General features: G+C 60.8%; 59 protein-coding genes (1 of these 59 cut by a window edge). 18 read left to right on the top strand and 41 right to left on the bottom strand.

Annotation, left to right across the window (positions count from 1 at the left end; translation table 11 throughout):
- Positions 1–598 precede the first annotated feature (598 nt).
- A complete protein-coding gene (locus tag GJA_RS12705) occupies positions 599–2638 on the top strand; it encodes a S8 family serine peptidase (protein WP_038492774.1) in 2040 nt (679 codons plus the stop codon).
- Between the two features lie 126 nt (positions 2639–2764).
- The gene (locus GJA_RS12710; protein WP_038492777.1) at positions 2765–3235 is read left to right on the top strand and encodes an RrF2 family transcriptional regulator; all 471 of its coding nucleotides are present in this window, start codon (positions 2765–2767) and stop codon (positions 3233–3235) included.
- A 9-nt stretch (positions 3236–3244) separates the two neighbouring features.
- Here GJA_RS12710 and hmpA read toward each other — a convergent pair whose 3' ends face one another.
- The 13 genes from hmpA to mdcA form a co-directional block, all read right to left on the bottom strand.
- Positions 3245–4426 (bottom strand): NO-inducible flavohemoprotein, encoded by a 1182-nt coding sequence (hmpA, locus tag GJA_RS12715; protein WP_038492780.1) that lies wholly within the window; start codon positions 4424–4426, stop codon positions 3245–3247.
- Between the two features lie 58 nt (positions 4427–4484).
- Positions 4485–4916: a hemerythrin domain-containing protein gene (locus GJA_RS12720; protein ID WP_038492783.1), complete on the bottom strand. Its 432-nt coding sequence runs from the start codon at positions 4914–4916 to the stop codon at positions 4485–4487.
- 152 nt (positions 4917–5068) lie between these two features.
- Positions 5069–5833 carry a thioesterase II family protein gene (locus GJA_RS12725; RefSeq protein ID WP_038492786.1) on the bottom strand — a complete coding sequence of 255 codons (765 nt, stop codon included), beginning with the start codon at positions 5831–5833 and terminating at the stop codon, positions 5069–5071.
- Between the two features lies 1 nt (position 5834).
- Positions 5835–6065, bottom strand: a complete 231-nt coding sequence (locus tag GJA_RS12730) for a hypothetical protein (RefSeq protein WP_038492789.1) — start codon at positions 6063–6065, stop codon at positions 5835–5837.
- Positions 6066–6161: 96 nt separating this feature from the next.
- On the bottom strand, positions 6162–7097 hold the full coding sequence (gene mdcH, locus GJA_RS12735; protein ID WP_038492793.1) for a malonate decarboxylase subunit epsilon: 936 nt from the start codon (positions 7095–7097) through the stop codon (positions 6162–6164).
- Complete coding sequence (locus GJA_RS12740) at positions 7094–7708, bottom strand: malonate decarboxylase holo-ACP synthase (protein WP_038492796.1); 615 nt, start codon at positions 7706–7708, stop codon at positions 7094–7096. The genes mdcH and GJA_RS12740 overlap by 4 nt, the downstream gene beginning before the upstream one ends.
- 3 nt (positions 7709–7711) lie before the next feature.
- Entirely contained in the window at positions 7712–8476 is a 765-nt protein-coding gene (gene madM, locus GJA_RS12745; protein WP_038492799.1) for a malonate transporter subunit MadM, read from the bottom strand.
- A gap of 10 nt (positions 8477–8486) precedes the next feature.
- Positions 8487–8873, bottom strand: a complete 387-nt coding sequence (gene madL, locus GJA_RS12750) for a malonate transporter subunit MadL (RefSeq protein ID WP_038492801.1) — start codon at positions 8871–8873, stop codon at positions 8487–8489.
- A 96-nt stretch (positions 8874–8969) separates the two neighbouring features.
- Entirely contained in the window at positions 8970–9797 is an 828-nt protein-coding gene (mdcE, locus tag GJA_RS12755) for a biotin-independent malonate decarboxylase subunit gamma (RefSeq protein WP_038492804.1), read from the bottom strand.
- Positions 9794–10660 carry a biotin-independent malonate decarboxylase subunit beta gene (locus GJA_RS12760; protein ID WP_038492807.1) on the bottom strand — a complete coding sequence of 289 codons (867 nt, stop codon included), beginning with the start codon at positions 10658–10660 and terminating at the stop codon, positions 9794–9796. The genes mdcE and GJA_RS12760 overlap by 4 nt, the downstream gene beginning before the upstream one ends.
- Positions 10657–10959, bottom strand: coding sequence for a malonate decarboxylase subunit delta (locus GJA_RS12765; protein WP_038492810.1), 303 nt, complete (start codon positions 10957–10959; stop codon positions 10657–10659). The genes GJA_RS12760 and GJA_RS12765 overlap by 4 nt, the downstream gene beginning before the upstream one ends.
- Positions 10960–10982: 23 nt before the next feature.
- The gene (locus GJA_RS12770) at positions 10983–11861 is read right to left on the bottom strand and encodes a triphosphoribosyl-dephospho-CoA synthase (protein WP_051780783.1); all 879 of its coding nucleotides are present in this window, start codon (positions 11859–11861) and stop codon (positions 10983–10985) included.
- Positions 11861–13516, bottom strand: coding sequence for a malonate decarboxylase subunit alpha (gene mdcA / locus GJA_RS12775; RefSeq protein ID WP_038492813.1), 1656 nt, complete (start codon positions 13514–13516; stop codon positions 11861–11863). The genes GJA_RS12770 and mdcA overlap by 1 nt, the downstream gene beginning before the upstream one ends.
- 163 nt (positions 13517–13679) lie before the next feature.
- On the opposite strand from mdcA, the gene GJA_RS12780 reads away from it, so the two are divergent.
- On the top strand, positions 13680–14645 hold the full coding sequence (locus GJA_RS12780; RefSeq protein ID WP_051780786.1) for a LysR family transcriptional regulator: 966 nt from the start codon (positions 13680–13682) through the stop codon (positions 14643–14645).
- Here GJA_RS12780 and GJA_RS12785 read toward each other — a convergent pair.
- The 3 genes from GJA_RS12785 to GJA_RS12795 form a co-directional block, all read right to left on the bottom strand.
- Complete coding sequence (locus GJA_RS12785) at positions 14624–16018, bottom strand: GntP family permease (protein WP_038492816.1); 1395 nt, start codon at positions 16016–16018, stop codon at positions 14624–14626. The two genes, GJA_RS12780 and GJA_RS12785, sit on opposite strands and share 22 nt — an antisense overlap.
- Positions 16019–16253: 235 nt before the next feature.
- Positions 16254–18710, bottom strand: coding sequence for a TonB-dependent receptor (locus GJA_RS12790; protein WP_167541111.1), 2457 nt, complete (start codon positions 18708–18710; stop codon positions 16254–16256).
- 671 nt (positions 18711–19381) lie between these two features.
- A complete protein-coding gene (locus tag GJA_RS12795; protein ID WP_051780788.1) occupies positions 19382–19990 on the bottom strand; it encodes a hypothetical protein in 609 nt (202 codons plus the stop codon).
- 208 nt (positions 19991–20198) lie between these two features.
- On the opposite strand from GJA_RS12795, the gene GJA_RS12800 reads away from it, so the two are divergent.
- The 3 genes from GJA_RS12800 (at position 20199) to GJA_RS12810 (ending at position 23060) form a co-directional block, all read left to right on the top strand.
- Complete coding sequence (locus GJA_RS12800; RefSeq protein ID WP_144241517.1) at positions 20199–20690, top strand: hypothetical protein; 492 nt, start codon at positions 20199–20201, stop codon at positions 20688–20690.
- A complete protein-coding gene (locus GJA_RS12805) occupies positions 20635–21483 on the top strand; it encodes a hypothetical protein (RefSeq protein ID WP_038492824.1) in 849 nt (282 codons plus the stop codon). Before GJA_RS12800 ends, GJA_RS12805 begins: the two co-directional genes overlap by 56 nt.
- Positions 21484–21704: 221 nt before the next feature.
- Positions 21705–23060, top strand: coding sequence for an amino acid permease (locus GJA_RS12810; RefSeq protein WP_038499745.1), 1356 nt, complete (start codon positions 21705–21707; stop codon positions 23058–23060).
- A 71-nt stretch (positions 23061–23131) separates the two neighbouring features.
- On the opposite strand, the gene GJA_RS12815 is transcribed toward GJA_RS12810, so the two are convergent.
- Both GJA_RS12815 and GJA_RS12820 read right to left on the bottom strand, forming a co-directional pair.
- Positions 23132–23665, bottom strand: a complete 534-nt coding sequence (locus GJA_RS12815) for a superoxide dismutase family protein (protein ID WP_038492826.1) — start codon at positions 23663–23665, stop codon at positions 23132–23134.
- Positions 23666–24163: 498 nt separating this feature from the next.
- Positions 24164–25168 carry an MBL fold metallo-hydrolase gene (locus tag GJA_RS12820; RefSeq protein WP_081905632.1) on the bottom strand — a complete coding sequence of 335 codons (1005 nt, stop codon included), beginning with the start codon at positions 25166–25168 and terminating at the stop codon, positions 24164–24166.
- A 244-nt stretch (positions 25169–25412) separates the two neighbouring features.
- On the opposite strand from GJA_RS12820, the gene GJA_RS12825 reads away from it, so the two are divergent.
- Positions 25413–26174 (top strand): 4'-phosphopantetheinyl transferase family protein, encoded by a 762-nt coding sequence (locus GJA_RS12825; protein ID WP_081905386.1) that lies wholly within the window; start codon positions 25413–25415, stop codon positions 26172–26174.
- 154 nt (positions 26175–26328) lie between these two features.
- On the opposite strand, the gene GJA_RS12830 is transcribed toward GJA_RS12825, so the two are convergent.
- The 3 genes from GJA_RS12830 to GJA_RS12840 form a co-directional block, all read right to left on the bottom strand.
- Positions 26329–26529 (bottom strand): FecR/PupR family sigma factor regulator, encoded by a 201-nt coding sequence (locus tag GJA_RS12830; protein WP_038492829.1) that lies wholly within the window; start codon positions 26527–26529, stop codon positions 26329–26331.
- A 97-nt stretch (positions 26530–26626) separates the two neighbouring features.
- Positions 26627–27130 carry an RNA polymerase factor sigma-70 gene (locus GJA_RS12835; RefSeq protein ID WP_038492833.1) on the bottom strand — a complete coding sequence of 168 codons (504 nt, stop codon included), beginning with the start codon at positions 27128–27130 and terminating at the stop codon, positions 26627–26629.
- A 116-nt stretch (positions 27131–27246) separates the two neighbouring features.
- Positions 27247–28179 carry a LysR family transcriptional regulator gene (locus tag GJA_RS12840; protein ID WP_051780791.1) on the bottom strand — a complete coding sequence of 311 codons (933 nt, stop codon included), beginning with the start codon at positions 28177–28179 and terminating at the stop codon, positions 27247–27249.
- A 99-nt stretch (positions 28180–28278) separates the two neighbouring features.
- Between GJA_RS12840 and GJA_RS12845 the strand changes: the two genes are divergently transcribed.
- The gene (locus GJA_RS12845; protein WP_038492836.1) at positions 28279–28659 is read left to right on the top strand and encodes a RidA family protein; all 381 of its coding nucleotides are present in this window, start codon (positions 28279–28281) and stop codon (positions 28657–28659) included.
- 10 nt (positions 28660–28669) lie between these two features.
- A complete protein-coding gene (locus GJA_RS12850) occupies positions 28670–29566 on the top strand; it encodes a PhzF family isomerase (RefSeq protein WP_038492839.1) in 897 nt (298 codons plus the stop codon).
- Positions 29567–30132: 566 nt separating this feature from the next.
- Here the strand turns inward: GJA_RS12850 and GJA_RS12855 are convergent.
- The 5 genes from GJA_RS12855 to GJA_RS12875 all read right to left on the bottom strand — a co-directional run bounded on the left by GJA_RS12855 (position 30133) and on the right by GJA_RS12875 (position 35676).
- Positions 30133–30759 (bottom strand): hypothetical protein, encoded by a 627-nt coding sequence (locus GJA_RS12855; protein WP_144241520.1) that lies wholly within the window; start codon positions 30757–30759, stop codon positions 30133–30135.
- Positions 30760–30896: 137 nt separating this feature from the next.
- Positions 30897–32336 carry an aldehyde dehydrogenase family protein gene (locus GJA_RS12860; protein ID WP_242404531.1) on the bottom strand — a complete coding sequence of 480 codons (1440 nt, stop codon included), beginning with the start codon at positions 32334–32336 and terminating at the stop codon, positions 30897–30899.
- Positions 32337–32365: 29 nt separating this feature from the next.
- Positions 32366–33715, bottom strand: coding sequence for an MFS transporter (locus tag GJA_RS12865; RefSeq protein ID WP_081905387.1), 1350 nt, complete (start codon positions 33713–33715; stop codon positions 32366–32368).
- A gap of 192 nt (positions 33716–33907) precedes the next feature.
- Positions 33908–34513: a TetR/AcrR family transcriptional regulator gene (locus GJA_RS12870; RefSeq protein WP_038492849.1), complete on the bottom strand. Its 606-nt coding sequence runs from the start codon at positions 34511–34513 to the stop codon at positions 33908–33910.
- Positions 34514–34641: 128 nt separating this feature from the next.
- Complete coding sequence (locus GJA_RS12875) at positions 34642–35676, bottom strand: LacI family DNA-binding transcriptional regulator (protein WP_038492852.1); 1035 nt, start codon at positions 35674–35676, stop codon at positions 34642–34644.
- 113 nt (positions 35677–35789) lie between these two features.
- On the opposite strand from GJA_RS12875, the gene GJA_RS12880 reads away from it, so the two are divergent.
- Positions 35790–36986, top strand: a complete 1197-nt coding sequence (locus tag GJA_RS12880) for a phytanoyl-CoA dioxygenase family protein (RefSeq protein ID WP_038492855.1) — start codon at positions 35790–35792, stop codon at positions 36984–36986.
- Positions 36987–37019: 33 nt separating this feature from the next.
- On the opposite strand, the gene GJA_RS12885 is transcribed toward GJA_RS12880, so the two are convergent.
- The 3 genes from GJA_RS12885 to GJA_RS27325 form a co-directional block, all read right to left on the bottom strand.
- Positions 37020–37826, bottom strand: coding sequence for a hypothetical protein (locus GJA_RS12885; RefSeq protein ID WP_038492858.1), 807 nt, complete (start codon positions 37824–37826; stop codon positions 37020–37022).
- Between the two features lie 69 nt (positions 37827–37895).
- Positions 37896–38723: a ferritin-like domain-containing protein gene (locus GJA_RS12890; protein ID WP_051780795.1), complete on the bottom strand. Its 828-nt coding sequence runs from the start codon at positions 38721–38723 to the stop codon at positions 37896–37898.
- 69 nt (positions 38724–38792) lie between these two features.
- The gene (locus tag GJA_RS27325) at positions 38793–39164 is read right to left on the bottom strand and encodes a hypothetical protein (protein WP_144241521.1); all 372 of its coding nucleotides are present in this window, start codon (positions 39162–39164) and stop codon (positions 38793–38795) included.
- A gap of 74 nt (positions 39165–39238) precedes the next feature.
- Between GJA_RS27325 and GJA_RS27820 the strand changes: the two genes are divergently transcribed.
- The 3 genes from GJA_RS27820 (at position 39239) to GJA_RS26700 (ending at position 40315) form a co-directional block, all read left to right on the top strand.
- On the top strand, positions 39239–39385 hold the full coding sequence (locus tag GJA_RS27820) for a hypothetical protein (protein ID WP_156484120.1): 147 nt from the start codon (positions 39239–39241) through the stop codon (positions 39383–39385).
- A 398-nt stretch (positions 39386–39783) separates the two neighbouring features.
- Entirely contained in the window at positions 39784–40083 is a 300-nt protein-coding gene (locus GJA_RS12895) for a type II toxin-antitoxin system Phd/YefM family antitoxin (protein WP_051780797.1), read from the top strand.
- Positions 40058–40315, top strand: coding sequence for a Txe/YoeB family addiction module toxin (locus GJA_RS26700; protein ID WP_081905388.1), 258 nt, complete (start codon positions 40058–40060; stop codon positions 40313–40315). The genes GJA_RS12895 and GJA_RS26700 overlap by 26 nt, the downstream gene beginning before the upstream one ends.
- A 211-nt stretch (positions 40316–40526) precedes the next feature.
- Here GJA_RS26700 and guaA read toward each other — a convergent pair whose 3' ends face one another.
- Both guaA and guaB read right to left on the bottom strand, forming a co-directional pair.
- Positions 40527–42137, bottom strand: coding sequence for a glutamine-hydrolyzing GMP synthase (gene guaA / locus GJA_RS12900; RefSeq protein WP_038492861.1), 1611 nt, complete (start codon positions 42135–42137; stop codon positions 40527–40529).
- 69 nt (positions 42138–42206) lie between these two features.
- Entirely contained in the window at positions 42207–43667 is a 1461-nt protein-coding gene (guaB, locus tag GJA_RS12905) for an IMP dehydrogenase (protein WP_038492863.1), read from the bottom strand.
- Between the two features lie 149 nt (positions 43668–43816).
- Between guaB and GJA_RS12910 the strand changes: the two genes are divergently transcribed.
- On the top strand, positions 43817–44314 hold the full coding sequence (locus GJA_RS12910) for a DUF4124 domain-containing protein (RefSeq protein WP_038492866.1): 498 nt from the start codon (positions 43817–43819) through the stop codon (positions 44312–44314).
- A 37-nt stretch (positions 44315–44351) separates the two neighbouring features.
- On the opposite strand, the gene GJA_RS12915 is transcribed toward GJA_RS12910, so the two are convergent.
- Together GJA_RS12915 and GJA_RS12920 are read right to left on the bottom strand one after the other, a co-directional pair.
- Complete coding sequence (locus tag GJA_RS12915; protein ID WP_038492869.1) at positions 44352–44636, bottom strand: RnfH family protein; 285 nt, start codon at positions 44634–44636, stop codon at positions 44352–44354.
- The gene (locus GJA_RS12920) at positions 44623–45060 is read right to left on the bottom strand and encodes a type II toxin-antitoxin system RatA family toxin (protein WP_038492871.1); all 438 of its coding nucleotides are present in this window, start codon (positions 45058–45060) and stop codon (positions 44623–44625) included. The genes GJA_RS12915 and GJA_RS12920 overlap by 14 nt, the downstream gene beginning before the upstream one ends.
- Before the next feature lie 96 nt (positions 45061–45156).
- Here GJA_RS12920 and smpB point away from each other — a divergent pair, with 96 nt between their 5' ends.
- From smpB to GJA_RS12935, 3 genes are all read left to right on the top strand, one after another.
- Positions 45157–45606 (top strand): SsrA-binding protein SmpB, encoded by a 450-nt coding sequence (smpB, locus tag GJA_RS12925; protein ID WP_038492874.1) that lies wholly within the window; start codon positions 45157–45159, stop codon positions 45604–45606.
- Between the two features lie 176 nt (positions 45607–45782).
- Positions 45783–46469, top strand: a complete 687-nt coding sequence (locus GJA_RS12930) for a hypothetical protein (RefSeq protein WP_038492878.1) — start codon at positions 45783–45785, stop codon at positions 46467–46469.
- Between the two features lie 17 nt (positions 46470–46486).
- Positions 46487–47032, top strand: a complete 546-nt coding sequence (locus GJA_RS12935) for a FlgO family outer membrane protein (RefSeq protein WP_144241522.1) — start codon at positions 46487–46489, stop codon at positions 47030–47032.
- Positions 47033–47141: 109 nt separating this feature from the next.
- Here GJA_RS12935 and GJA_RS12940 read toward each other — a convergent pair whose 3' ends face one another.
- The 4 genes from GJA_RS12940 to ppsA all read right to left on the bottom strand — a co-directional run bounded on the left by GJA_RS12940 (position 47142) and on the right by ppsA (position 52358).
- The gene (locus GJA_RS12940; RefSeq protein ID WP_038492884.1) at positions 47142–47450 is read right to left on the bottom strand and encodes an H-NS histone family protein; all 309 of its coding nucleotides are present in this window, start codon (positions 47448–47450) and stop codon (positions 47142–47144) included.
- Between the two features lie 645 nt (positions 47451–48095).
- The gene (locus GJA_RS12945) at positions 48096–49016 is read right to left on the bottom strand and encodes an SPFH domain-containing protein (RefSeq protein ID WP_038492887.1); all 921 of its coding nucleotides are present in this window, start codon (positions 49014–49016) and stop codon (positions 48096–48098) included.
- Positions 49017–49106: 90 nt separating this feature from the next.
- Positions 49107–49523 (bottom strand): NfeD family protein, encoded by a 417-nt coding sequence (locus GJA_RS12950; protein WP_038492890.1) that lies wholly within the window; start codon positions 49521–49523, stop codon positions 49107–49109.
- Positions 49524–49931: 408 nt separating this feature from the next.
- Complete coding sequence (gene ppsA, locus GJA_RS12955; protein WP_038492893.1) at positions 49932–52358, bottom strand: phosphoenolpyruvate synthase; 2427 nt, start codon at positions 52356–52358, stop codon at positions 49932–49934.
- A gap of 165 nt (positions 52359–52523) precedes the next feature.
- On the opposite strand from ppsA, the gene ppsR reads away from it, so the two are divergent.
- Entirely contained in the window at positions 52524–53372 is an 849-nt protein-coding gene (ppsR, locus tag GJA_RS12960) for a posphoenolpyruvate synthetase regulatory kinase/phosphorylase PpsR (protein ID WP_038492896.1), read from the top strand.
- A 26-nt stretch (positions 53373–53398) separates the two neighbouring features.
- Here ppsR and GJA_RS12965 read toward each other — a convergent pair whose 3' ends face one another.
- The 4 genes from GJA_RS12965 to lpxB form a co-directional block, all read right to left on the bottom strand.
- Positions 53399–54586: an EAL domain-containing response regulator gene (locus GJA_RS12965; RefSeq protein ID WP_038492899.1), complete on the bottom strand. Its 1188-nt coding sequence runs from the start codon at positions 54584–54586 to the stop codon at positions 53399–53401.
- Positions 54587–54764: 178 nt separating this feature from the next.
- Positions 54765–55550 (bottom strand): TrmH family RNA methyltransferase, encoded by a 786-nt coding sequence (locus GJA_RS12970; RefSeq protein ID WP_038492902.1) that lies wholly within the window; start codon positions 55548–55550, stop codon positions 54765–54767.
- Positions 55551–56165, bottom strand: a complete 615-nt coding sequence (gene rnhB / locus GJA_RS12975; protein ID WP_038492904.1) for a ribonuclease HII — start codon at positions 56163–56165, stop codon at positions 55551–55553. It abuts the gene before it with no gap.
- 57 nt (positions 56166–56222) lie between these two features.
- Positions 56223–56496 carry the 3' end of a lipid-A-disaccharide synthase gene (gene lpxB, locus GJA_RS12980; protein ID WP_038492907.1) on the bottom strand. The gene runs 902 nt beyond the window's last position, so 274 of the gene's 1176 nt are visible here — the last part of the coding sequence; its start codon lies beyond the right edge, outside the window; the stop codon is at positions 56223–56225.

Raw genomic sequence — 56496 nt, forward strand, 5'->3', positions numbered from 1 at the left:
GATTGAAGATGATGCGGTACAGGTGCTTGTTCATGGGAGCGTGAAGAGTGAGGTATGAGGGTGAGGCATTAATTCGGGGGGCTACTGGCGACTTATTGGAAGCCGCCATCGGCCGGCCGGGACAATCTCCCCAATGAGGGAGAGAGCGTCATGTCGGATAGTTTTTTGAGAGAGGGTATTCAGCGTGAAACCGGCGGCGCTGACCTGCAGGCGAGCGGCAACCGGCACGGTACGGCAGAACAGCCGCAACGCACAGCAAAACAATGACACATACATTACCTTGAATAATTACTAAATCATGGCAATTATAGAATCATAATTTCCATATAGCAATAAAAATATTTATTTGAAAATAGTTTCTTGATTTAGCTTTAATTGCGGCGATAAACAATGAATCGGCGCGCCCGAATAAAAAACGACTGCATTAATAAACACGCCGCAGCGAAAGAATTTCTTAAAAACCGGCGCTGCAATTGTCACATATTGTCACTTTTTTCCGGAACCGACGATGGCGCTGCCGTTCTAATAACTGGCCAAGACTGGCAACACCCGGCGCTGTTGGCGGCGCTCACTCATCAACTTCGGAGAAGGGATCATTATGTCTAACATCACCATTAATGGCGTCACGCTGAATCCCGCTGCAGAGACACCGGCACTAAAACAACTGGCGCTGTTCCAGCCGGACGCGGCAAGTTCGGACTATATTCTGGTGCAAACCAGGGAACCATTGACCGCGCCGCAAAAAAAACAATTGAGCGACACCGGCGCGGAAATGCTGGAGTATGTGCCGACCAATACTTATATTTGCCGCTACAACGACACCGACCTGCACCAGGTGCGCGCGCTGCCTTTTGTCGCCTGGGCCAATGTCTACCTGGAAGGATTCAAGATTTCCCCGCAATTGCACGCCGCCGTCAAGGCGAAACAGGCGCCGCTGCTGGGCATGCAAGGCATGGCCAGTTCGCCCGGCTCCAGCCTCGAACAGGTCGACATCGTCCTGCACCGGGACGCCGACAGGACCGCCGCGTTGAACCAGGTCGCGCTGGCGGCCGGCGTCAGTCCCGGCCAGCTGAATGCGGACAATGGCAAGATCCGGCTGCGCGTCGATACCGACCGGCTGGACGCACTGTCGAAAATCGACCTGGTGCGCAACATCGAGCCGGTGTTCGAGAAAAAATTATGGAATAACGTCGCGCGCGGCATACTCGGCGCGGACACGGTGATGACGGCGCTCGGCCTGCAAGGCCAGGGACAAATCGTCGCGGTCTGCGACACCGGCTTCGACAACGGCGACGCCGGCCATCCGCATCCGGCCTTCGAGGGCCGCGTCAAGGCCCTGCATGCGCTGGGCCGGCCGAACGACGCCAGCGATCCGCAAGGGCACGGCACCCACGTTTGCGGCTCGGTGCTGGGCGACGGCCATTCGGCGGACGGACCGATACGCGGCACCGCGCCCAAGGCCACGCTGGTGATGCAATCGGTGCTGGATGCGCGCGGCGGCCTGGGCGGCCTGGGCAACAACCTGTACCGGCTGTTCCAGCAAGCTTACGACGAAGGCGCCCGGGTCCACTCCAATTCCTGGGGCGATTCGAATAACGGCTACACGCCGGATGCCTACGACGTGGATAACTTCATCTGGACCAACCGCGACATGAGCATCCTGTTCGCCGCCGGCAACGATGGCAGCGACCGCAACCGCGACGGCTTGATCGATGCGCACTCGGTCGGCTCGCCAGGCACGGCCAAGAATTGCATCACCGTCGGCGCCAGCGAAAACCAGCGGCCGGACTTTTATTATGTCGATGGCCGGTTCAAGTTCAACCGCTATGGACAAGGCTGGCCGCAGGACTACCCGTCCGACCCGCTGCGCAACGACAAGCTGGCCGACAATCCGGAGGGCCTGGCCGCCTTCAGCTCGCGCGGCCCGACCGCGGACGGCCGCATCAAACCCGACCTGGTGGCGCCGGGAACCGGCATCCTGTCGACCCGTTCGCGCGCCGACGGCGTCGCCAACGGCTGGGGGCCATCGCCCGACCCGCTGTACTTTTACGAAGGCGGCACCAGCATGGCGACGCCGCTGGTATCGGGCTGCGCGGCGGTGGTGCGCGAATTCCTGCAGTCGCAGCAAGCCGCCAGGCCCAGCGCGGCCATCGTCAAGGCGATACTGATCAACGCGGCCCGGCCGCTGCTCGGCCAGTACACGCCGAGCGAAGCCGGCACCATCCCGAACAACAACCAGGGCTTTGGACGGGTCAACCTGGCGGCGGCGGTCGATGCCGGCGCCGACAGCGAGATACTGGCCTGGTGGGATGAAGGCACGCAGCTCGACACCGGCGACGAAGAAGTCTTCACGGTACAACTCGATCGCCCCGCCGCCGAACTGAAAGTCACGCTGGTCTGGACCGATCCTCCCGGCGAAACGCTGCAGAACGACCTGGACTTGACGGTCGAAACCGACTCCGGCCGGCTCGGCATCGGCAATGCCGCGCCCGGCTCGACGATACCGGACCGCAGCAATAATGTGGAACAGGTCAGCCTGCTGTCGGTGCCGGCCGGCGCGGTCACCATCAAGGTCAAGGCTTACCGCATCGCCATCGACCGGCAATCGTTCGCGCTGGTGGCGCGCGCCGTACTGTAAAACCGGCCTGTCGCCGCGTCAACCTGCTGTTGGCGGCCCGGATTTGGCGCTCCGGGCTGCTGCCGGCCAGCGATTTGCTGTATGCTGGCGGCTGAAAGGAAGATGTTATCGACATCTTTGATACGCATGCGACTGACCGCCTACACCGACTACACCCTGCGCACCCTGATGTACCTGGGCATGAACCTGGATCGCCTTGTGACGATCCAGGACATCGCCGACCTGCATGCGATCTCCAAGAATCACTTGATGAAAGTGGTGCATCAACTGGGCTTGTCCGGCATCGTCGAAACCGTGCGCGGCAGGAATGGCGGATTGCGCCTCAAGCGCGACCCGGCGGACATCAATATCGGCGCCATCGTGCGCGACACCGAAACCGATTTTTTCATGGCCGAGTGTTTTAATACGGCCCACAACACCTGCCCGCTGACGCCGGGCTGCAAGCTCAAGTCGGCGCTGGCCGAAGCGACCCGGGCCTACCTGGCCGTGCTCGACCAGGTCAGCCTGGCGTCGCTGCTGAAACCTGCGGCGGACAGGCCCGGCACGGCGCTGGCGCCGGGCGTGATAGCGCTACATCAGCTTAAGAAACCAGCTTAAGAAAGCCATTTAATCCAGCGCGCCGGCCGGGCCGAAAAACTCATAGTGGGTTTGCGCTTCCGGCACGCCGAGATCGGTCAGATGGCGCTTGACCGCCTGCATGAACGGCGTCGGACCAAGAAAATACGCATCCACGTCGCGCGATGGCGGCAGCCATTGGCCTAATTGTTCGCGGCCGAGCAAACCCACCGCATGCGGCGCCGCATGTTCATCCAGCGCTTCCGCGTAGCAGTAATAGCGCGACAATTGCGGGTGGCTGGCCGCCAATTGCTCGATATGCTCGCGGAAGGCGTGCACGCCGCCATGCCGCGCCGAGTGGATGAAATGTACCGGGCGCCTGGTGCGCAGCGCCGCCGTCAGCATCGCCAGCGTCGGCGTGATGCCGACGCCGCCGCTGATCAGCACCAGCGGCTTGTCGCCGTCGCGCAAGACGAATTCGCCCGATGGCGGCGACAGGCGCACGCTGGCGCCCTGCCGCACCTGGTCGTGGAAGAAATTCGACACCTTGCCGCCGTGTTCGCGCTTGATGCTGATGCGGTAATCGACACCGTTGCTGGCCGCCGACAGCGAATACTGGCGGCGCAGTTCGACGCCATCGATCGTGACCAGCACGCCGATGTATTGGCCCGGCGCGAAGTCCAGCACCGGGCCGCCATCGCTGGGCGCCAGCACGAACGACGTGATTTCGGCGCTTTCGACGATCTTGTCGCGCACCACGAAGTCGCGCGCGCCGGTCCAGCCGCCAGGGGCCGCCGCTTTTTCGTCATACAGCGCCGCCTCGGCGCCGGCCAGGATATCGGCCAGCTGGCCATACGCGGCGCCCCACGCTTCCAGCACCGCGTCGGTGGCGGTTTCCGCGCCCAGCACTTCACGGATCGCCTGCAGCAGGCTGGCCCCGACCATCGGATAATGCTCGCGGCGGATTTGCAGCGCGACGTGCTTGTTGACGATGGTCGATACCAGCGGCCCCAGGTTTTCCAGGCGCTCGATATTGCGTGCATACATCAGCACCGCGTTGGCCAGCGCGCGCTGCTGGTCGCCATGGTGCTGGTGCGCCTGGTTAAAATAAGGCGCCACTTCAGGGTAATCGCGGAACAGGTTCTTGTAAAAATGACGGGTCAGCGTTTCGCCGCCCTGCTCCAGGACCGGAACGGTGGCGCTGACGATATTGCGGTGTTCGATGCTCAACATGATTCATCCTTGTTCATCAGGTAAAAGGAAAACAAAAAGGGGGAAGTAAGGACCCGCATCAGGCGGCCTGCCGACCGGCGTCAAATGCCTCGATCGCCGGATAAAATTCGCGGTCTTCGCGCTGCATGCGCTGATACAGCGTTTTCAGCACATGGTTGGCGTCGCTGCGGAATTGTTCGGGCTGCGCTGCGACCTGGGGCGCGGTGTTCCACTTGCCGGCAAACGCCAGGTAGGCATCGACGATGCCATCCATTTCGCCTTGATATTGCCGGCTCATGCGAGCCAGCGCGGGATTACCCGCCGTTTGCAAGGCGGGATACAGATAACGCCGCTCGACCGCCAGATGCAATTTGATAAGACCGCTCATCGCGACGATCTGCGCGGCAATACGCGGCGCGTTCTCGCCGATGCCGTCTTGCGCCAGGCTGCGCAAGGCCGCGATCGCGGCGAGGATATCCAGGTGCTGCTGCTTGAATTTATCGATGTTCATCGTGACGTCCACCCTGCCATTTCTCGATTGAATGGCGCAAGTGTAGATCAAAAACATTAAACATGCAAACAAAATACATCTTTATAAAAATAGTCAAGCATCTGCGTGACGGAAAGATGTATCGCGGCCCGGCGGCCTCTCACCTATGGCATTTACAGCAGCTGCAACAATCCGGCCAAGGTCGCCGAAATGCGGCGCAGCACCGCATCGCGCTCCGGGTGGATGAAGAAGTGATCGCCCTGATACCATTCGACCGCCAGCGGCAGGCTGGTTTCCTTGCCCCAGCCCGCCACCTCTTCCTCGCCGATGCGCTCGTCGCGCCGGCCGGCCAGCGCCGTGACGGGAATGTTCAACGGCAGGCTGGCCCGGTACTGGTATTGCTCGACCAGCCGGAAATCGGCGCGTATCGCCGGCAGCACCATTTGCATCAATTCGCGGTGCGCCAGGATTTCGGGCGGCGTGCCGTTATACTCTTTCAAGGCGTCGATCAAGCCGTCGTCCGACAAGGCATGCAGTTGCCGCGACACGCCCCGGTGCTGCGGCGCGGCGCAGCCGGACACGAACAGGTGGCGCGGCATGGGCAGGTCATGGCGCTGGTGATAACGCGCCAGTTCGAAGGCGATCAGCGCGCCCAGGCTATGCCCGAAAAAGGCGAACGGCAATTCGCCCGCGGCGCCGGTCATCAGGGCCAGCGTTTCGATCAGCGGCGGCAGCGCTTCGTATGGCGCTTCCGCCAGGCGCGGGCCGCGTCCCGGCAACTGGATCGCACACACTTCGATGGCCGGGTCGAGCAACGCTTGCCACGGCATGAAACTGACGGCGCTGCCGCCGGCATAACAAAAACAGTAGAGCCGCAAGCGGCGCGGAGCGCCGGGCTTGCGCAACAGCCAGGCGGATGGATTGATGCTTGGATTCATATCAGACAGTGTGCAAAATGGGGCGCGGAACTTCCGCGCCATGTTGTGAAACCGACTGCAAGTGACCATCTTCCAGCTTGATCACCCGGTCGGCGCAGTGGAAATACGCGTCGTCGTGGGTGATCAGGATAACCGTCTTGCCGCGTGCTTTCAAGTCTGGCAACAAACGCGTGTAAAACACGCGCTTGAACAGCCGGTCCTGCCCGGCCGCCCATTCGCCGAACAGGTACACGGGACTTTTCTGTTCTTCGCTGATCTTGGCGATGCACAGGTCATCGGCAAAATCGCCTGATCGAGCCGCGATCGGAAGGGAAACCGGCGGCAGGAATTACAGGGCGCCGCGCTGGCGTTCACTCAGCGCCAGCAAGTTGTCGAGGCGGCTGGCGTCGCAACTGAGCGCCTGGCCATCGTCGAACAGCGGCGCGCTCAAGCCGGTCAACACCGAACCGCCCGGCATTTCCAGGGCCAGCCGCGCGCCGCGTTCCCACGCGTGGCGCGCGGTGTCGTGCCAATGCACCTGGCGCGCCACATTGGCCGCCAGATCATCGGCGATGCGGGACGGATCGAACAGCGCGCGCGCCGCACTGCCGCTGATGTAGGTCAGTTGCGGACGATGCAGCGTCACCTGCGCGAAGGCCGCCTGCATTTGCAGCGCTACGGCGGCGTACAACTCGCAATGCGACGGCACGTTGACGGCCAGGCGCTCGGCGCGGCTGGCGCCGGCCTGCAGCGCCAGCGCCGCAACCGCCTGCAGCGCCGCATCGGCGCCGGCAATCACCAGTTGCCGCGGTCCGTTCAGATTGGCCAGGTAGACTGGCGATTGGCGGCCATGCACGCTGGCGATCAACGGTGCGAGCCGGCCTTGATCGAGTCCGCTGATCGCCGTCATGCCATAGCCTTGCGGATAGGCGTCCTGCATCAGCTGGGCGCGTCGCCGCACCAGCGACAAGGCGGCGCCGTAATCGAGCAGGCCGGCCGCCACCGCGGCCGGATAGGCGCCGATCGACAGGCCGGCCACCATGTCCGGCCGCGCGCCATGCGCGGCGAACACCCGGGCCATCGCCACGCCGCAGATCAGCAGGCAAAGCTGCACGGCGACGGTGGATTGCAGCGCCTGGGCGCTGTCCATGCGCAGCGGATCGCCACCCAGCACGGCGCCGGCCTGCTCCAGCGTGCGGCGCACTTCAGCATGATCGGGCAACGCATGCAGCATGCCCGGCTTTTGCGCGCCCTGTCCCGGAAAGGTAAACAAGATGCCGCTCATGGTGCGCTCCATGGATCGTCCAGCAGTACCGGCCCGGCGCCGGTCTTGAGCATGATCCTGGACGGCCACCGCAGCCACTCGGCCAGCGCAAACGCGCCATGGCCGGTATCGACCTGGATATCGATGCGGCAGACGGGGCTGACCTGCAAGGCGGCCAGCGCCGCCGCCTGCCCAGCGCCGAGCCGTCGCGGCGCGCGCAGCAGCAGGTCCAGATCGCTGTCCGGACGCAGCACCGGCAGGCCGCTGGCCAGCAAAAAGCCGACGCCGCCGGTCGGTCCCCAGGCCAGTCCGCTGCTGTCGAACGCCGGCGCCAGCGCGGCCAGCGCGGCCAGCGCCGGGAAGCCGGATGGATAGCGGCCGGCGGCCAGCGCTTCAGGCGCGACAGACCGCAATACCGCGTCACGCTCGACATAGGCGGCGCAGCGCTGGCTGCGCGTGGTCCCGCGCACACCGACCGGCAAACGGCTGTCGCCGGCCGCCATGGTTTCGCGGCGCAGCACCAGCGGCGCCCGGCGCAGCCAGTCGTCGGTGAGCCAGTCCGGCCGCGCGGCGCCACGCTTGAACGACAGGCCGTCGGCGCCGGCGATCCACAATAAATCGTGCGGATTCATGGATCAGCCGACGATGGCCCTGGTGGCGAAATACAGCACCGACGGCCCCAGCAGGCAGCCCAGTCCGGTATGAAAAGTCGCCACCAGCGTCCCGTACGGCACCAGCTTGCGGTCGGTCGCGGCCAGGCCGGCCGAAACGCCGCTGACGGTGCCGGCCAGGCCGCCGAACACCATCGCCGAACGCGGGGTTTTCAAGCCGAGGAACTTGGCGGCGATCGGCGTGCCGACCATCACCATGATGGCCTTGACCAGCCCGGTGGCGATACTGAGCGCCATGATTTCCGACTTGGCGCCAATGGCCGCGCCGGTCACCGGGCCGACGATATACGTCACCGCGCCGGCGCCGATGGTGGTCATGCTGACCGCGTCGGTGTAGCCGAACGCATACGCCACGCTGGCGCCGACGATGAATGGCAGCACGGTGCCGAGCAGCAGCGCAAGCACGCCGATCAGGCCGGCCTTGCGCGCTTCGCTGGCTTGCACCTCGAACGCGGTGGCGACGATGGCGAAGTCGCGCAGCATGGCGCCGCCCATCAGGCCGATGCCGCTGAACAGCGACAAGTCGGCCAGGCCTTTCTCGCCGCCGGTGCGCAGCCCGCCCCAATAGGCCAGGGCCAGGCCGATCAATATCGCGATGGCCGAACCGTGGACCCGGCCGAACGTCAGCCGGCGCGACAACTGCATCGACAGATACATGATCAATCCGACCACCGCGAACGCCGTCACCAGGCCATTATTCAATACGGTCTTTTCCAGCATCTGTAGCATGATGGTCTCCTCAGGCTGGCGCGACGGCGTCGATGACGGCGGCTGGACGCTCGCCGCGGTTGATCAGCGCGATGCAGCAGGCGCACACCAGCAGCGCGCCGAACGCGGCCAGCAAGGCCACCGGGCCGCCGCGCAGCGCCGCGACCACGTTTTGCTGGGCCGCCATCGCCACCACCACCGGAATGTACATCGCGCCCCAGAAGGTCACGCCCAGTTCTGTCGTTTGCGGCATCAGGCCGCGCTTGTGCATATGCAGCCGCGCAAAAATCAGCAAGATCATGGCGATGCCGACCCCGCCGACGTTGGTTTTCACGCCGATCAGCGCGCCCAGCATGTCGCCCAGAAAAATCCCCAACAAATGGCACACGGCCAGTAATGCGGTTCCATAGATAATCATGATGTCTCCTCCAACAATATAATCAGGCGGCCGCTGGTTTGTTATGTATGCTGGCCGCCACCTTTTTACGGGCACCTTGCGTTTTCACTACCTCACTTACCACTGCTGGCGCAGCATCTGCCTGACCTTTCTCGACGCCGCGCGGTGTTCGCCGTCGAGCCGGCCGGCCAGGTCCTGGCGCGGATCGGCCAGGATATCGGCCAGCGCGTCTTCCAGCGTTTGCCGCACCAGGGCCACATCGCTGTCCAGCGGCCGGTCCGCGTCGCTCGGCGCCAGCACCCGCCACAACAGGCCGAGCGACGCATAGCTGCGGATATCGTAAGCCATCGGCGGCACGCTGGCGGCCAGCGTTTCCAGCGCCGCGACCGAACGCAGCGTGATGCGCGCGGCCGATGCCTTGCCCATCGCATGCACCATCACGCCCGGATCGTCGAAGGCGATCAGGCGGTTGGCCTGGTAGCCGTGCGCCAGGAAGGCGCCGGACATCGCCAGCCCGACGATCAGGCCGATCACCGGGTGCCCGGCCAGACGCGCCTCGGCGTAGGCTCCGGCCGCGCCGGCCAGCGCCTGGTGGATGCCGTACGCCTCTTCGCGCCGGCCATACGCCTGGCTGGTGACGTCGATCAGCGCGACAATCGGGCGCTTGACGGCCGCAGCGCGGTCCAGCGCGATCACTTGCTGTACCGCGCGCGCCAGCAGCCAGCCCTCGACCAGGCCGATTTCGCCGTTGCGGGCGCGCGGAAAACGGTTGTTCCAGTCCGGCACGACGGCGATATAGCGCGCCGGCCGGCCGGCCAGGCTGGCATCGGCCACCCGCAGCGCGGCGCCGTAGCCGCCGGCTAACGGTGCGCTGCCGGCCAGCAGCGCCAGCCAGCGCGCGCCGCGGCTTTCTGCTTGCTGATTTTGCTGATTTTGCTGACTCATGATGCCAGTCCTTTCCGGTAAATATCGCGCACCTCCTGCGGCACCGCTTGCGCCGTCGTGTCGACCTGTTCCAGGCTGGCCAAAAAGTCGTCGTGGCGCGCGCTGCGGTGCACGACCGGCACGCCTTGGGCGAACAAATCGGTCAGCACCGCGCGGATGCCGGGCGTATCGTCGTCGACATAAGCGTCGGCCAGATGGGTCTGGAAACGCTGTTCGCCGCCGGTCAGGCTCCAGATCAACGGCCGGTTGCGCGCATCGAATTCGGCGATGCCCGCTTCCTGCTCGATCACTTGCGGCCCGTTCAAGCCGAGCCGCGCTTCGCGGGTCAGCACCAGATACGAACACAAACCAGCCGCGATCGACATGCCGCCGTAGCAGCCGACCGTGCCGGCAATGACGCCGATCACCGGCCGGTAGCGCCGCAGATCGACGATCGCCGCCTGGATTTCGGCGATCGCCGCCAAGCCCAGGTTGGCCTCTTGCAGCCGCACGCCGCCGGTCTCGAACAGGATCACCGCCTGGGTCGGCACGCCGTTGCGGTTGTCTTGCGCCGCCAGTTCCAGCGCGCCGGCGATCTTGGCGCCGCCGACCTCGCCCATGCTGCCGCCCTGGAATGCGCCTTCGATGGCCAGCACCACGGTCGGCAAGCCAGCCAGCGTGCCTTTGGCAACGATAACGCCGTCGTCGGCTTGCGTGACCAGGTGTTGCATCGCCAGCCATGGCGACGTGACCCGGTCGAACGGCCCGACCAGTTCGCGCATGGTGCCCGAATCGAGCAAGGCCATGGCACGGCTGCGCGCGCCCCGTTCGATGAAACTGTCGCGCGCCAATAATTGTTCAATGCCGATGTGGGCTGTGCTCATGGCCGCCCCGCCGCTTCTTCGAAGGCTTGCTCGATGCGCATGCGCACCACGCCCGGCGTGGCGCCGCTGTCGTTGATCTCGATATCGGCGGCCGGCAGCGCGGCATCGGCAAACACGCGGCTCAACAAGGCTGACCACACGCCGCCGTAGCCGTCGACCGAGGTGCTGACACGCACCGTGGTGCTGCCGGCCGGTTTCGGCTCCAGCAGCACTTCCAGGTCGCCCGAACTGACCACCCCGGCCAGCGCGCGGCTGGCCGCCGGCTGGCCGGCGCTAAATTCATACTGTAGTTTTTCCATCATCGGCCTCCATTATTTGCACACTATCTTTTTTGATCCGCTTGTTCAATCCGGTCCAGCAGCAACGCGGCCGCCAGCAAGTCGGCCGCGCCGCCGGGCGACAAACGGTCCGCCAGCATCCGCCGTTCCAGCGCCGACAAGGCCAGCTTGCCGGCCGGCGCGGCGGCGCCGCCGGCATCGAGCACGGCGCGCGCGCCGGCTTGCGTGGCGGCCAGCGCCGCTGCGCCGCCGCGCGCCAGCAGGCAGGTGTCGTCCAGTTGTCCGATCACCGCCAGCAAGGCGTTCAGGCGCGCCGCATCTTCGCCATCGCCGCGCCGGCGCGACGCGGCCAGCATCGGCAGCGCCACTTGCATCACTTGCGGAAAACCGGCCTGCGCCTGGGCCCGGGCGCCGCCGACGCCGTGTTCCAGGCAAGCCAGTTCGCCCTTGTTGCCGGTAACCGCCGGCGCATGGCGGTCGCGCAGCCGCGCCAGCAGGCCGGCCCGGCAGGCGATGTCGGCGGCCGACCTGGCGCCGGGCTGCGCGGCGGCGCTGACCAGCAAGCCCAGCGCCCAGATCGCGCCGCGATGGGTGTTGATGCCGCCGGTGGCGGCCATCATGGCCCGCTCGCCGTCGCGGCCGATGGCGCCGATGCGTTCGCGCAGCAGCGCCGCATCGCCGATTTCCTGGCCGGCCAGCGCCATCGCGCGGAACGCCGCATGCAGCGCCCACGCCGAATGACACATCAGCAGCCAGTTCAAGTCGTGGTGCGCGCCGCTGCCGCGCAGGTCGACCAGGCCCGGCTTCGGGGTCAGCATCGCTTCATCGATCAAGGCGGCGACCGCCATGTCGGCCAGACGTCCGGCCAGCGGCGCCGATGGGGCGCTGCTCGCGAGTCCCTGCAATCGATTCAAGGCAGTCATCACCAGTTCCTGAATTTGGCCGGCGGGTTATATAAACCATCGGACCATTCGACCAGGTCGCCGATGCTCTTGGCGGCCAGCAGCGAACGGCTGGCGTCGCCGCGCTGCACGCCGATATCTTCCGGCAGCGCGATCAAGCCGCCGGAGCGCAATGCCGCCGTGGTTTTCGGATCGTGTCTCAGGCCGACCGGCGTCACGCCGGCCACCGCCGCCAGCATCGCCTTGCGCTGGTCCAGCGAACGCGCCTTGTACAGGTAGGCGATGCCCTCTTCGGTCAGCACATGGGTCACGTCGTCGCCATAAATCATCACCGGCGCCAGCGGCATGCCGGACGCCTTGCCGACCGCCACCGCGTCGAGCGATTCGACGATGGTCGGCTGGCCGCCGTCCTGGAAGGTTTCGACCATTTGCACCACCAGCTTCTTGCCGCGCGCCAGCGGGTCGTCGGTTTCGATCAGGTCCAGCCAGGCCGGGCTGGCGTGGCGCCGGCCATGCGGATCGTGGCCCATGTTCGGCGCGCCGCCAAAGCCGGTCAGCCGGCCCCGTGTCACCGTCGAGGAATTGCCGAGTCCATCCATTTGCAGGGTCGAACCGATGAACAGGTCGACCGCGTACTGGCCGGCCAGCTGGCACAAGGCGCGGTTGGAGCGCATCGAGCCATCGCGGCCGGTAAAGAAGATATCCGGCCGCGCCGCCGCGTACGCTTCCATGCCCAGCTCGGCGCCGAAGCAATGCACGCTGTCGACCCAGCCGCTTTCGATCGCCGGGATCAGCGTCGGATGCGGATTCAAGGTCCAGTTCTTGCAGATCTTGCCTTTCAAGCCCAGCTTTTCGCCATAGGTCGGCAAGATCAGCTCGATCGCGGCGGTGTTAAAACCGATGCCGTGGTTGAGCGACTGCACCTGATGCCGTTCATACACGCCGCGGATCGCCATCATCGCCATCAGCACATGCACCGGCTTGATCAGGCGCGGATCGCGGGTGAACAGCGGTTCGATATAAAACGGCTGGTCGGACTGCACCACGAAGTCGATCCATGCGCCGGGAATGTCGACCCGCGGCAAATCGCCCGGATCGTCGACGATCCGGTTCACTTGCGCGATCACGATGCCGTCGCGGAAAGCCGCCGCCTCGACCAGCGTCGGCGTATCTTCGGTGCTGGGGCCGGTGTACAGATTGCCCTGGCGGTCGGCCATGTAGCCGGCCACCAGCACCACGTTCGGCGTCAAGTCGACATACAGCCGCGCATACAGTTCGACATAGGTGTGGATCGCGCCCATTTCCAGCAAGCCGTCTTGCAGGAATTGCGAGATGCGCAGGCTTTGCGCGCCGGCGAAGGCGAAATCGAGCTTGCGGGCGATGCCGCGCTCGAACAGGTCCAGGTGTTCCGGCAGGCTGACGCTGGGCATGATCAGGTGCAGATGATTGACCTTGGCCGGATCGAGCCGCACCAGCGAACGGGCCAGGAAGTCGGCCTGCTTTTGATTATTCCCTTCCAAGACCACCCGGTCGCCGCTGGCGATCAGGGTGTGCAGCGCCTCGACGATGCTTTCGGTGCGCAGCAGCGGGCCGTCGCACAAATGGGCCACCGAAGCCAGCCGGCGCTGTTTTTCGACCCGCCGGGTATCCCACTGGCGCTTGATGATGCTGTTCATGAACTCTCCACTGGCTGTTACCGTGATGCTCCAGCATAGGAACAGCGCAGCGCCATTACAATCAAGCTGGCCGCCGGTTGATTAACCTGGCAGTAATGAAATCCGTCAAAACAAGGTATGCTGCGGTTTCCGGTAAGCAGTTACAGCAACCATCGCGGCGGCCCTGATGATCGACGAAGAAATCACCCTCAAGAAGCTGGAAGTGTTTTTGGCCTTCATGCGCCTGCATAAGCTGGCGCGCGTGTCGGAGGAACTGGGGCAAAGCGCGGTCAGCGTGCACCGTTCGCTGCACTCGCTGGAGCAAGGCTTGCGCTGTCCGCTGTTCAAGCGCGAGGGCCGCAGCCTGGTGCCGCTGCCCAGCGCCTATGCGTTCGCCAAGCATGCGCAGCGCGCGGTCGGCGAATGCGAGGAAGGCATCCGCAAGGTGCGCGAGCTGGCCGGTTTTAATACCAACCGCTTGAAAATCGGCTCGCTGTATTCGCTGACCTTGCGCTGCGTGCCGCAATTGCTGATCGGCCTGAAGCTGCGCAAGCCGGCATTGAATGTCGACCTGACGCTGGGCTCGAACCAGGAATTGCTGCAAAGCCTGGACGACGGCCGGCTGGACGCCATCGTCATCGGCATGCAGGCGCCGCTGAACGACCCGAATCTGATCGCCGTGCCGCTGTTCGAGGATGAGGTGCGGCTGGCAGCCCCGCCGGGGTCGCCTTATGCGGGCCAGGCGCAGATCGACCTGAAGCGGATGCGGGATGAAAAATTCATTACCCTGGGCGATGGCTTTGTCACCTCCGACAGTTTTGCCCACGCGTTTCGGCAAGCCGGCTTCGTGCCCGAAACCGTGATGCGGGTCGGCGATATCTTTTCGCTGATCAACCTGGTCAGCGGCGGCATCGGCTACAGCCTGCTGCCCGGCCGAGTGGCCGAATTCAGCAGCCGCATCGAGCTGATCCCGCTGGCCGGCCAGTATGCCTCACACCAAAGCATCACGCTACTGCTGCCGAAGAACCGCGAGCGCGACCCGAATTTACTGGCCCTGGCGGCGCAATGCCGGATGTATGGCAAGCAGCGCCAGGATGACCTGGGAAAGCCTCCGGCCGCCCTGCCCGCTCACACCAGTCCGGTCAGATAATAGACGCCGATGACGATAAACACCACCACTGTCTTCATCACCGTGATGCCGAAAATATCGCGGTAGGATTGACGGTGCGTCAGACCGGTCACCGCCAGCAGCGTGATGACGGCGCCGTTGTGCGGCAAGGTGTCCATGCCGCCGCTGGCCATCGCCACCACCCGGTGCATGACTTCCAGCGGGATATGCGCTTGCCGGGCCGCTTCGATAAAGCTGTCCGACATGGCGGCCAGCGCGATGCTCATGCCGCCCGATGCGGAGCCGGTGATACCGGCCAGCGTGGTCACCGACACGGCGGCGTTGACCAGTGGATCGGGTACGCTGCGCAGCGTGCTGCTGACGGCAAGGAAGCCCGGCAGCGCGGCGATGACGCCGCCGAAACCGTATTCGGACGCGGTGTTCATCGCCGCCAGCAGGGCGCCGCCGACCGCCGCCTTGGTGCCTTCGGCAAAGGCGCTGCGAATCCGGCCGAACGCGGTGACACACACCAGCAGTATGCCCAGCAGCAGCGCCCCTTCGACGGCCCAGATGCCGACCACGGAGGCGATCGTGGTCGTCACTGGCGCATGCAGGCCCGGCAGCGCGTCGACGGTCAAGGCGTAACTGTCGCCATACCATCCGGGTATCAGCTTGGTCAGCGCGAAGTTGGCCACCCCCACCAGCACCAGCGGCGCCACCGACAGCAGCGGATGCGGCAAGGCGCCGGCATCGATGCTGGGTTTTTCCGTGCCGGCGCCATAACCCTCGCCGGTCGCCATGACCGCACGCCGCCGCCATTCCAGATAAACCAGGCCCAGCACCACGGTCAGGATCGCGCCGATGGTGCCCAGCCACGGCGCGGCCCAGCCGGTGGTGTTGAAGAAGGTGGTGGGAATGATGTTCTGGATCTGCGGCGTGCCGGGCAGCGTGTCCATCGTGAACGAGAACGCGCCCAAGGCGATGGCGCCCGGCATCAGCCGCTTCGGAATATCGCTCTGGCGGTACAGCTCGGCCGCGAATGGATAGACGGCAAACACCACCACAAACAGCGACACGCCGCCATACGTGAGCGCCGCACACACGGCGACGATGACGGCGTTGGCGCGCGAGCGGCCGATGTAGCGGATCGCCGCCACCACGATGGATTGCGAAAAACCGGACAACTCGATCAGCTTGCCGAACACCGCGCCGAGCAGGAAGACCGGGAAGTACAGCTTGATGAAACCGACCATCTTGTCCATGAAGATGCCGCTGAAGACCGGCGCCACCGCCGCAGGCTCGGTCAGTAATACCGCACCCAGCGCGGCCAGCGGCGCAAACAGGATCACGCTGTAGCCGCGGTAGGCGGCAAGCATCAGAAAGGCCAATGCAGCAAGAACTATCAATAAAGACATGTTTCCCGAGCCCTCATATGAGAAATGCAATGATGAAAATTACATAAAATACATCATAACATGCTGCGGCATCCGAATGGATGAGCCCGGGACGTGCGTGGCGCCGGGTTCCCTGCAAGAGTCAATTCAGCCCCCCCAGACAAAAAAAGCCGCATGGAATGTATCCCATGCGGCTTGCAGAGAAGGCTGCCGTGCCGGCCAGCCATGTCCGGGATGAAAGCCTCCCGGCTATGAATTAAAAGAACTTGTAGTTGGCGCCCAGGTAGAAATAACGGCCGCGGGCATTGTACAGTTGCGCAAAGCCCAGGGTGCCGTACTGGTTGGTCGAACCCATCAGGCTGTATGGCGGCATGCGATCGAACAAGTTTTTAATACCGCCGGTCAACGTCAGGTTTTTGATGACCTGGTATTGCGCCGTGAAATCGACTTCGGTGTGCGAAGGGATCTGGCGGGTGCCTGCAGGGATTTTTTCAACCCGCTTGTCGGAGTCGATCATGTCGCCGGTGGTACGGGTAATCAGCGAACCGGTGAATGCGCCGTAATCCACGCCCAAGGTCAGCGTATTGCGGTATTTCGGATTCATGTAGGTACCCTTGGTGCTCAACATAGGATCGCCTTCGCTATCCATGGTTTCCTGGGTCGTGTACACGGTCGCCGCATTACGCAAGGTGAATTTGCCAAACGCGGTTTGCGGCGAAGTGTAGCGGATATCGGTATCGACACCTGCAACATGGGTCTTGGCCAGATTTTGGTTGTTCAGCAAAACACGGGCTTCACCGCCAACGATTTCGATATGACCCAGTTCAACCGCACGGCTGACGGTCAGCGTACCGATTTCATTCTCTTTCTTGATCTTGAAATAGTCGACGCTGATCGACAAGGCGCTCACCGGCGAGAAAACCACGCCGAAGTTATAGGTCTTGCCGGTTTCAGGTTTCAGGTTCTTGTTCGAGCCGGTGACTTCGTAATACGGGAAATTGCTGCACGAACCAGACAATGTCGGGAACGCATTGCACACATCCTTGTCGTCGGTCGAATTGGCGCCCGCATCGACGCCGCCGAACATTTGCTTGAGCGATGGCGCCAGGAAGCTGCCGGCGTAGGAACCGCGGAACATCAGGCTATCGATAGGCTGGTAACGCAAGGCCACTTTCGGGCTGGTCTTGCTGCCGACGCTGGAAATATCGTCGTAACGCAAGGCCAGTTGGGCTTCGACGCTTTTCAGGAAAGGAATCGACAATTCGCCGAAGATACCTTTGGAATTACGGCTGGCATCCACCTTGGCTTGCTGGATGCCGCCGAACACCAAGCCGTCGACCTGGTTTTGATCGGGCGTATCCGTCAGCGATTCCTTGTTATACGACACGCCGACGGCATACGCCAGCGGGCCGCCAGCCAGGTCCATGATCGGAGCCGAAGCCTTGGCGTTAAAGAACGTCAATTCCGATTTGCCTTCGCGGAAAGGCGACAGACGGATCTTGTCGATTTCGGCCGGCGAATTGTTGGTGCTGGCCGGATTGATCAACCCTTTTGCGATGGCGTCGTTGAACAGATCGGTCTGCAGATAGTTCGAGTCCTGGTTGCTGGCCTTGCTGATGCCTTTGCCGATCGAGACATCCCAATCGATGCCGGCGTTGTTGCCTTCCAGGCCAGTGGTGAACTGGGTCAGCGAACCTTTGCGGTCGGTGATGCGCGGGCCGATTTGCATGAAGCGGCCCAGCACCGTGCGATTGCCGCTGATTTTGTACGCGCCGGGAGCCGGTTGTGCCTCGAAATGATCCTTGTTTTCCGAATAAGTCAGCTCGGCGAACGCGCGCGTGCTGTTATTGACCTTCAAGCTGCCGATCAGCATGCCGCTGACGCGGTCTGCGCCGTTAATCGACGTCAAGATGGTTTTATTGAAGTCGAAACGGCAGCTTTTGCCGACCAGGTCTCCCGGAGCGCAAGGCAGCAGTTGCGTGCCGTCGCTGACGTTGCCGTTCGGCGAATAACCGCTGCGGGCGTCGATGCCGCCCAAGCGGCGGAAGTCGGCCGAGCTGGTGATGTCGCGGTCTTTGCGGAAGATCGGATCGCGCTTGAGCACGTCAACCGTGGCCAGCACGTTGAAACCGGACTGGTCATAATCGCCCAGGCCCCATACCAGGCTGGCGTTTTTCTCTTTCGCGTCGGAACGCGAACTTTGGCCGTAAGAACCTTTGACTTCCAGCCCCTGGTAATTTTTCTTGGTGATGAAGTTCATCACGCCGGCCACCGCATCGGCGCCGTAAATCGCCGAACCGCCGTCTTTCAGGATTTCGATGCGCTCCAGGGCGCTCAATGGAATCACGTTGACGTCGACTGCGGCGCCCGCGCCGCTACCGTCAGCCAGCGCATTGGTCGGCAAGCGGCGGCCGTTCAACAAGATCAATACGTTACGTTCGCTCAAGCCACGCATTTTGATGTTGGTGGTGCCCGAACCCGACGGCGAGTTGGCGCTCAATTCGCCCTGGTCATTGATATCGATGGAAGCCAGATTCTTGATCAGTTCCGCGACGCTGGTCGCGCCGGTACGTTCGATGTCTTTCTTGGTATAAATTTCAACCGGTGCGGCAGTTTCCGCATCAACGCGCTTGATCGCGGAGCCGGTCACCACTACGCGCTCAACTTTTTCCCCACCCAGTTTTGCATCTTGCGCGAGTGCGGTTTGGGACATCAAACCGGCACTGGCAGCCAGACCACTTACCAGTGCCAGACGCACCGATTTGGCCAACATCTTTTCTACCATTATTACATTCTCCCGAAGAAATTATTAAGTGGCATTTCATTGGATACTCATGAAATACTTTTTTATGCCGCTGTTTTTTTGCAGCGCACTTTTAATTAAGGGACTTATTTTTATATATTCAAACCACGGTTGAATCGTCTGCCAACAAGCTGCCCGGAAATCATGAAAGCATCTTTATGATTTGTTTGTCAAACATCAACACGGCTTTCCAAAAAAACATCAATAAAATGAGATTTCTCAAGGCTAGAGCAGTGAGAAAGCTTGAGAAAGAAATTTTTAAATGATAAAAAACAAAAAAACGTACATTTTATTCTGAAATTTAATAAAAAAACCATTTAAAATTTTCCAACTTGGCGCCTTGGAAACACCCCAATCGTTGCAAACGCACAACAAATCTATTGTATGAAAAAGAATTCGCCTGATCGGTGACTTTCAAAATGCCATTCAAGTCATTTTCAAAAAATAAATTTCCAGGGCGCTGACATAGTGTGGGCAAAAGCAAGGTTATCGCGGCACCCAATCAATAAGGAATGTGCTAATTGCACAGCGACAGGTGTAATAACGATAAAAATAGCGGGCTTGACGGCCGATAAGCGGTTCTACAGCAGGCGTTCCGACAGCACATGAAATTTGACGGCCGGCACCATAAAACCAAACGGCCCCTCTGACACCGGCAATTGCGCCAGCAGCGAACATTGCGCGGCGCCTGGCTCAAGCTGCAGCGGCAGCACGTGCGCCAGATCCACCGGCAATTGAATTTCACCGAGCGCCAGCCTGCCGAGCCGCTCGACATGGGCAATCGCCGCATCCTGGCAGGCGATAAACTGCACCGCGTTTTGCCAGTTGCCGAATGCTTCCGCAAACACGGGCGCCAAGCTCTTGTCATGGCCTACGCGCGCCGCACAGGCCAGCGCCGGCGCGCTGCCGGCGCCAGGCACGATGCCCGATTCGACCACGCCGCCTTCGCTGCGATGCGTAAAGCTGGCAGCCAGATGGGTCGGCAACACATCGCTGAACAGCCGCGTCCCCAGCGCATACACCAGGCTGTTCATGATGTTCTTCAAGAAAAACACCGTGCTGACCTGCGGCGCGCCCGCCGGCGCCTGCTCCAGGTACAGCCGCCAATTGCTTTGCATCGGCGAGGGAAACAAGGTCCTCAACGGTCCCAGCAAGGCCGGGCCAAAATGGCCATGCCGGTAGGTCAGCACGGTAAACGGCGTCTTTCCGGCGTGCTACCACAGCTTCATGCCCGGCGGCGCCAGCGTTTGTGCGGCGGTCGCATCGACCATCCAGGTATTCGTAATACGCACGCAAGAGCCGCTGGCGCCCATCCAAATAAGCGGCCCCGGCAATGCGATAAAAAGGTCCGGCCCGTGTATCATGCTGGCTGACGATGATCCTCAAAAAACAACTGGCATGCGCACTCCCTCCTACCTTCCGGCATTTGCGACTCCCGACAAGATTTTCACCAGCGCCTTGACCCGGATGGCCCTGGCAACCGCCTTGCTGGCGACCGGTTTCGCCCAGGCCAGCGGCGTCGACTGGCGCGGCAAGATCGATCTGCGCGCGGTCGAGTCGGACACCGATCAAAGCTGGACCGATTCCGGACTGGGAAAGTCGCGTTATGACCGCCACTCCAGCCGCTTCAGCCTCGGCCAGGCGGTGCTGCGCGGCGACCTCGACTTGCTCGACACGGTCAACGGCGCGGTGCTGCTGAGCGCCAGCGACCAGCACCATGGCGTGGTCGATATACAGGAGGCATGGCTGGGCTGGAATCCCTTGCCGTCGGGCGCGTGGAAGATGCGCGTCAAGGCCGGTTATTTTTTCCCGCCGACCAGCGTCGAAGTCGAGTATGGCGGCATCGACTGGACCCCGGGCCCGCACCATTTCCAGTGCCGCCATCAATAGCTGGATCGGCGAAGAGCTGCGCACCAACGGCCTGGAATGGAAGTTGTGGCACAGCGGCCGTTATGACGCTTCGCCGCATGACTATGGCGTGACGGCGGCATTATTCAACGGCAACGATTCGACCGGCACGCTGCTGGCCTGGCGCGGCTGGTCGGTCAGCGACCGCATCGCCGGGCGCAACGAGGCGCTGCAACTGGCGGACTTGCCGATCTACCGGCCTGACGGCGCGATTGCGCGCCAAAGCCGCACCATCCCCCCCTTCCGCGAAATCGACGGCCGCCTCGGTTATTACGTTGGCGCCAACTACAGTTACAGCGAGGTGATCGAAGTCGCCGGACTGCATTATGACAACCGCGCCGATCCGCTGGCGGTCAAGGATGGCCAATATGCGTGGCGCACCAAGTTCGACCATATCAGCCTGACGGCGCATCCGGGCGGCGACTGGGAATGGCTGTGGCAGGCCATGCGCGGCAATACGTATATGGGCCGCAATGCGACCGGCCTCGATTACCAGGCCTGGTATGCATTGGTCAGCCATCCGCTGTGGGCCGGCAAACTGGCGTTGCGCTACGACCGTTTCAGTACCACCGAGCACGATATCTGGCCATCCGACCCGAACGGCGAACGCGGACGCGCATTGGCGCTGGCATACAGCATGGCCCTGAGCCATTCGGTATCGCTGATCACGGAATTGCTGGCGATCCAGAGCGAGCGGCCCGCACGCAGCCTGATCGGGCAATTGCCGCGGCAGACCGAACGCAGCATCACGACGTCGCTGCGCTGGGAATTTTGACGTTAACTGATGTAAGTTTGATGTAAATCAAATAAAGGCGCGACGCGAATACAGCGCCGCGCCACGCTCCCTGCGAGATCCCGTGCCGATCTTGGCCGGCCTGATATTTTCCCGTCAAGATTTTCCTTACCTGCCAGCGTTATTGCTTTAGAATCACTGGCTTTTGTGCCATGGTTTTCCATGGAACCGCCCTCACCCGTAAATCAGGATCCCAATACATGATGGAAGACGGCAACAACGAACTCAAACGCGGCCTGAAAAGCCGCCACATCCAGCTGATCGCACTGGGAGGCGCGATCGGCACCGGCTTGTTCCTCGGCATCGCGCAAACCATCAAGATGGCCGGCCCGTCAGTCTTGCTGGGTTATGGCGTGGCAGGTCTGATCGCTTTCCTGATCATGCGCCAGCTCGGCGAAATGGTGGTCGATGAACCGGTCGCCGGCTCCTTCAGTTATTTTGCCGATAAATATTGCGGCAACCTGGCCGGCTTCATGTCTGGCTGGAATTACTGGGTATTGTATGTGCTGGTCAGCATGGCGGAATTGTCGGCGGTCGGCATCTATGTCCAGTACTGGTGGCCGCACATACCAACCTGGGTGTCGGCGCTGGTCTTCTTTGTCATCATCAACAGCATCAGCCTGTCCAACGTCAAAGCCTTCGGCGAAATGGAATTCTGGTTCGCCATCATCAAGGTGGTGGCCATCGTCGGCATGATCTGTTTTGGCGGCTACCTGCTGATTTCCGGTGACGCCGGCCCGCAGGCGAGCGTCAGCAACCTGTGGCGCCATGGCGGTTTCTTTCCGAATGGCGCCGGCGGACTGGTGATGGCGATGGCCGTGATCATGTTTTCGTTTGGCGGCCTGGAACTGGTCGGCATCACCGCGGCCGAGGCGGACAACCCGTCGTACACGATTCCGCGCGCCACCAACCAGGCGATTTACCGCATCATCATTTTTTACATCGGCGCGCTGGGCATCTTGTTGTCGCTGTATCCGTGGGACAAGGTAGTTACCAGCGGCAGCCCGTTCGTGCTGATCTTCCATGCGCTCGACAGCAGCCTGGTCGCCAATGTGCTGAATGTGGTGGTGCTGACAGCCGCCTTATCCGTCTATAACAGCGGCGTGTACTGCAACACGCGCATGCTGTACGGCCTCGCCAAACAAGGCAATGCGCCGCGTTTCTTGCTGAACGTCAACCGCCGCGGCGTGCCGCTGGCGTCGCTGGGCGTGTCGGCCATCGCCACCGGCATCTGTGTCGCGGTCAATTATTTTATTCCGGGCAAGGCGTTCGAAGTGCTGATGGGATTGGTGGTGTCGGCCCTGATCATCAACTGGGGCATGATCAGCTGGATACACCTGCGCTTCCGCGCCCATAAACGGCAACAGGGGCAAACCACGCTGTTCCGCAGCCTGGGCTATCCATTCACCAACTACCTGTGCCTGGCCTTCCTGGCCGGCATCCTGGCGGTGATGTACCTGACGCCGGATTTGCGCTTGTCGGTGTACCTGATTCCGGTATGGCTGATCGCGCTGGGGATAGGCTACTGGCTCAAGCAACCCGCCAAAGCGGTCATTTGACGTGCCGACGCCCCGCCGCTGGTATTGCACCGGCGGGGCGGACAGGCTGCGCCGTCAGCCATGCGCGGGATTTATTTCAGTACGATCACGCCGCAAGCCAGCCGTTTACCCGAATTGCCGGTCGGCTGGGTCCTGAAATCATCCGGATCGGCGTGCACGATCAAACCGCGGCCGATAATGCTGTTGGGCGCATCCTTGTCCAGCGATATCTGGCTCAGTGGAAATGCCATTTTCAATTCCGCATTGCCATTCATATCCGTTTCCAGATTGCCGAAGTCGCCGCCATGGTGCGGGCCGCTGGCCGGATTGCCATGCTGCACGCCAGTCGGATTAAAATGCCCGCCCGCGCTGAGTCCATCCGGCGAGCTGCAATCGCCTTTTTCATGGATATGGAATCCATGCTGGCCAGGCGACAAGCCCTCGATACTGGCGATGACCCAGACCTGGCCATTCTTTTCTTCAAAACGGACGCTGCCGCCGGCTTGATTGCCCTGGGTCGGTTTCAGCACCGCGTTGGCGACCAGTCCGGCCGACGGCGCCACAGGCTGGGTGGCGCAACCGGCGATGGCGACGGCGCTCAAAAGGATCAGCGAAATATGTTTCATCCAAAATTCTCCCGAGAAAGTGTATTTTTTGTCGATGCCGTGAGTGGCTGGCTGCGAGCCTGCCCGGTAGATGCATACGCCCTCTTCTGGCGCCCCTGCCGGGACAGGCTGCAACGCCGACAACATGCCGGCGTCCAGCCATGGCGTAATGATCTCACCTTTCAGGATCTTGAATAATCAACGATTTTTAATCGCGCGCCCATGATTGAACCGCAGCCTTGTCGCCCGTCATCGGGCCGGCATGACCGGTTATCGACTTGATAGCGAGATGAACACATGACATCGATACCGGCAGCTTCCGTGCAATCTAAGAACCTATCCCAGTAGATGAATACGCCCTCTTCTGGCGCCCCTCAGTAGCGGGGACTGCGTTGCTCGTCGTCGCGTGGCTCGCCACGCTTCCTCCTCACGCCTGGTCCGCGCTCCTGATGCGCTGCCAGCAGACGACGCTCACTACTGGGATAGGCTCTAAGCAGGGTCAGAAATCACAATAATTTATTACGGTCTAGTTAGCGGCACGCGCAAGCCATCTTCGGCGAATTGCACCGGCCCCTGGTAAGCCTGGCGTATCGATGCGGTGACCGCCTCGCGCTGCGCATCGATGACCGGCGAGATATGACTCAGCAACAAGCCGCCGACACCCGCATCGCTGGCGATGCGTCCGATATCTTGCGGCGCGGTATGCAGCGTGTACAGCACTTGCGGCGACTTGGGCGGATCCAGCACCACCGCATTCAACACCAGTAACTGGCTATCCTTGGCGATGCTGCGCAAGGCGGCGTGGCCCAAGGGGTCGATGTCGCCGCTGAAGGTGATGCTCTTGCCCTTGTAATCGATACGGTAAATCACCGCCGGCGCATCGCGATGGTGGCCGGCGATGGCGCGTATCACCAGTCCATCCTGGTTGACGATAATGAGCGGCGCGGCGCCCGCCTTTGGATGGGTAAACAAATCGGTGGTCTTGAACGTCACCGGCGCGGAAAAATCGCGCAAATAGCTGAACGCGCCCTGCTTGCCGAACATCAGGTCGATAAAACGCGACGTCGATGGAAACGCCGCATCCACATCGCCCTCCCTGGTCTGGCCGCCCTTGCTGGCGCTCGGGCCGAACACATGAAAGGCGATCTTGCCGCACGCACTGACGGCGCGCGCCTTGATCAAGCCCGGCAAGCCGCCGGCGTGGTCGGCATGCAAATGCGTCAGCAATACAATATCCATGTCGGCAAACGGCAGCCTGGCTTCGCCAGCCCGGACAAACGCACCCGGTCCGGCATCGACCAGAATGCGCGGCTTGCCGTCCAGCAGCACCGAGTAAGCGGCGCCGGCGCGTCCGGTGGCGCCAGGGCCGCCCGAACCGAGCACCAGCAATTCCAGCGCGGCGCTGGCCGGCGGCGCATCCTGCGCGGCGCTGGCGCCGGACATGGCGAACAAGGCGGCCACCATCAAAGCGGCGCGCAGCCCGGCCCGGCGGCGCGGCGGTCGCCGGGTAATCGCTCGTTGCATGATATCGATGATGTTCTCCTGCTTATGAGATATATTGGACATGGCGGCACCCAGGCACTCGGCTGTGCCATGGATGGCGGGCTTCGGCATTATAGGGCAGGCTCCGCAGGGGCGTACCGGGGCCGTCGGCGGACGCAGGCAGCGCGCCGGATCGCGACAATAGGCTTGTTCATTTCAGCCCATTGGCCGTACACTTGGCGCCAAATAAAACCTCCGCTGAACAGTGACGATACGGACCGACTTGATGCAAGCTCTCCCGCCAGATTGGCCCGCCCCGGCGCCATCCGATAATGCCGACGCCGCGCAGTTGCGGCTGGTCACGCGCCACTGGTCGATTTGCGGCCGCGCGCCGATGCAGCTGGTGATGGCCGGTTTCGACCCCGGCGATTTCAAGCCTGGACGTTTTGGGCAAGCGGGCATCCAATGCCCGGAGCAAGTGGCGCGCAGCGTGAACAAGCGACAGGCCGAGTTTTTTTTCGGACGCAGTTGCGCGCGCGCGGCGCTGGCCGGCATCGGCCTTGGCCTGGGCGACACCGACATTCCCATCGGCGCGGCGCGCCAGCCGCTGTGGCCAGCGGGAGTGCTGGGCAGCATCACGCACAGCCACCATGTCGCCGCCGCGCTGGTCTTGCCGGCAAGCCAATATGGCGGCATCGGGATCGATATCGAAACAGTCGGGGAAGGAACACTGGACTTCATGCATGGCAGCATCGTGTCGGCGCACGAACTGGCGTATTTGCGGACGCTGCAAGACCGGCTGGACTTGAATACCCTGCTGACCCTGGTGTTTTCAGCCAAGGAAAGTTTTTTCAAGGCCGCATTTGGCGCGGTACAACGCTTGTTTGATTTTGATGCGGTGCATATCGAACGCATCGATGTGGATAGCCGCACGATCTCTTTTGCACTGACGGAAACGCTATGCCCGCAATTTCAGCAAGGCACGCGCTGGAGCGCGGCGTATGCGGTGATGGATAGACGCCAGATCGTTACGGGTTTTCTTTGGTGACAGCACGCCGGCCATGGCGACGCAACGAAGAGCGCCTGACAAAACCTTCAGGGCAAGGCGCATTGTCGCAGGCCGTACGCCGTGGGCAGTACGCCGTGGACAGTACCAATGGTGGACAAGGAAAAACGCCGCCATGGATGTTTTGTTAGGCGCTCTAAAACGTCGACGGCGGCACCAGGCCGGTGGCCAACCAGACACGACTCGCCTCATCATAAGCGGCCCGATGCGCCGGCGCCGCTGACAGCCACGCTGTCAATTCAGCCTGGGCAGCAGCGCTCAGTTCGCCTTCATGCTGGAGCAAGACCCAATCCAGGGCGATCTGCCAAAGCCCTTCGGAGGCCGGTGTAGAATTCATGGTGTTGATTAAAATTATTGATATAACGGACTGCCGCAGCGGCAGCCCGCTTCATTATATCAACAACCATGAAGGTAGCGTGGCCTTTCTCCCAGGCTCAGACCATGCTCAGCGCATCGCGGCAGCACTGCATCGCGTCGCGTATCATGAAATTCACCAAAGTGGTCGAAATGCCGAGCTGGGCCGCGACTTCACGCTGGGTCTGGCCACCGAGCCGGTGCAGCTCGAACGCCGAACGGGTACGCTCGGGCAAGCTGGCCAGCGCGCGCGCCACCAGCACCAGGTGCTGGGTATGGATCGCATGCGCTTCCGGCGTGGCGGCCGAGGAGCCGACATGCATGCCCTCTTCTTCCGGCGAAAACACTTGCAACTCAAAATTGCTGCGCCGATGGCGATCAATTGCCAGGTTGCGCACCAGCTGGAATAAATAGGCCATCGGATTTTGGATATGCAACTCCTCTATGCCATCGGCCAATTTGAGATAAGCATCCTGGAGCACATCTTCGGCGCGCTGGCGACAGCCGAGGATGCGGGTTGCGGCGTCGCGTAGTTGCGGACGGGAAGCAATGAACTGCTGACGAAGTGTGGTGCCGGTTGTCATAGGATGAAAACAGTAAGCTGAACTCAGCTTTCAAGTAATGAGAATTATTCTCATTGGAGTAATGATCGCTCAAGCTGGCCGTTTTTGCAACACGTGTTTTAAATTTTTTTGATAATTTATCCGCCTATGTTCGGAATATCCGCAGTTACATGCCAAGCACCATCAGATTTCCAGCAATTTGCCAAAAAGTCGATCATCGCCTTGGCCGCCGGCGACAATATTCTCGATGGGCTGACGCAATACACGCCCGTCTCGCGCCCTTGCCATTGCGGCAAAATTTGCACCAAAACACCATCGGACAAGGCCTGTTGCACCGTCACCGATGACAAGAATGCAATCCCGAGGCCGTCGACCGCGAATTGCCTGACGGCGTCGCCATTATTGGCCCGCATATTTCCGGATGGCCGCAACGAGCGCTCGCCGCCTGGACCGGCCAGGCGCCACGATTCGCCGTCGCGGTTGAGCGTCAGGCTCAGGCATTCATGCTGCTTCAATTGCTCGATCTCGTCCGGCGCCCCATGTGCCGCCAGATAGGACGGCGCGGCCACCAGGATACGCCGGTTGCCGAGCAACTTGCGCGCCACCAGCGAGGAATCGTCCAGGTGGCCGATACGGATCGCGATATCGATCCCCTCGGCGACCACGTCGACATACCGGTCGACCATCAGCAATTCCAGCTTTACTTCCGGATAGGCCCGCATGAACGCGGCCAGGTGCGGCGTCACATGGGTGCGCCCGAACGATAGCGGCGCGCTGAGCTTGAGCGTGCCGCGCAATTGCTGCTGCTGGTGGCGCACTTGCTCGCAAGCGCCACGAATTTGTTCCAGCGCATTGGCGCACTCGGCAAACAAATGCTGCCCGGCCTCGGTCAGCGACATCGCCCTGGTGGTGCGGTGGATCAGCAAGACGCCGAGTTGCTGTTCCAGCGTCTTTACCAGCCGGCTGACCGCCGACGGCGTCATGCGCAGCTGCAGTGCCGCCCTGGCAAAACTATGGTGGCTGGCAACGCTGACAAAGCAGCGTATCAAGGCCAGGGATGGTTCGTCCACTCATTCCCCCATCGAATGTATTAATTGATTATTTACGTATTATCGTTCATTTTTATATGAATACAATCAGCTCTCCACCATTCCTGCCGATCGCTGACCATGCTCACTGCCGTTTATCCCAAAGAATTACCCTTGCCGGCTGGCCATTACGCACCCGCCATCATTCATGACCAGCTGGTCTATATGTCCGGCACGCTGCCGCTGGGCCTGAGTACGCACGCGCCCACGCCGGATTCATCGTTCGAGGCGCAACTGCGCCAATTGCTCGCCAATTGCGACGCCGTGCTGCATGCCGCCGGCAGCGCCACGCACAAGGTGATCAGCTTCACCCTGTACCTGACCGAGCTGGGCGACTGGGATGCGGCCGACCAGTTGCTGGCCGATTTTTTCGGTGAACATCGTCCGTCCCGCTCGGTGATCTGCGTGCCGCGCATCCGCAAAGGTTATGCAGTCCAGGCCACCCTGATTGCCGCTTTATAAGGAGAAAACCATGCAGCATCCACAAATCTTCCACGTCGACTCATTCACCAAGACACCATTTCGCGGCAATCCGGCCGGCGTGGTGCTGAATGCCGATGGCTTGTCCGCCCGCCAAATGCAAGACCTTGCACGCGAGCTGAAGCATTCCGAAACCGCCTTCGTGATGGCCCCGCAAGACGACAGCCATGACGTCTATATCCGCTACTTCACGCCAACCATGGAAGTGCCGGTCTGTGGCCACGCGACCATCGCCGCCCATTACGCGCGCGCCACCTGGCTGCAACTTGGCTATGTCGAGCTGAAACAAAAGACCGGGGCCGGCATCCAGGCCATCGTCGTGCAAGCCATCGGCGACGGCTACCGCATCACGATGCGCCAAGGCCCGATCGCATTCGGCGCGCCCTTCAGCGCGGCATTGCGCAGCGAGTTGGCCAGCGCACTGGGGGTGCCGGAACACCATCTGGCACCGGACTTGCCGGTGCAAATCGTTTCGACCGGACATTCCAAAGTGATGGTGCCGCTGGCCGCCGGCATCAGCCTCGACGACATCGACCCCGACCAGCATGCACTGAAGGATTTGAGCGGCGTGATCGGCTGCAATGGATTTTTCCCGTTCACCATCGACCGCGAAGCATCCGCGACGCATGGCAGGATGTTCGCGCCCGCCATCGGCATCGCCGAAGATCCGGTCACCGGCAACGCCAACGGCCCGCTCGGCGCCTACCTGGTCAAGCACAAGCTGATGCGGCATGACGGCCAGCGCCTGGTGTTCGACGGCCATCAGGGCCGCGCACTGGGGCGCGACGGCGTGGTCAGCGTCAGCGTCGATATCGACGACGGCGAACCGGTACGGGTAGCGATCAGCGGCGTAGCGGTGATCCTGTTTTCGGCGCGGCTCAATACCTGACGCCGGCAAGTTCATTTATCTTGCCCCCTGCTCCATCAGGCGGCCGGATTCTTAAGCAAGCGGCCGCCGCTGGTCCAATCGCTGTACCTGGCCAGCAGCGACGAGGCCGGCATCGCGGCCGGCAATTGTCGGAAGCATTGGCGGCCAAGGCCACGCCGGAGATGCCGGAAGAAAGCCACGCGACGATTTATCATCCGGCGGCGCTGAAGGTGTTGCGGGCGCTGTTCAAGCCGATGTAAGCCTCGTTACGCCGAGGCGGACCAACAGCGCCCAACAAAATCCATGGCGGCGTTACACTACCTTTTCGTCAACTGTTTGTCAGGCGCTCCACGCCCCCTTTCAAGGTGGTTGCATTTCTCAAGATGCCAAGCAGCCCGGCTGCCGGCCAGAATCACTTAGAGCCTATCCCAGTAGTGAGCGTCTTGTTCTGGCCGCGCATCAGGAGCGCGGACCAGGCGTGAGGAGGAAGCGTGGCGAGCCACGCGACGACGATCAACGCAGTCCCCGTTCCTGAGGAGCGCCAGAAGAGGGCGTATTCATCTACTGGGATAGGCTCTTAAAACAGCTTAATTGGTGTGATATCCCATCGCGCGCAGACAGCGGGCGATTTGATTGCGTTGTTCCTTGGTATATTGTTCCTTATAAGCCTCCCGCTTCGAGACATCCATCGTCATGATCCCGCCCTGCGACACGAAAAAATCTTTTTGGGCGCCGCGCACTACCGACAAGATATCTCCGGTCGCTTTTATTTCCTGGAATAGACGATCGCGGCGCGCCTGATGGGCATACTCGGGAACCGGCTTGGTAATCGCGCCGATGTAGTCGGCAAGCTTGCGCACTTTCACTTGCAGCACCAGCGGTTCGGGCAAGCCGTCACTGTCGTCCGCCACATTCAGATTATGCAAGACTTCGCTGTACTGCCGCCTGACGCCGATTTGATGATGCAGCATGTTGGCGAAGATCACCGCGGCCGCGGTGCGGTGATTGCCATCGCCGAAAGGCTGGCTGAACATGATGCGCAACGCCAGTTCGGCCGACTGCTTGGCGGCGCCGTAGCCGGACACCGCGCTCATCGCTTTTTTCAAGTCGACTTCGCCATTGCTCTTGTGCGCATTCATCTGTCCTATTGCAATGCCTCCCTTGACTGGCTCGATCGCCATGTTGATTGCAACGACTTCTTCATATGTCAGCATGTTTTTCCGCTCTCAAACTAGTTGCATAAACAGTGGTTGGAATAACCCTGTGCATGGTTCTTGTATTTTCTCAACAAGAAACTCCGGCACAAAAACATACGAATAATCGCCACAACTGGATGCAGGCGGGCAAAGCTTCAGGCAAAAATACTCTGCGGCTCAAGATATTCGCCGATGCCATACACGCCGAACTCGCGGCCGATGCCCGATTGCTTGAAACCGCCGGCCGGCGCGCCTGCGTCGTCGAGCAAGTCATACACCCGGTTGACCATCACCATGCCCGCTTCGATGCGGCCGGCGATCCGCCTGCCGCGCTGCGGGTCGGCGGTGCTGATCCAGCCCTGCAAGCCGTACGGCGTATCATTGGCGATCTCGATCGCCTCTTCCTCGGAGCGGTAGCCGATCACGGCCAGCACCGGGCCGAAAATTTCTTCCCTGGCGATCCGCATGTCATTGCTGACGTTCACGAAAATCGTCGGCTTGACGAAATGACCCGCTTCCAGCCCCGGCGGCTTGCCCTCGCCGCCGACCAGCACTTGCGCGCCGTCTTCGATGCCCTTGCGGATGTAATGCTGCACGCGTTCGAACTGGCGCTGGCTGACCAGCGGGCCGAGCGCCGTTGCCGCCTGCGCGGGCGGGCCGGCGATCCATTTCTTCATGCCTTCCAGCAAAGCCGCCTTGACCGCCGGTAACTTATGCTCAGGCACCAATATTCGGGAGCCGGCGATGCATGCCTGGCCATTGTTCATGAAACCGCAGGCCAGCGCGAACGGAATGGCTAGTCCGAGATCGGCATCGTCGAGGATGATGTGGGCCGATTTTCCGCCCAGTTCCAGCGTCACGCGCTTCATGGTATCGGCCGCATTGCGCATGACGCGCTTGCCGACGGCGGTGGAACCGGTGAACGACACTTTCGCGACATCGGGATGCAACGTCAACTCATTGCCGACCACCTCGCCGCGTCCATGGACGATATTGACCACGCCGGGCGGCAAGCCCGCCGCATCGACACACTCCATCAGCAAGCGGATTTGCAGGGCGCTCAATTCGCTGGACTTGATCACCACCGTGCAGCCGGCCGCCAGCGCCGGTGCCAGCTTGTTGCAGACCATGAACAGCGCCGAATTCCATGGCGTAATCAGGGCCGCGACGCCGAGCGGCCGCAGCACCACCTCGGCTGCGCCGAGACGCTTGCTGAAGACAATCTCGCCCAGGCTTTTGCGCATGTTCAAAAACACCTTGGCCGCGCCGGCGATCGAAAATTGACTGTGCTGGGCCACGCCGCCATATTCTTCGGTCCTGATCGCGATATGCTCGTCGGCACGGGCGATGATGGCGTCATGCAATTGCTGCAAATACCGGCCGCGCTGCTCCAGCGACGAGCCGGCATAAGTCTTGAACGCCGACTTCGCGGCGCGGATCGCGCTGCGCGCATCTTCTTCGTCGCCCAGCGTGACTTGCCCGATGACGGCGCCGCTGGCCGGATTGATGATGTCCATCACTTCGGTGCCGTGGGACGCGACAAAGCGTCCATTGATATAGTGTTCATTTACCATCTTCATTACTTCTGTCTTCATTATTTTCTCCTGTAAATTATTTCGGTGTTTTAACTGGGCTGGATACGGCCATGGCGCTGTACCGCGCGCGCCGCATGCTTGCGGCCCAGCCACAGCAAGATCGCGGCGGCGCTGCCGAACAGCGCATAGGTCAGCGCCAATGCCGTGCCCAGCTTGCCCGGCCCGATTACGTAGTCACCCAGAAACACCACAAAGCTCGGCCCCAGCGTCATGCCGACCGCGTTGTAAAACATGATGTAGGCCGCCGAAATGCGGCCGCGAAATTCCACCGGCGTCGAAATCTGCAATACCGCGCCGGACACGCCCGAGAATGGCTGCAAGAACTGGATCAGCCCGAAAGTCAGCACGATGGCAGGCAGCGACGCGGCAAAGTTGAAACCCAGTCCGCCGATCACGGCGATCAGCGCGGCCACGCAGGCAAAATGGGTCAGGTGCGCATCGTCGCGGCCGCGGCCGAACGAGCGGTCGACCAGCCATCCGGCGAACAGCACGCCGCCCGCCCCCACCGGTACGGCCAGCAGCGCCAGGATGCCGCCCACGGTACGCACGTCCAGTTCATGGTTGCGCAGCAAATAAGTCGGCATCCAGGCCGCCGCGCCGAACACCGCCGCGCTATGCAGGCTGAAACCGAGGAAGTGATACGTCAGAAAACCGCGGTTGCCGCGGATGAAGGCCATCAAGCCGCCGCCGGCCTGGCGCGCGGGGCCAGGCCGCAGCGGCCGATGCGACGGCGCGATGAAAATCAGCGCGGCCAGTAACAGTCCCGGCACGCCGGCCGCCAAAAACACCAGTTGCCACGGCGCCAATTGACCGACCAGCGGCAAGGGCATCGCCGCGAAGCGGGACGCGCCGGCGATCAGGAAGGCGCCCAGCATGTACGACGCCGCCGCACCGATTTGCGCGCCAGCCGACAGCACGCCGATTACCAGTCCCAGCCGGTGTGGCGGAAACAGCCTGGCGACGATGCTCCAGCCGGCCGGCTGCAACACCGCTTCGCCCAGGCCCACCAGGCAGCGCGCAATCAATAATTCATAAAACGATCCGGCCAGCCCGCAAGCAATCGTCGCCAGCGACCAGCCGCTGACGCCGAGATAGATCGCCCACTGTTGCGAATAACGGTCGACTATCCAGCCCATCGGCAAACTGCCGATCAGGAAAAACACGGCGAAGGCCGGCCCTTGCAGCAAGCCCATCTGAAAGTCATTAATCCCCAGGCTGGCACGGATCGGATCGACCATCAGCGCGATCGCATTGCGGTCCACGGAGGCCAGCACGGCCAGCACCAGCAATACCGCCACCACCGACCACGCGCGCGTCGCGCCGGGTGCCGGCGCCATGGCGCCGTGCGTGCCGCGGCCACTCCTGTCAAGCAATCGCATATTCCATTCCCTTCATCATTTCCGACTTCGATACGGACAATGCGCTTCACGTCAATGTCTGGATGTGCAGATTTCCGACAAGGCGTTTCGCACCAATGTCTACAAGTGTAGATATTAGCGCACAACAGAATCACATGTCTACGAGTGTAGAAATAAAGAATGGCGCAACGCCGGCGCGGCGCGGCCTGGGATTTATGGGGATGCCGCCGCCGGATGGCGGGCGTCGAAGATTTGCTGGAACAGCGGGGCCAAAATTTTTACCAGCGCTTCGGGATCGGCCTCGGTCAATGCGGATAAGCCGATCATTTGGCGCATGAACTGGAAGCCCGCGACCATCGACAGCAAGACGGCGGCGCGCAAGGAGGCATCGTCGCCGCTGAGGGCGGAGCTCATCAGTTTCTGATGGCCGTTTTCGACCTGGCCACGGCCGATTTCCGCCGCCCGCGGACTGGACGCGGATTGCAGCAAAATCAGGAAACCGTCGAGCGGCGCATCCTTCAGGCGGGTGATATTCACCAGCGCCCTGGCGACCGCCTCGCCGGGGGTTGGCGAGCCCAGGATATCGGGCACCAGGATAGTCGGATTTTTCATCGTCTCGGCGACCGCTTCGGCGAATAATTGTTCCTTCGATCCGAAATACCGGTTGACCAGCATCGCGGTCACGCCCGCCCCCGCCGCGATGTCGCGCACGCCGGCGCCGTCATAGCCGGATTGCGCAAACGCCCAGCGCGCCGATGCCAGGATCGCCGCGCGGGTGGCGGCGGCATTGCGGCGGCGTGCGGGGACGGTGGTGTTCATGGTTTTCCTTGCAGGTAAAAAGACAGCACGGCTGGAACCGGCCAGTTCAACAAATACAGCCTGGACAGGCCACGATTATAGTCGCCCGGCAGCCAACGGTGCGGGCGGTGCCAGCTGATCTGATCAAGTCACTGATATTGGGCCGGCACATTCCAGCGCGTCACGACCTGGATCGCGGACAGGAACGGCGCCTGTGTCCATGCCGGCAGCGCGCCGCGCGCCCTGAGCAGGTCCTGGCAAGCGCGCCGCATATCATGGCGCAGGTCGTGATACAGCACCGCATGGATGGCGCCCGACTGGAGCAAGCCGAGGTTATCGGCATCCAGGTCGTGGCCGATAAAAACCTTGCAGCGCCGGCCGGCATGCTGGAACGCCTGCACGATGGCGGCGTTTGCTCCGCCGATCGAATAGACCGAGTGAATCTGCGGATGATCGTCCAATGCCCGCCGCACCAGCGGACCGGTCGCGCCATCGATGCCGTCGCCTTCGCTGACTTCGACGATCGCCAGGTGGCGCTGATGTTCGCGCAGCGCGCGGCGGAAGCCGATCTCGCGCTCTTCCTCGCCGTGAAAACGGTTGCTGCTCAACGTGACCAGCACTTGCTGCTGTTTGCCGGCGCCGATCCACTGGCCGATCAGATAAGCCGCCGTTTCGCCCGCCGCGCGGTTATCCATGCCGACATAGGTGCTGCGCGCCGAACCCGGCAAGTCGGTCACCAGCGTCACCACCGGGATCCCGGCGGCGGCCAGCCGGCCGACCGCCGCGCTGATAGAAGTCAGGTCCGGCGCCTTCAGCAGCACGCCATGGCTGCCGTTTTTCCTGATGCGATCAAGCAGCTCGACGATGCCGTCCGCCGCCAGCGTTTCATGCAAATGAAAGCGCGAACGCACAATCGCCGGATGCAGCGACGGCAGTTCCGCCTCCAGCGCGCGGCGCACCGCATCGCTAAACCGCTGCGGCGCCACCATCAGCACATCGATCATGAACTTCTTGCCGGACAAGCCGACCTGTGCGCTTTGCCGTTCCAGTTCGGCCAGCGCCTGCATCACGCGGCGCACCGTATTGGCATGCACGCCGCCGCGCCGGCCGACCACCCGGTCGACGGTGGCGACACTGACGCCGGCCTGCAGCGCCACGACCTTGAGTGGAAATTGATGCGTCATGCGGCTCCCGTGCGTGATCGTTTTCTGAGGGGTTTTTGAGGGGTTTCCTGATAAAAAATGCGGCCCCTGCTCCCTTATACTGATTCTACCGTTAAAAAAGGGAGTAAGCCCATATGAGCACCACCGAGACCGCCGTACACCCGCAAGCGGAGCCATTCTGGCTGTCGCAGCAAGACTGCCGGATCGATGACTTGATCCGTATCGTCAGCCGCCGCACCGCGCTGACCGATTATCCGCTGGCGGCGTCGGTGCAGTCGAATATCCTGGTCTACGACTGCGACGCCGTGCGGCGGCTGCTGTCAAGCGCCGCGGCGCTGCGCGTGCTGCAGGCGGAATGGGGCGCGGCGCTAATGAACGGTCCCGGCGTGGTGGTGCTGAAACACGCGGTCGATGACAGCGAGACGATGGAGCAGGTCAATCGCGTGTTCCGCCAGTTGATCGCCGAACAGCATGCCAGCGGCAATGCCGGCGGCGACCACTTCGCCCGGCCCGGTGCCAACGACCGTATCTGGAACGCGCAGCAAAAGCTGTGCCTGCGCGCGCCCACGGCCTTCGCGCGCTATTATGGCAATCCGATTTTCGGCCTGATCTGCCAGGCCTGGCTGGGTCCTGCCTATCAGGTCACCGCCCAGGTCAATGTCGTCAATCCGGGCGGCGCCGCCCAAGCGCCGCACCGCGACTACCACCTGGGATTCCAGCAGGCCGACGCCGCCGCCGGCTATCCGGCGCATGTACACCGGATGTCCGCCGGGTTGACGCTGCAAGGCGCCGTCGCGCACTGCGACATGCCGCTGGCTTCCGGCCCGACGCTGTACCTGCCCTATTCACAACATTACCAGGCCGGCTACCTCGCCTATCACCAGGCGGAATTTCGCGACTACTTCCAGCAACACCATGTGCAACTGCCGCTGTCGATCGGCGACGCGGTGTTCTTCAACCCTGCGCTGATGCATGCCGCCGGCCACAATCGCTCGCCCGACATCCGGCGCATGGCCAACCTGCTGCAAGTGTCGTCGCCGTTCGGGCGTGCCATGGAAACGCTGGACCGCAAGCTGATGAGCCTAGCGCTCTACCCGGCGCTGCAAGCATTGCGCGCGCAGGGGAATTTTTCCGTCGATGACATGAAAAATGCGATCGCGGCCTGTGCCGAAGGGTATGCCTTTCCCAGCAACCTGGACCGCGACCAGCCGATCGACGGCATGGCGCCGCAAACGCAGCAGCAAATCATGCTGCAGGCGCTGCGGCATGACTGGCCCGAGGCCCGGTTTATCGTAGCGCTGGACAGCAAAGCCTGGCGGCAGCAAGCGTGAGATGCGACCTGGAGCCTGGTGCGGCTAACCGGTTCAGCGCAGCAGGTGGCGGAAGGTCGGTTCGATATTGCGCGCATGCAGAAACTGTACAATATCTTCCAGCGTCGCGTCCTTCAACAGCAATCCCGCCGACACGGCGCTGTCTGGCATCACTGGTGCAACCACTGCTTCCACAGTGGCTGTGGCCGTGCCGGACTGCTGCCGGAGCATGCCCAATGCCTGTTCAAACTGCCCCATCGAAATGCTGCGCAAGCCCGCCAGGAACGCTTGTTGCGCAGCCAGCGGCGGCGCCACTTCCAGTGCCGGATCGTCGGCAAACGACGCGCCCATGCCGGGATGAATAAACGCCGCCCATTTGCCTGTCGCCTGCCGGCAGGGCGGCAATTGTGCCACCGACAGATAAGGATCAACAACGGCCGGCGGCGCAGGCGGCAGATAAACGGCGCGCAGCAATTGCAGGAATTGCTGCGCCTGGACTACCGGCACCGGCGCAGCCAGCGACAGCCACAACTGATAACTGCCGCGGCCCGATACGCTGACGGCCGGCGCCGGCAAATCCAGATGCTGTTGCAAGGCATTGGCGATGGCGCACAGCGCGTCCCAATGCCGCTCGCCATCCCCTTTATCTTTCCCGCCAAACTCCATCACCAGCGCGCGCGTCCATCCCGCTGCGTTCACCAGTTCAACGGCGATGCTGCGCTCGCCCGACAAATGCTGCGTCAACACAGCGGGCGACAGCGGATGGGCCGGCCCGCTGCGCTGCGCGTTCGGGTCCGGCGCATGGTATTGCTGGCCATCCAGCAGATACAGCCGCTTCAGTTCGGCAATCAATTCTTGCATATGTGCTCCTGTGACGCCATCGCGGCGCCTATCCTGTTTTATAGTCGATGGCAATCGACCGGGCGCGGCTCAACCCAGGTCACTCAGCTCCGCCTCCGTAAAGCCGGCCCGGCGCCGCGCTTCCAGATTGAACGGGCCGCGCAGCGTCGGCGCCTCGTAGCGCAGCGCCAGCCCGGCATACGTGGCGCGCGGTTCCAGGCCGCGCTGCTCGCACAAATAGCAATACCATCGATTGCCGATCTCGACATGCCCGACTTCATCGCGCAGGATGATATCGAGGATGGCCGCCGCATCGTGGTCGCCGGCCTGCGCCAGCTTGGCGCGCAACGGCGGAATCGCGTCGAGGCCGCGCGCTTCGAGCGTGCGTGGCACCAGCGCCATGCGCGCCAGCACGTCGCCACGGGTTTTATCGACCATTTCCCACAGGCTGTCGTGGCCGGGGAAATCGCCATACTCGTGTCCCAATCCCCGCAAATGCGCCGCCAGCAGCGCAAAGTGGCCCGCCTCTTCGCTGGCCACGCGCAGCCAGTCGCTGTAGTAATCGGCCGGCAAGCCGGGGAAGCGCCACAGCGCGTCGAGCGCCAGGTTCATCGCGTTGAATTCGATGTGGGCCAGCGCGTGTATCAGCATCGCGCGCCCTTCTTGCGTGATCATCGAGCGCCGCCCCACCAGCCGCGGCGGCACCAGTTCCGGTCGTGCCGGGCGCCCCGGCACCGGGCCGGCCGGCTGCAGCGCGGCGTTTGCATCGAGCCGGCACCGTCCCGCCAGCACCGCGCCGGCCATTGCCGCCACCGCCGCCACCTTGACGGCTGGGTCAGGCTCGACCAGGCAAGCCAGCGCATACGCGCGCAATCCCGGCGTTCCATCAATCACTGTCGGCGAAATCGGGCGCTGCATGGTGTTCCTTCGTGTCTGGTATGAATCAAAGGGCGCAGTGTAACAAATTGAAGCCCGGCTGGCGTCGCGTCAACCCGCCATTACCTCGCCAAGTACATCAAACACGCGCTTGTCGCCGCATTGCGCCACATTAAAACGCAGATAACGGTCGGCTGTGCGGGACACGCTAAAGACATTTCCCGGCGCCAGTATCAATTTGTATTCCAGCGCGCTGGGCGATATCCGACGAAACCAGTCCTTCCGGCAATGCAGCCCACACAAACATGCCGGCTTCCGGACGCGTCCATAGCTTGAAACCCAATCGTTCCAGATGGCCGATGGCGCCAGCCATGTTGCGCGCGAGCCGTGGCCGCAAGCCGTCGAGATGGTGGCGGTAACTGCCGCCCCAAAGCAGACCTTCGCACAAGCATGTGACAATACGTGAATTTTAAAAATTGTCAATTTGTTATCCCACCCCCACCCGGGCGGCAAACGGCCAAGAGCGGACGCTGCCAAGACTAACTTGAAAACGAAACATGCAGTTGTACGAGCAACTTGAAACGGTAACTGATGAAGCGACTTTCTTGGAGTTTGTTCAAGCGCTGGCTAACGACCGGCGAGCGGATGGCAAGGCTTGGAAAAATGATTCAATTGAAGATTTATTAAAGGTTGCTGGTAAGTAATCGGCTATGCTGGCTGTGCACCTCCTTTAACCTGAAATCGGTCACGACTTCTTTTCCTTCCATAACGATTTATATCGAAAGAGCAAGGTGAACCGCCCGATATAAATGTTGATTCATTTTATTTACGATTTTCTATGCTACGAGTGAAGAAGGCTCTAAGCAAGCAACTGCTTGACTCACCTCGCCCTTCGCTCATCGCCAACCATAAGCTTGCCATCCGCGAAATTTGCGATATACTTTCACATGTACGATTTATCGTACAAGTTATTGCCGTTCGAATTGCTCGCTGATACCGACGACGACGACTGACACTGACGACTACTGCTGACATCGACCACGACTACCGACACTGACGACGACTACTGACACTGATAAGTATTGAAAGAACGGAGTAACAAATGAGAATCATCAACTTTTCCGATGCTCGCAACAGCCTTCGAGCTGTTATCGACCAAGTGGTTGAGGATGCTGACGTAACCATTATCTCGCGTAGAGACGCGCCAGATGCAGTAGTCATGTCCTTCGATCATTACAGCAGCCTCATGGAAACTGTGCATCTGCTGAGTTCGCCAACTAATGCGGCTCACCTTGCCAAATCCATCGCTCAGGCGCGTTCTGGCCAAGCGAAGCATCGGGAATTAATCAACATTTCCGACGCAGAGGAACCGCAACATGCGCAACTTGAAGTTCACGGATGAGGCTTGGGAAAGCTACATCTACTGGCAAACGCAAGATAGAAAAACGCTCAAACGCATTAACGATCTGATCCAAGCCACACTCAGAGATCCTTTTGTTGGTGTTGGTAAACCTGAAGCATTGAAACACAGTCTTAGTGGCTGCTGGTCGAGGAGAATTGACGAAACTAACCGGCTAGTCTACGAAGTGCATGATGAGGAATTAATCATCATTTCGTGCCGCCACCATTATTGAAAACAAGGGGACTCAGCGCCATTGCATGGTATCGACTACCGATCATGGCATCGATGCGAGATCATACCATTAAGAATGCCATGAAAAAATATTGCTTAACCGTGCTAATCGTTGCCAGACAATGCCAGAAAAAATAACAAAAAAGCCCGTGAAATCACGGGCTTAGGTGTGTTTTACTGCCTATCAGTGCTAGCAGTTGCTAGACATCAAATCACTCCCACTCAATCGTCGCCGGCGGCTTGCCCGAGATGTCGTACACCACCCGGTTAATCCCGCGCACTTCATTGATGATGCGGTTCGACACCTTGCCCAGCAAGCTGTGCGGCAAATGCGCCCAGTGCGCCGTCATGAAGTCCTGGGTTTGCACCGCGCGCAGCGCCACCACGTATTCGTAGGTGCGGCCGTCGCCCATCACGCCGACCGACTTGACCGGCAGGAACACGGCGAACGCCTGGCTGGTCGCTTCGTACCAGTTCTTCGGCAATTGCTCCTGATCGACCGCCTGGCCGGCAACGAACTCGTACGGGGTGTTGCGCAACTCTTCGATGAAGATCGCATCGGCGCGGCGCAGCAGGTCGGCGAATTCTTTCTTGACTTCGCCGAGGATGCGCACGCCAAGGCCCGGGCCAGGGAATGGATGGCGATACACCATGTCATGCGGCAAGCCGAGCGCGACGCCCAGTTTGCGCACTTCATCCTTGAACAGTTCACGCAGCGGCTCCAGCAGCTTCAGCTTCATGGTTTCCGGCAAGCCGCCGACGTTGTGGTGGCTCTTGATGGTCTGGCCCTTTTTGCCCTTGCCGGCCGATTCGATCACGTCCGGGTAAATGGTGCCCTGCGCCAGCCATTTGGCGTTGACCAGCTTGGCCGACTCGACCTGGAACACTTCGACGAATTCGCGGCCGATGATCTTGCGCTTCTGCTCCGGATCGGCCACGCCGGCCAGGTGGCCCATGAATTGGTCTTCGGCATCGATGCGGATCACTTTGACGCCGAGGTTCTTGGCGAACATGTCCATCACCATCTTGCCTTCGTCGAGACGCAGCAAGCCGTGGTCGACGAAGACGCAGGTCAGCTGGTCGCCGATGGCGCGGTGGATCAGCGCCGCCGCGACGGACGAATCGACGCCGCCGGACAGGCCGAGGATGACTTCGTCGGTGCCGACCTGGGCGCGGATTTTTTCAACCGCTTCGCTGATGTAGTCCGGCATGTTCCAGTCGGATTTGCAGCCGCAGATTTCATGCACGAAACGGCCGATGATCGCCTTGCCTTGCACCGTGTGGGTCACTTCCGGGTGGAATTGCACGCCGTAGAACTGGCGCTCTTCATCGGCCATCGCGGCGATCGGGCAGCTTGGGGTGTTACCCATCAGTTTGAAGCCTGGCGGCATGTCCAGCACTTTGTCGCCGTGGCTCATCCATACTTTCAACATGCCATGACCTTCGTCGGTGACGAAGTCGGCGATACCGTTCAACAATTTGGTGTGACTGCGGGCGCGCACTTCGGCATAGCCGAATTCGCGCACCAGGCCGTTTTCCACCTTGCCGCCCAATTGCGCGGCCATGGTTTGCATGCCGTAGCAAATACCCAGCACCGGCACGCCCAGCTCGAACACGGCTTGCGGCGCGCGCGGCGAATCGCCTTCCAGCGTCGAATTATGGCTGCCCGACAAAATCACGCCGGCAGCGCCATAGTTACGCACGAATTCGTCGCTGACATCGTAGGGGAAGACTTCGGAAAACACGCCGGAATCGCGCACGCGGCGGGCGATCAGCTGGGTGACTTGGGAGCCGAAATCGAGAATGAGGATTTTAGAATGCATGGTGGGAGCTTTATTCAAGGTCACTACAAGACCGGCGCACTGGGCGCCGGTCTCTACTGTCGTTACCGCTTACTCTGAGCGGTAGTTAGGCGCTTCTTTGGTGATCTGCACATCATGAACATGCGATTCGCGCATGCCGGCCGACGTGATTTCAACAAATTCCGCTTTTTCGCGCAATTCATCGATGGTGGCGCAACCGCAATACCCCATCGACTGGCGCACGCCGCCGACCAGTTGATAAATGATCGCCAGCACGCTGCCTTTGTAGGCGACGCGGCCTTCGATACCTTCCGGCACGAACTTGTCGGCTTTCATCGTCGCATCCTGGAAATAACGGTCGGCAGAACCATCCGTCATCGCGCCCAGGCTGCCCATGCCGCGGTAGGATTTGTAGCTGCGGCCCTGATACAGTATCACTTCGCCCGGCGCTTCTTCGGTGCCGGCAAACATGGAACCCATCATCACGGTCGATGCGCCGGCGGCCAGCGCTTTCGAGATATCGCCCGAGAAGCGGATGCCGCCGTCGGCGATGCATGGCACGCCGGTGCCGGCCAATGCTTCGGCCACGTTCGAGATCGCGGTGATTTGCGGCACCCCGACGCCGGCCACGATACGGGTGGTGCAAATCGAGCCCGGGCCGATGCCGACCTTGACCGCGTCCGCACCGTATTCGACCAGCGCCTTGGCGGCGGCGGCGGTGGCGATGTTGCCGCCGATCACGTCCACATGCGGGTACTTGGTCTTGATCCACTTTACGCGGTCGAGAATGCCTTGCGAGTGGCCGTGGGCGGTGTCGACCACCAGCACGTCGACGCCGGCGGCGACCAGCAAGTCGATCCGTTCCTCATCCTTGGCGCTGACGCCGACAGCGGCGCCGACCAGCAATTTGCCCTGGCCGTCTTTCGATGCGAACGGATGCTCGGTCGATTTCTGGATATCCTTGACGGTGATCAGGCCGCGCAATTCGAATGCGTCGTTGACCACCAGCACGCGTTCGAGGCGGTGCTTGTTCATCAGGCGCTTGGCTTCGGCCGTATCGGCGCCTTCCTTGACATACACCAGCTTGTCGCGCGGCGTCATTTTCGAGCTTGCCTCGGCGTCCAGTTCCTGTTCGAAACGCAAGTCGCGGTTGGTGATAATGCCGACTACTTCATTGCCCTTGACGACAGGGAAACCACTGATGCCGTATTGCACGGTCAGGGCGATGACGTCGCGGATTTTCATTTCTGGCGGGATCGTGATCGGATCGCGCAATACACCTGCTTCGAAACGCTTGACCCGCGCCACTTCGCGCGCCTGGTCTTTCGGCTTCAGGTTTTTATGGATAATGCCGATGCCGCCTTCCTGTGCCATCGCGATCGCCAGACGGGCTTCGGTCACGGTATCCATCGCTGCGGACAGCAAGGGAATATTCAGCGTGATGTTGCGGGTCAAGCGGGTTTTGAGGGACGTGTCGGCGGGCAAAACGTTGGAGTAGGCTGGGACGAGCAGCACGTCATCGAATGTGAGTGCTTTTTGAAGTAGACGCATAGCATTTCCTATTGGCGCAAAAGCAGATTATACAGAAAAATCGTTGACTCGTCCTTGCATGTCGGCAAAATCGTTAAAAACACACAATGGTTGACTACACCAACGAAACATGGCGAAATCTGCCTCTCGCTGACCAACCCAGGAACACCATGCATCGCAAGCCCATCACCGCACTGCTGGCCGGTGCGCTGTTACTCTGCACCACGCTGGCTCAGGCACAATATATATGGCTGGACGACAAGGGCTTGCGCCAATACTCGGACCACCCTCCTGCGCCATCGGTGCCGCAAAAACGCATCCTGAAGGCGCCCGGACCGGCGCTACCGGCGCATGACCCTGCGGATGACAAGACCGGCAGCAACGCCGCGCCGCCGGCCAGGCCTGCGCCGGACTGGAGCGAGCGCAACGCCGATTTCAACAAACGCAGGAAGGAAGCGGCCGAGACCGCTGAAAAGGCCAGCCAGGAAGCCACCCGGCAAGCAAGTCGGCGCAGCCATTGCCAGGCGCTGCGCGACAATCAGACACTGCTGGAGTCGGGCCGCCGGGTCGGCATCACCGACCCGGCGGGCCAGCAAGCGTATATGGATGACGCGCAAAGGGCACGCGATTTGCAACGCCTGCAACGCGAGCTGAAAGATTGCCAATAAAGTCAGCAATAAGATTGGCCATCATCGGCAATCCGCATCAGGCGGCCGGTTTGGCGGCCCGGCGCCGGCGCGCCTCTTTCGGATCGGCCAGCAAGGGCCGGTAGACTTCCACCCGGTCATGCTCGCGCAACACGGTATCGAGCGTCTTTTTCTTGCCATAGATACCGACCGGGACCGTGGCCAGGTCGATACCCGCCACCTGCTCCAGCAAGCCGCTCAGGCGCACCGCCTGTTCCAGCGTGGTGCCGGGTGCCACGTGCAGATCGCGCAGGAATTCGGAGTGCGGCGTGGCATAGCAAACCTGGATATTAAGTGGTTCCATAGACTGTCTCGGCGCGTTTGCAGAAAGAATCGACCATGCTGTTGGCAATCATGCCGAATACCGGGCCGATAATCTGCTCCAGCACGCGGCTGGAAAACTCGTAATGCAGGTCGAGTTCGATCTTGCAGGCGTCGGCGCGCAGCGGCTTGAAGGTCCAGAGCCCGTCCAGGCTCTTGAAAGGACCGTCCACCAGCTTCATTTTGATGGTGCTGGAAGGAACGTTCTGATTGGAAGTCGTGAAGCTTTGGCGCACTCCGTGGTAATGTATGCCAACGTTGGCAACGATGGTGTTGTCGCCGCGCTCGCGTATCTCGACGCCGCCGCACCAGGGCAAGAATTTGGGATAATCCTCGATTGCCGCCACCAGCGCGAACATTTGTTCCGCGCTGTATCCCAGAAAAACTGATTTATGTACTACTGCCATTGAAGAACCGTTTGCTATGATGTTGGATATCTCAATCGATTTGATCGCGCTTGCGCGAGACAGTAGTTTAACCGACCCGCGCACATTTACCATCTCATGACCATAGCAGACAATAAAAAAGCCTTTCACGACTACTTCATCGAGGATCGCTACGAAGCGGGCATCGTCCTGGAAGGCTGGGAAGTCAAAGCCATCCGCGACGCCCGCGTGCAAATCAAGGAAGCCTATGTGGTGGTCCGCGGCGCCGAATTGTTTTTATTCGGCGCGCATATCAGTGCATTGCCGACCGCCTCCACCCACATCCATCCGGAAGCGGTGCGCACCCGCAAGCTGCTGCTGCATAAAGCCGAAATGGAAAAGCTGATCGGCAAGGTCGAGCGCTCCGGTTTTACGCTGGTGCCGCTGAACCTGCATTACAAGGGCGGCCGCATCAAATGCGAAATCGGCCTGGCCAAGGGTAAAAAACAACACGATAAGCGCGCCGCCGAAAAAGACCGCGATGGCGCCCGCGAAGTGCAGGCTGCGATGAAAACCCACCGCCGCTGATCTGCCTGAGGCATCGGCCATTATTTCATTCTCAAAAAGCCCGGTAATTACCGGGCTTTTTCGATCTCGCCTTCCCTGTATAAAATTGCCACTTGGAAACGCATGTGCTACAGTCCGGTGGCCTGACGCAGACGCGTTTGATTGTTTTTATTGCTTAACGACGAGATGGGGAAATAATGGTTTTACGAGCCGGAACAACGCTATTGGGCGCCTTGCTGATGGCGGGATGCGCGGTGCCGTACAGCCCTGCGCCGTTGGCCACCAATTTCCCGAGCAGCCAGCAAGCCAAATTGCAGGCCGCGGCGCACTGGCATGCGATTACCGGCCACATCGAAAAGGAATTAGCGCCGGCGCTGCAAAAGAGCCCGAATATTCCGCTGTATATTGAGATTCCACAAGCAACCGCTTTCAGCCAGGCCGTGGCCGGCCAATTGACCACTTCGCTGGTCAATGACGGTTATGTGGTGGCAAAAAGCCCGCGCGCCGCATTAAAGGTGGAAATCGATACCCAGGTGGTCGAATTCTCGGCCCATCGTCCGCAATACAAATTCGCCGGCGAACGCTCGGCGCTGGTCGGCGGCCTGTGGGTGTTGACTGAAATCGAGCATACGCCGCAATGGATGGCCACCGTCGGCATCGTCGGCGAAGATGCCTATTCCTGGTTTCGCTCCGAATTCGCGTCCGGCGCCACGCCGAAAACCGAAATCATCGTCACCATTTCAGTCTCCGACGAGCGGCGTTATTACGCCCGCTATACATCGGTATATTACGTGACCGACAGCGAGCGCTATCTGTATGAAGTGGCGCCGCCGCCAAAAGAAAACCAGCAAATCGTCAAGACCTTTACGGTCAAGGGCAGCTGAACCAGATGAAAAGATCCATGACATTCAAAAAAATCGCCGCGCTGCTGGCCGTGCCGCTATTGCTGTCCGCCTGCGCCTCGACACCCTCCGAAGAGGCCAATTACTCGTCGGTTTCATCGAATTCATTGGTTGCCTCGAATTACCGCGCGGCCGATGCGTTGCTGCTGCAATTGAATGGCAAACTGTCGGCCGACCAGCCGCTGATCATGGCGACCATCGTCAATATGGATGCGCTGGAACAGACCTCGACATTGGGCCGGCTGGTATCGGAACAGGTATCGACCCGGCTGGCGCAAGGCGGATTGAAAATGCTGGAAATGAAATTGCGCAATAGCGTGTACTTGAAGCGCAATCAGGGCGAGCTGATGTTAACCCGCGAAATCGGCGAAGTGGCGCAAACGCATAATGCGCAGGCGATCGTGGTCGGTTCGTATGCCGAAAGCAGCGATACCGTCTTCGTGAATATCAAGGTGATACAGCCAAACACCAATTTCGTGCTGGCGGGGCAGGATTTTGTGCTGGCCAAGGAAAGCATCGTGCGCTCCATGCTGCAGAGAAATTAAGGCAGGACAGCCAATTTTGCGTCGGATGAATGCTGCGCCGAGCCGGCGCGGATGAAAATTCCGGATGCCTGTCCATCAACAGCATGGCAGGCATCCGAGTGAATGGTTTTTACACCTTCAGCAGATCGCGCGACTTGCCCGAATCTGTCCATTCCTTGACCCATTTCGGTTGACGGCCCCGGCCAGTCCATTGTTGCGATGCATCGTTAGGATTGCGGTAACGCACGGCCACGGTACCGGTTTTAACGCGGATACCGGCACCGACCAGATCTTTTACCGAAACGCCGACGCTTTGAGCGATCGCCAGGATTTGTTCGCGGGCTTTGGACAGATCGTCCTGTTCACGCTTCTTCATTTGTTTCTTGATGTCGTCTTGCAGCGTACGCAGTTCGGCGAGGGATAAATTGGACAGATCCATGATGGTTCCTTTAGTTGAGTTGAACAATGAAACTATAGAAAATGAGATTCTATCCAATTGTAACGCTGTTGGTGTACTTTTTAATTTTTTTTACAATGATTTATGCTGAAAACGACATTTTTTCTGTAGAAACAGCGTTATACCAGTATCAAACTGGCATTAACTGCTTGAGGCTGGGAATCAAATCCCCATTATTCGGCCCATGTTTAAGTCGCAGCAGCGAATCAAATAGCGGCGATGGCGGTGTTGTTCTTGTTAGGTTGCAATTTTAAGTATCTTGCAATGGCAAGTATATCTGGCAGACAGGCGGATGTTACCATTTTTTTGAATCCGCAAGCAGTTTCTGTTTTAATCCGGCGGAACCTCCGGCAACAGATAACTTTGGAATCGCAATCGACTGCCGAATTGCCTCTCCATGGTTATAAATATTACCACAAAGAAATAGAAACATCATGTTACAGAGCGGTATATACAGTTGCCAACATCATTACGCCGGCATAATAAAATCCCGTGTGCCAGAGTGAAAAGCGCGAGTTTGACGGCGAACAAAAGAACTCGCCGTGCATGAAAAACGCCGCCGTCATTTTATTGGCGGCGGCGCGATCGGCAATCCGGATACAGCGGGGCCGGGATCCCCGCAGCGGATTACTTTTGGGTTTTAACGACTTGCATTGCAGTAGCGATCAAACCGCTCATATCGCCCAGGTTGGCCGGAACGATAATCGAATTATTGGTTTTAGCCAGTTGTCCGAAAGCATTTACATATTGCTCGGCCACTTTCAGGTTCACCGCATCTTCACCGCCCGGCTCGCGGATCGCAGCGCCGACCTGGCGCAAGGCTTCCGCGCTGGCCTCGGCCAGTGCGACGATGGCGGTAGCCTGCCCTTGCGCGCGGTTGATCGACGCCTGCTTCTCGCCTTCCGAACGGGCAATAGCCGCTTCACGCTCGCCGCTGGCGATATTGATCTGCTCCTGACGACGGCCTTCCGACGCGGCGATCAGCGCGCGCTTTTCGCGTTCCGCGGTAATTTGCGCCTGCATCGCATGCAGGATCTCTTTTGGCGGCGTCAAATCCTTGATTTCATAACGCAACACCTTGACGCCCCAGTTAGCAGCGGACTCGTCAATAGCATTCACAATGGCCGTATTGATATGATCGCGCTCTTCAAAGGTTTTATCGAGTTCCATTTTACCGATCACCGAACGCAAGGTGGTTTGCGCCAATTGGGTGATGGCGGCAATGTAATTCGACGAGCCATAAGAGGCGCGCATCGCATCGGTAATCTGGAAGTACAGGATACCGTCCACTTGTAATTGGGTATTGTCGCGCGTGATACAGACTTGCGGCGGCACGTCGAGTGGAATTTCTTTCAATATGTGTTTATATGCAATACGATCGACAAACGGCACCACGATATTCAGGCCGGGGCCGAGTGTCGCATGGTATTTACCGAGCCGTTCGACTACCCATGCATGCTGCTGCGGCACCACATTAATGGTCTTGAAGACAAAGACCAGCGCCAGGATGAACAAGATTAAAGAAACGCTGCCGAAGTTAACTTCCATGGTTCACTCTCCATATACGTATTACGTTGATTGCTGCGATGGTTGAAACGATAAACAGATACAGTCGGCCTCAAAAACCGAGAGCGCCGTTCAAGACACGATCAGGCGGCTGCCGCGCACTTCGCGGATCATATAGGTGCCGGCTTCGGTATTACTGCCCGGTATCAGCTCGACATCCCACAAGGCGCCGCGGTACATGACGCGCGCCGCGCCATCCACCCAATGCGGCACCGTAACGCTTTGGCCGATATCCATATTGATATTCGGATCGTTGGCCGCCGCCGGACGCGAACGCTTGCCGAAGCGGCTGCGCCGCAGCAGCAAGGTGGCGGCCACGCCGACCAGCGCCGCCGTCAGGGTTTGTATCGAAGGGGCGGCGCCGGTCAATGCAATGACGCCGCCGGCGGCGATGCCGATGGCGATCATCAGCAAATAAAAGGTGCCGATAAACAGCTCCAGGATCACCACCACTGCCGCCACCAAAAACCAGCTCATCCAGTCTGTCATCTTACGTCTCCCTGCCAGGTCATAGTTTTAAAAGCCGGACATCCTGCAAAGCGTCCGAAAAAGTGTTCAGGACAACGCGCATACAGTGCGCCATCAACGCTTTTCAGGCCGCTCAAGAGCGCCTGAGAAAGCGCCCACGGCAAGGCGCATGGCCGCAGGCAGTACGAAAGTACGGCAAGGCCATGCAACGCCGCCATGGGCGTTTTATCAGGCGCTCTTGACGTAAAAAACCCCCGTGGCCCGCTATAGGCAACGAGGGTTTTCACTACTGCCGAATATATTAATATATTTTTGTCAAACACCTATATGCAAACAGTCTAACGCAAATCCGGCATGCGTCAATATAGTGTTTTCGCTTTTTACATTATTTTTCAACAATATTTCGTTTCATTTGAACCATCATGCAAATTACTGCAAGCTTGCCAGTTTTTGCCAGGTATCGATCACCGAATCGGGATTCAGCGACATCGATTCAATCCCCTGCGCCATCAGCCACGCCGCAAAGTCCGGATGATCCGATGGCCCCTGGCCGCAAATGCCGATGTATTTACCGCGCGCCAGGCAGGCTTTGATTGCCAGTGACAGCAGCGCCTTGACGGCAGGATCGCGCTCGTCGAAATCGGCCGCCAGCAAGGCCATGCCGGAATCGCGGTCCAGGCCCAGCGTCAATTGGGTCAGATCGTTGGAACCGATCGAGAAACCATCGAAATGGTCGAGGAACTGATCGGCCAGGATGGCATTCGACGGCACTTCGCACATCATAATGACGCGCAATTCATTCTCGCCCCGTTTCAAGCCATTCTTGGCCAGCAACTCGACGACTTTCTCGGCCTGACCCAGGGTACGCACGAATGGCACCATGATTTCGACGTTGGTCAGCCCCATGTCGTTGCGCACCCGCTTCATCGCTTCGCATTCCATATTGAACGATTCGGCGAAATCTGCCGACAGGTAACGCGCCGCGCCGCGGAAGCCCAGCATCGGGTTTTCTTCATCCGGCTCGTAGCGCGAACCGCCGATCAGCTTTTTATATTCGTTCGACTTGAAGTCGGACAGGCGCACGATGACTTTCTTCGGCCAGAACGCGGCCGCAATCGTCGCGATGCCTTCGGCCAGTTTGTCGATATAAAACGCTTTCGGAGAAGCATGGCCGCGCGCCACCGATTCGACCGCCTTCTTCAAGTCGGCGTCGATGTTCGGATATTCCAGGATCGCCTTCGGATGCACGCCGATGTTGTTATTGATGATGAATTCCAGGCGCGCCAGGCCGACGCCGGCATTCGGCACCGACTGGAAATCGAACGCCAGTTGCGGATTGCCGACGTTGAGCATGATCTTGGTATCAAGCTTGGGCAATTCGCCGCGCGATACTTCCGACACTTCGGTTTCCAGCAAGCCGTCGTAGATCTTGCCTTCGTCGCCTTCCGAGCACACCACGGTAACGAAGGTGCCGTCCTTCAACACGTCGGTCGCATCGCCGCAGCCGACCACCGCCGGCACGCCCAGCTCACGGGCGATGATGGCCGCGTGGCAAGTGCGTCCGCCGCGGTTGGTGACGATCGCCGAGGCGCGTTTCATCACCGGTTCCCAGTTCGGGTCGGTCATGTCGGCCACCAGCACGTCGCCCGGCTGCACCCGTTCCATGTCGGCCGGATCGTGGATCACGCGGACCGGGCCGGCGCCGATCTTCTGGCCGATGGCGCGGCCGGAAGCCAGCACGGTGCCGGTGCTTTTCAGCTTGAAGCGTTCTTGCACGTCGGTCGATTTTTGCTGCGATTTGACGGTTTCAGGGCGCGCCTGCAAGATGTACAGCTTGCCGTCGCGGCCATCCTTGCCCCACTCGATATCCATCGGCCGGCCATAATGGTTTTCGATGATCACCGCGTATTTCGCCAGTTCCACCACTTCGGCGTCGTTCAGCGAATAGCGGTTGCGCATCTCGACCGGCACGTCGACGGTTTTGACCGAACGGCCCGCCTTGGCTTCGGCGGTGAATTCCATCTTCAGCAGCTTGGAGCCGATATTGCGGCGGATCACCGGCGATTTGCCTTTTTCCAGCATCGGCTTGTGCACATAGAATTCATCCGGGTTGACCGCGCCCTGCACCACCGTTTCGCCCAGGCCGTAGCTGGACGTGACGAACACCACATCCTTGAAGCCCGATTCGGTATCGATGGTGAACATCACGCCGGCCGCGCCCAGGTCGGAACGCACCATGCGCTGCACGCCGGCCGACAAGGCCACTTCGGCGTGGGTGAAACCCTTGTGCACGCGGTAGGAAATGGCGCGGTCGTTGTACAGCGACGCGAACACCTGCTTCATCGCGTCGAGCACATTGTCGATGCCGACCACGTTCAGGAAAGTTTCTTGCTGACCGGCAAACGATGCATCCGGCAAGTCTTCGGCGGTGGCCGACGAGCGCACCGCGAACGACATTTCGGTCGACGAATCGGCCACCAGCCTAGCATAGAAAGCGTCGATTTCAGCGGCCAGGCGCGGCTGGAACGGGGTCTCGACGATCCATTGGCGGATTTCGGCGCCGGCCTGGGCCAGTGCACGCACGTCGTCGATATTCAAGCCTTCCAGGCGGTCGGCGATGCGCTGGGCCAGCGGTGCGCCGCCATTCGGGTTATACGACAAAAAGTCGCGGAATGCCTGCGCGGTGGTGGCGAAACCGCCAGGCACCCGCACGCCGGCTCCGGCCAGCTGGCTGATCATCTCACCCAGTGAGGCGTTTTTGCCGCCGACGGACTCGACATCCGTCATGCGCAAATTCTCGAACGAGGCGACGTACACCGCCCCGTTGTCCTTCTCTTGCGATACTGCGTTGGTCATAATGACACCCTTGCTGATGATAGAAATCGTGAGGCGAGGCGCACTGACGGGTTTTCTTGTTATTCTAGGCGTCGTGCAGCACAATCATACCGTTGCGGCCATTTTACATTGTGCAGCGCAAATTGACGACGCAGAATCTTGCCTACCAATCCAGACAGAACGCTTATGACACCAGAAACACCTTCCGCCCTGCCCTCCGCCGCCCGCACCGTATTTTTCGTCTCGGACGGCACCGGTATCACTGCGGAAACATTCGGCCACTCGGTGCTGACCCAGTTCGAACTGCGCTTCCGCCAGATCCGCCTGCCGTTCATCGACACGCTCGACAAGGCGCATGATGCGGCGCGCAAAATCAACGAAGCATTCGCCAGGGATGGCCAGCGGCCGATCATCTTTTCGACGCTGGTGAAGACCGACCTGTCATCGGTGATACGCAAGTCCAGCGGTTTGCACATGGACCTGATCCAGACCTTTGTCGCGCCGCTGGAGCAGGAACTGGGCGTCAAGTCGACCCACACCATCGGCCGCTCGCACAATATCGTCGACAGCGAGGAATACAAGAACCGCATCGAGGCGATCAATTATTCGCTGGCGCACGACGACGGCCAGTCGCACAAAAACCTGTCGTCGGCGGACGTGATCCTGGTCGGCGTGTCGCGCTCCGGCAAAACCCCGACCAGCTTGTACCTGGCCATGCAATACGGTATCAAGGCGGCCAATTACCCGCTGATCCCGGACGATTTCGAACGCGAAAAACTGCCGTCGGCGCTGAATGAATTCAAGGCCAAGATCTTCGGCCTGAGCATCACGCCGGAGCGGCTGTCGGAAATCCGCAACGAGCGGCGCGCCGGCAGCAAATATGCGGCGATCGAAAACTGCCGCTATGAAGTCAACGAGGCGGAAAAGATGATGAAACGCGAAGGCATCCGCTGGCTGTCGTCGACCACCAAATCGATCGAAGAAATTTCAACCACGATCTTGCAAGAGATCAAGCCGAACCGGCGCGAGTATTAATGATGTAGCGGCGCCGGCCGGTTTTTTTAGAAAAACTGGCGCCAGTCGGCCAGCCACGCGGGGAACTCTTCGACCGGCATCGGCTTGGCGATGTAATAGCCCTGGGCGTAGGTGCAGCCCAGGTTTTGCAGGAAATCCCAGTCTTCGCGGGTTTCCACGCCGACCGCCACCGAACGCCGGTCCAGGCTGCGCGCCAATCCCAGGCAGGAACTGAGCACGGTGCCCAGCGCGCGTTTTTTCGACGCGCCGTCGACGAAGCTGCGGTCGATCTTCAGTTCGGTGAACGGTATGCGCGCCAGCAACTGCAAATTGGAGCGCGCGGTGCCGTAATCGTCGATCGCCAGCCCAAAACCCTGCATCCGCAAACGCAGCAGCCGCTCCAGGAAATGCGGTTCGGAGCTCAGTACCGCCGACTCCGGAATTTCAAAGGTGATGTAGTCCGGCATGATGCGGTGCCGCTCCAGGCACGCGGCAATCTGCGCCATGAACGGCGGCTGCACCAGCGTGTGCGGCGCGACGTTGATGGCGATCGAGATCGGAATATTCTGGTCGTGCAACAGCCGGCAGGCGGCGACCGATTTCTCGATCATGCTCCAGTCGAGGAAATCGAGCCGGTCCTGCTGTTGCAGCGCATCGATGAAGGACGACGGTCCCAGCGTGCCGTGCTGCGGATGCAGCCAGCGGGCGAACATTTCCAGGCCCTTGACCTGGCCGGTCGCCAATTCGATCTTGGGCTGGAAAAACGGTTCAAACTGGCGCGCCTGCAAGCCCAGTCCCACTTGCGCAAACGTGAAGCGCTGCGGCGGCTGGGACAGCGCCGATGCTTCCGGCGGCAGGTAATTGGCGATCAGCGCGCCCAGCGTTTGCCAGCCGGCCGGCTTGGCGATAGTGCCCAGCATGTCGACGCCATAGGCCAGCGCCATGGTTTCGACCGAAAACAGCACCGACGCATTTTGCGCGCCCAGCACGATGATGCCGGCGCGGCAAGACGCCTCCGACAGGCGGCGGATCAGGTCGAGGCCGTCGACGCCGGGCAATTCCAGGTCGAGTATGCCGATATCGACCGCGCCTGCCTCGAACGCGGCCAGCGCCGCATCACCGTCGTTGACCGCCGTGACGCGCGTGGCGCCAAGGTGCGCCAGCATGGCCAGCAGCGCGCCGCGTTGCAGCGGATCGGCTTCGGCCACCAGGAAGTGCAATTGCGCGATATCCATCGCTGCTCCATTATCGGGCGGGGTTTGAGCCCTGAGGCAAAAAAAATAAGCCGGCTGAACTTTTAAAAATGAGCCTGGAGCGCCGGACAAAACGTTCAGGACAAGGCGCATCGCCGCGGACAGCACGAGTGGTCGGCAAGGCGATGCAACGCCGCCATGGGCGTTTTGTCTGGCGCTATTAAGACTGATTTTGCCTTAATTGCTCAAAAAAGCAAACAGCCGCGCACGCCGCGACATTCAGCGACTCGACCTGGCCCAGGTGCGGAATCACTACGCGGTGCGTCGCCAGCGCCAGTAAATCGTCGGCCACGCCCTGCCCCTCATGGCCCAGCAGCCACGCCACCGGCTGGCGCAGGTCGACGTCGTACAGGCGCTGCTCGGCATAACCGCTGGTGGCCAGCACGGCCACGCCGGACGCCCTGACCAGCGCGGCCAGGTCGACGTTTTCAAAAATATCGAGCACAAAATGCGCGCCCATCGCCGCCCGCAGCACTTTCGGCGACCAGCAAAACGCCGTGCCGCCGCTGCAATAGACTTGCTTGATGCCAGCCGCCGCAGCGCTGCGCAGGATCGAGCCGACATTGCCCGGGTCTTGCAGGTTATCCAGCAGCACCGCCGACTGTGCCAACGGTGCGCTGACGTCGCGCTGCGGCGTTTCGATGACGAACAGGATGCCGACGCCGTGTTCGACCTGACTCAGCGCGCCGTACAGCGCATCCGGCATGGCGATGCACGCCACCCGGCCCGCTTCGCACCGGGCCACGATATCGGCCACCTCCGGGTGCCGCAGCGCGCTGTCGCTGACGATGCATTGCGGCGGCAGGCCGCGCAATTGCAGGTAGCTCTGGCACAGGTGCACGCCGTCCAGCAGGCTGCGGCCCAGCTTGCGCCGCGCCTGCGAACTGCCGGCCAGGTTCTTCAATTCCTTGTACAGCGCATTGTCGCGCGAAGAAATCAGTTTCATTTACACCCCGAGCAATTTACGCACCGGGGCGTACGAACGGCGGTGCACCGGCGACACGCCGTGCTCCCGCAGGCGCGCCAGGTGCAGCGCGGTCGGATAACCCTTGTGCTGGTCGAACGCATACTGCGGATAGGTGTCGTGCAACACCATCAGCGCGGCGTCGCGCGCGGTCTTGGCCAGGATCGACGCGGCTGAAATCGCATCGACCTTGTCGTCGCCTTCGACGATGGCCATGCTGCGGATGCCCATCACCGGGCAGCGGTTGCCGTCGATCAGGGCCAGCGTCGGCACGGTGGCCAGCGCTTCGACGGCGCGGCGCATCGCCAGCATGGTGGCCTGCAAGATATTCAATGCGTCGATTTCAGCTTCCGAACATTCGGCGATGGCCCACGCTAGCGCATGCTGCTTGATCAGCGGAACCAGCTGGTCGCGTTTGGCCGCGCTCAGTTTTTTCGAGTCTCGCAAGCCGTCGATCGGGCGTTGCGGGTCGAGGATCACGGCGGCGGCGAACACCGGCCCGGCCAGCGGGCCGCGGCCGGCCTCGTCGACGCCGCAAATGATTTCATCGAGGGAGAATGGCAAGTCGTCGAACAAGCCGGGATACAGGTTTTTCACAGATTTTTCACAGATTAAGTGCCTTGTTGACGCACCGATGGCGCATGCGCCGCCGGTTTAGCGGCGCCGGGATGATTCGATCACTTGCAGCACCGCGGCCGCGCTGTCGCGCACGCTGTCGCGCAGCAGGCTGTGGTGCATGTCGGTAAAACGCTGCACCAGCCGCAGCCGACCCGGCACATCGCTCAGCTGAGACCACATGGCGTCGGCCAGCGCTTGCGGGCTGGCGGCGTCCTGCAGCATTTCCGGCACCAGGAATTCGCGCGCCAGGATGTTCGGCATGCCGATCCATGGCTGGTAATTGAAGTGGCGCAGGATTTGCCATTCGGCC

This window comes from Janthinobacterium agaricidamnosum NBRC 102515 = DSM 9628, from assembly GCF_000723165.1.
Lineage (GTDB): Bacteria > Pseudomonadota > Gammaproteobacteria > Burkholderiales > Burkholderiaceae_D > Janthinobacterium > Janthinobacterium agaricidamnosum.

Coding starts and splice junctions, on each gene's coding strand:
- GJA_RS12705 (WP_038492774.1), top strand. CDS start 599: ATGTCTAACATCACCATTAATGGCGTCACGCTGAATCCCGCTGCAGAG.
- GJA_RS12710 (WP_038492777.1), top strand. CDS start 2,765: ATGCGACTGACCGCCTACACCGACTACACCCTGCGCACCCTGATGTAC.
- hmpA (WP_038492780.1), bottom strand. CDS start 4,426: ATGTTGAGCATCGAACACCGCAATATCGTCAGCGCCACCGTTCCGGTC.
- GJA_RS12720 (WP_038492783.1), bottom strand. CDS start 4,916: ATGAACATCGATAAATTCAAGCAGCAGCACCTGGATATCCTCGCCGCG.
- GJA_RS12725 (WP_038492786.1), bottom strand. CDS start 5,833: ATGAATCCAAGCATCAATCCATCCGCCTGGCTGTTGCGCAAGCCCGGC.
- mdcH (WP_038492793.1), bottom strand. CDS start 7,097: ATGAGCGGCATCTTGTTTACCTTTCCGGGACAGGGCGCGCAAAAGCCG.
- GJA_RS12740 (WP_038492796.1), bottom strand. CDS start 7,708: ATGAATCCGCACGATTTATTGTGGATCGCCGGCGCCGACGGCCTGTCG.
- madM (WP_038492799.1), bottom strand. CDS start 8,476: ATGCTACAGATGCTGGAAAAGACCGTATTGAATAATGGCCTGGTGACG.
- madL (WP_038492801.1), bottom strand. CDS start 8,873: ATGATTATCTATGGAACCGCATTACTGGCCGTGTGCCATTTGTTGGGG.
- mdcE (WP_038492804.1), bottom strand. CDS start 9,797: ATGAGTCAGCAAAATCAGCAAAATCAGCAAGCAGAAAGCCGCGGCGCG.
- GJA_RS12760 (WP_038492807.1), bottom strand. CDS start 10,660: ATGAGCACAGCCCACATCGGCATTGAACAATTATTGGCGCGCGACAGT.
- GJA_RS12765 (WP_038492810.1), bottom strand. CDS start 10,959: ATGGAAAAACTACAGTATGAATTTAGCGCCGGCCAGCCGGCGGCCAGC.
- GJA_RS12770 (WP_051780783.1), bottom strand. CDS start 11,861: ATGACTGCCTTGAATCGATTGCAGGGACTCGCGAGCAGCGCCCCATCG.
- mdcA (WP_038492813.1), bottom strand. CDS start 13,516: ATGAACAGCATCATCAAGCGCCAGTGGGATACCCGGCGGGTCGAAAAA.
- GJA_RS12785 (WP_038492816.1), bottom strand. CDS start 16,018: ATGTCTTTATTGATAGTTCTTGCTGCATTGGCCTTTCTGATGCTTGCC.
- GJA_RS12790 (WP_167541111.1), bottom strand. CDS start 18,710: ATGTCCCAAACCGCACTCGCGCAAGATGCAAAACTGGGTGGGGAAAAA.
- GJA_RS12800 (WP_144241517.1), top strand. CDS start 20,199: ATGCGCACTCCCTCCTACCTTCCGGCATTTGCGACTCCCGACAAGATT.
- GJA_RS12805 (WP_038492824.1), top strand. CDS start 20,635: ATGGCGGCATCGACTGGACCCCGGGCCCGCACCATTTCCAGTGCCGCC.
- GJA_RS12810 (WP_038499745.1), top strand. CDS start 21,705: ATGGAAGACGGCAACAACGAACTCAAACGCGGCCTGAAAAGCCGCCAC.
- GJA_RS12815 (WP_038492826.1), bottom strand. CDS start 23,665: ATGAAACATATTTCGCTGATCCTTTTGAGCGCCGTCGCCATCGCCGGT.
- GJA_RS12820 (WP_081905632.1), bottom strand. CDS start 25,168: ATGCAACGAGCGATTACCCGGCGACCGCCGCGCCGCCGGGCCGGGCTG.
- GJA_RS12825 (WP_081905386.1), top strand. CDS start 25,413: ATGCAAGCTCTCCCGCCAGATTGGCCCGCCCCGGCGCCATCCGATAAT.
- GJA_RS12830 (WP_038492829.1), bottom strand. CDS start 26,529: ATGAATTCTACACCGGCCTCCGAAGGGCTTTGGCAGATCGCCCTGGAT.
- GJA_RS12835 (WP_038492833.1), bottom strand. CDS start 27,130: ATGACAACCGGCACCACACTTCGTCAGCAGTTCATTGCTTCCCGTCCG.
- GJA_RS12845 (WP_038492836.1), top strand. CDS start 28,279: ATGCTCACTGCCGTTTATCCCAAAGAATTACCCTTGCCGGCTGGCCAT.
- GJA_RS12850 (WP_038492839.1), top strand. CDS start 28,670: ATGCAGCATCCACAAATCTTCCACGTCGACTCATTCACCAAGACACCA.
- GJA_RS12855 (WP_144241520.1), bottom strand. CDS start 30,759: ATGCTGACATATGAAGAAGTCGTTGCAATCAACATGGCGATCGAGCCA.
- GJA_RS12860 (WP_242404531.1), bottom strand. CDS start 32,336: ATGAAGACAGAAGTAATGAAGATGGTAAATGAACACTATATCAATGGA.
- GJA_RS12865 (WP_081905387.1), bottom strand. CDS start 33,715: ATGCGATTGCTTGACAGGAGTGGCCGCGGCACGCACGGCGCCATGGCG.
- GJA_RS12870 (WP_038492849.1), bottom strand. CDS start 34,513: ATGAACACCACCGTCCCCGCACGCCGCCGCAATGCCGCCGCCACCCGC.
- GJA_RS12875 (WP_038492852.1), bottom strand. CDS start 35,676: ATGACGCATCAATTTCCACTCAAGGTCGTGGCGCTGCAGGCCGGCGTC.
- GJA_RS12880 (WP_038492855.1), top strand. CDS start 35,790: ATGAGCACCACCGAGACCGCCGTACACCCGCAAGCGGAGCCATTCTGG.
- GJA_RS12885 (WP_038492858.1), bottom strand. CDS start 37,826: ATGCAAGAATTGATTGCCGAACTGAAGCGGCTGTATCTGCTGGATGGC.
- GJA_RS12890 (WP_051780795.1), bottom strand. CDS start 38,723: ATGCAGCGCCCGATTTCGCCGACAGTGATTGATGGAACGCCGGGATTG.
- GJA_RS27820 (WP_156484120.1), top strand. CDS start 39,239: ATGCAGTTGTACGAGCAACTTGAAACGGTAACTGATGAAGCGACTTTC.
- GJA_RS12895 (WP_051780797.1), top strand. CDS start 39,784: ATGAGAATCATCAACTTTTCCGATGCTCGCAACAGCCTTCGAGCTGTT.
- GJA_RS26700 (WP_081905388.1), top strand. CDS start 40,058: ATGCGCAACTTGAAGTTCACGGATGAGGCTTGGGAAAGCTACATCTAC.
- guaA (WP_038492861.1), bottom strand. CDS start 42,137: ATGCATTCTAAAATCCTCATTCTCGATTTCGGCTCCCAAGTCACCCAG.
- guaB (WP_038492863.1), bottom strand. CDS start 43,667: ATGCGTCTACTTCAAAAAGCACTCACATTCGATGACGTGCTGCTCGTC.
- GJA_RS12910 (WP_038492866.1), top strand. CDS start 43,817: ATGCATCGCAAGCCCATCACCGCACTGCTGGCCGGTGCGCTGTTACTC.
- GJA_RS12915 (WP_038492869.1), bottom strand. CDS start 44,636: ATGGAACCACTTAATATCCAGGTTTGCTATGCCACGCCGCACTCCGAA.
- GJA_RS12920 (WP_038492871.1), bottom strand. CDS start 45,060: ATGGCAGTAGTACATAAATCAGTTTTTCTGGGATACAGCGCGGAACAA.
- smpB (WP_038492874.1), top strand. CDS start 45,157: ATGACCATAGCAGACAATAAAAAAGCCTTTCACGACTACTTCATCGAG.
- GJA_RS12930 (WP_038492878.1), top strand. CDS start 45,783: ATGGTTTTACGAGCCGGAACAACGCTATTGGGCGCCTTGCTGATGGCG.
- GJA_RS12935 (WP_144241522.1), top strand. CDS start 46,487: ATGACATTCAAAAAAATCGCCGCGCTGCTGGCCGTGCCGCTATTGCTG.
- GJA_RS12940 (WP_038492884.1), bottom strand. CDS start 47,450: ATGGATCTGTCCAATTTATCCCTCGCCGAACTGCGTACGCTGCAAGAC.
- GJA_RS12945 (WP_038492887.1), bottom strand. CDS start 49,016: ATGGAAGTTAACTTCGGCAGCGTTTCTTTAATCTTGTTCATCCTGGCG.
- GJA_RS12950 (WP_038492890.1), bottom strand. CDS start 49,523: ATGACAGACTGGATGAGCTGGTTTTTGGTGGCGGCAGTGGTGGTGATC.
- ppsA (WP_038492893.1), bottom strand. CDS start 52,358: ATGACCAACGCAGTATCGCAAGAGAAGGACAACGGGGCGGTGTACGTC.
- ppsR (WP_038492896.1), top strand. CDS start 52,524: ATGACACCAGAAACACCTTCCGCCCTGCCCTCCGCCGCCCGCACCGTA.
- GJA_RS12965 (WP_038492899.1), bottom strand. CDS start 54,586: ATGGATATCGCGCAATTGCACTTCCTGGTGGCCGAAGCCGATCCGCTG.
- GJA_RS12970 (WP_038492902.1), bottom strand. CDS start 55,550: ATGAAACTGATTTCTTCGCGCGACAATGCGCTGTACAAGGAATTGAAG.